We start from the raw sequence: 57671 nt of genomic DNA on the forward strand, positions 1-57671 counted from the left end.
CCAGCAGCTGTTGTTCACGCACTTGAGCATCGTTGAGCTGCTGCGGCAGTTGGTTATACAACGCCACAGCCTGCTGAGGTTTGCCTTCCTTTAGCAGGGAACGAATGGCGAGTAATTGCCAGTTGGTCTTGCTATCATCTTCACTTTGCTGCATTTGCTGCAGATAATAAGCGGACCCGGCGGTGGTGTCGCCCTGCAGCAGCGTGGCGGACTGATCTGGCGCCTGGGTTGAACAGCCGGCAAAAATCAGCGCCGCGAGCAACACAGGCAGGCAGCGCCCGGCTTTTGAACGATTCAAGGTTGAGGGTAGCATTCTGTATCCAGTGGTTTTATTTCCCAATGTACAATATTAAATCGGCAATACGGATGAAACAATGAAACAACACGAAACGGCGGCGATTTCAGCCAGTACGCTTTACATCGTCCCGACGCCTATCGGCAACCTCGGGGATATCACCCAGCGGGCCCTCTCAGTGTTGCAAAGCGTTGATCTGATTGCCGCAGAAGATACCCGTCATACCGGACTTTTGCTGCAGCATTTTGCGATTAATGCGCGACTCTTCGCACTTCACGATCACAATGAGCAACAAAAATCTGAAACGCTACTGGCGAAGCTGCAGGAAGGCCAAAGCATTGCGCTGGTGTCCGATGCCGGTACGCCGCTGATTAACGACCCTGGCTACCACCTCGTGCGCACCTGCCGCGAAGCGGGGATTCGCGTCGTGCCGTTGCCTGGCCCTTGCGCCGCTATTGCTGCACTCAGCGCAGCTGGCTTGCCGTCTGACCGCTTTTGCTATGAGGGTTTTCTGCCTGCAAAATCCAAAGGCCGTCGCGACGCGCTGAAGGCGATTGAACAGGAACCGAGAACGCTGATTTTCTATGAATCCACCCACCGCCTGCTCGACAGTCTCGATGATATCTGCACGGTGCTGGGCGAATCCCGCTACGTAGTGCTGGCGCGCGAGTTGACCAAAACCTGGGAGTCGATTCACGGCGCGCCCGTAGGCGAGCTGCTGGCATGGGTGAAGGAAGATGAAAACCGCCGCAAAGGCGAAATGGTGCTGATTGTTGAGGGCTTTAAAGTCCAAAGCGATGATGAACTCCCCGCCGAAGCGCTGCGTACGCTGGCGTTGCTGCAGACGGAGTTACCGCTGAAAAAGGCTGCAGCGCTTGCCGCTGAAATTCACGGGGTGAAAAAGAATGCCTTGTACAAATATGCGTTAGAAAACAGCGAGAAATAGTTTTCTCGAGCCGGCTCCTGGTTTTCATATCGCAACGCGGTTAGCGTTTAAAAAACGAACTCCCTGGTGTTAATTTATGCATGACTGAATGACTTTAAGGGAGTTAAAGTTTATGCCGGTATTGATACCAGGAGATTCGAATATGGTTGTGATGCCTTTTTCCTATAGCACTGCGTCGATAAAACGCTCGTTCGAGGTGATTGAAGAACTGACGTTTGCAGGTCAGCATTTCCTTATCATTTTTGACAGGTCGACCCCGAGGGCTGCAATCATTAAGGCCGAGCCTGAAGGAAATGAAAAAGATCGCCGGCACGCTGTCGTCGCCATGCTTGAGCTCAAAAATCAAAAAACGATTGGTGACAACGTTATTTCAGTAGATCGTTTTTGGGAGGATCAAAGCGTTCTGCAGGTTGAAGACGTTTGCGTCGAGAAGCCGCTCCAGGAAGCTGGCTTAGCCACACAGCTATATGAGGCGCTGGTGCTCAAGTGTGGCGTGATTTTAATGAGCGATAATATTCACTATGCCGGGGGCAAGGCGCTTTGGCAGAAAATAGCCAGAAACTCCACTCAACTTGCGGTTTTTATTCTGGATTCAGATGATGGACGATTCTATCCCTTTGACGGTACGAAGGCCGCATACGATGGTGTCAGCATTCCGGAAGAAAAAATCTGGAGCACGCACCCTGATAAAGAGCATTTTGGCATTATCCTGATTGCCGAAGATAAAAGGCGGGTTGCTGCGCTAACATCAGGTAGGTGAAACGCTGTTAAGAAGCGTAGAAAGAACGAGCCTTCTACGCTCCATCCTCGTTTAGTTGACCGGCGTGGCCTCAATCACCAGCGTTTCCAGCGGTTTCAGCGTCACAACCAGCGGCTTACTGTAGTCGTTGGTTACGGTCTCGTTCTTGCCGTAAATTTGCTTCAGCGTAAAGCGCGTGGCCTCGCCGTTCGGCACTTCAAAGCTTTTGCTCAGGTCGAGATAGTAGCTTTGTGATTTATCCGACGGGTTACGCAGGCCCAATATTGCTTTCTCTTTACTCCACGATGCCCAGCCGTAAACCTCAAGCAGCGTCGGGTCGCCGCCAACCCAGTGGCTATCGACCAGCACGTTGCTGTTCGCCCGTGACCATTTCGCCGCGTCGGCAAGCGTGTCCCATTTGGCGTTGTTCAGCATTGACGGCGTAATGTACAGCTCCTGCAATTGCGTGCCGGTGGCGAAATAGCTCCAGGCCTGATCGGCAAAATCCTGGTCCGTTTGGACTTTCTCCAGCCCAAAGTAGGCATGTTCCGCGCTGACAATGCCGTGGTACATCAGTGAGTTAATCGGGAAAAGTGGGCCTTTACGCACGATGGAGCGATAGGTTTCCGCGTCGCGATAGGTTATCCACTGCTGCACCGGCGAACCTTTGCCATAAACGTTTATGTCATCGCCCTGGCGCCAGATGGAGTCGGCATAGAACAGCCAGGACGGGCTGGCGTTGGTACCGGTCGTCAGGTTGATAAACAGATCTTTGTTGGCGGCCCGCATGTTTTTGATTAACTCAATGGAGGCATCAAAGTCAGAGGCGTAGGGGCTGCCTTTGATGTACGAGTTGGCGTTGCCCATACCGTCGAGCTTAAACGAGGTGATATGTTCGTTTTTGATAAGCCCGATAATTTGCTGATTAAAATTGTGGAAGTAGTTGGGGCCTGAGAGGGCAAATTTGCCATCCACGGTTTCAAAGCCGTTCTCTTTGGCGTGTGAAACGCGCACGTCGCGTGGTTTGTTGTAGCCACCCCACGGTGAGAGCCACAGCCCCACGGAAGTATGCAAACTGTCCGCTTTTTCTTTGATAACACCAAAGCCATGCTTAAACGCCGGACTAAACAGCCATTTCCCGGTCAAATCGTCCCAGCCGTCATCCAGCAGGAAGCCGTCGAGCTTCACGCCCCGCTTGATTATCAGTTCGCTGGCGTATTCATCCATGCGGGTCAGCACGTCCTTCTCGGTGTAGGGCGTAAAGAAACCGATGTCCATCCAGCTGTTGTAGTGCAGGTAAGGCTGGTAAGGGCGCGGGCGCATGGCGTTGATAAATTCATTAAAGCTACGGCGAAGCTGGTCTGTTGCTTCAAACGTGCCGAAGTAGACCGTATAGGTCACCGGGGCGTCGGTTTTAATCGGTGTTTTGAGCTCAACGTTCAGGTTGGTGGTGGTTTCGTAGGCGTAGGTATTCACGATCGGTTTTTGCGGCAGCATATAGAAACTGTCCGCCACGATGGGGGAACTGTTGATGGCGCCGTTGACATAAGGTGCCTGAGCCTGGCCTTTGGTCGGGAAGAAGGTGATCTTTGTGACATCACGAGGCTGGCCTTTTGCCTGCAGCGTATAGTCCACCGCCGCATACTTGCCCTTCAGCAGCTTCAGGGTAACATTGACCGAGAAGTCGTCTCGCTCGTAATCAATCTGAATGGCGTCTGCGGTTTTGCTGACGTTTTTGAGTTTAAAGTCGGCGGTATGGATAACTTTTTCGTCCGGCAGCGTCAGGAAAAACAGCTCGATGGGCGCCAGTTTGTGGTCGGATAGCCGGTCTTGCACTACCACCGCCGAGCCGGAATCGTCGAAAGAGACGGCAAGGTTGGTGTTTTCCAACTGGTACTGAGCCGCCAGCGCTGCGTTGCTCATGAACATAATAAGCAGGGAGCTTTTTATTATTGTCTTCATCAGATCTCCTTACACCAGAGAGTTAAAGCGCCGCTTCTGATTCCGGCAGCAACTTATTCGCCGAGCCGCATACAGCGACTTTGCTACGCACCACTTCTTTCATCGCGTCCATGCCGACGCGCATGTAAAAGCGTGGGTCGTTGCCTTCCGGGTTAGCGCCAAACCATTCTTTCACCGCGGCGGCGAAGGCGATTTTTAATTCCGTCGCGACATTCACTTTGCAGACGCCAAGCTCGATGGCGCGGCGAACAAACTCGTCAGGCACGTCACTCGCGCCGTGCAGTACTAACGGGACGCTGACGACGTCACGGATCTCGCCCAGCCGTTTGAAGTCTATTTTCGGGCGTTTGGTATACAGGCCGTGTGCGGTGCCAATGGCAACCGCCAGACTATCGACGCCGGTAAGCTCGACAAAGCGGCGGGCTTCCTGCGGATCGGTCAAAAAAGCGCTTTCTTCATCCACATCCATGTCGTCTTCCACGCCGCCGAGCCGGCCCAGTTCGGCCTCTACGCTGCAGTCGTTGCGGTGGCAAAACTCGACCACCGATCTCACCAGCTTCACGTTGTCAGCAAAGGGGAAGTGGCTGCCGTCAATCATGGCGCTGCGCACGCCAGCGTTAACTTTGCGGCTGATGTCCGCCAGGCTTTCGTGATGATCGAGGTGCAGCGCTAGCGGTATGCCGTAGCTTTCGGAATAGGCATGGCACAGTGCGTAAATCTCTTCGAAAGCGATGTGTTTAAAGGTGCCCGGCGTGCCGGCAAGGATCACCGGGGAATGCATCTCTTTGCACACTTCAAGAATCGCCTGGATGGTTTCGGCATTGTGGATATTAAAAGCCGGTACCGCATAGCCTCTGGCCTGCGCGTCCTGAAGCAGATACTTCGTGGAGATAATGCTCATGATGAACCTCTCAGCCTTTCCAGGGATGAATAACGACGCCTTTAACTACGCGATTAACCGTGCCGCTGGCGGAGGGCGTGTCCGGCGTAATGCCTGCTTTAACGGAGGAGGTGAGGGCGAAAACCTGGGCATACATCAGGAAGCAAAACGCCTGCTCAACGTCGAGGAACGTCCGATCTGCCGCAGGCAGGAGGATATGCGGGCCTGATGCGATCTCGGGGCTGGAGGAGGCTGAAATGGCGATCGTTTGCATAGCCAGACTGTCCCGGCGCAGCTCCGCCAGCAGATCCAGATCGTACTGGCGAGTGTAAGGATCGCTGGAGACCAGCACGATCGCCAGCGTCTTACTATTGACCAGGGATTTTGGGCCATGCCTGAAGCCGGTTGGTGTGTCATAAAACGCCGCCAGCTTGCCAGCCGTGAGTTCAAGCACCTTCAGAGAGGCTTCTCGTGCCACGCCCTGCAAGCCACCGCTACCCAGGTAGACCACGCGTTCGTAGGGAAGATCGTCAAACGGAATTTCGCTGAAATCGCCCAGTGAATGAATAATTTGGGCACAGCGGTGAGCGACATCCTGAAATGACTGCGTATTGATGACGTCCGGGGCGAAAACCGCAAGGCAGCTTGCCATCATGGTCGTGATGCTGCTCGTCATGGCAAAACCGCGATCGTGCGTTTCCGCAGGCATCAGCAGCGGCAGTGAGCGGTTGTCCTCCAGCGCGCTGCGGTAGAGGCTACCGCCCTCGTTACAGGTGATGGTGATGTGATAGCAGGATTTCACGAGCTGGTTGACAAGTTCCACCGCAGCGACGCTCTCGGGGCTGTTACCGGAGCGAGCGAAGGAAACCAGCAGCGTGGGCTGTTCAGGGGAGAGATAGTCCAGCGGATTGGTCACCAGATCCGTGGTGGGCACGGCAACAAACTGTTTGCCGGTGTGGCGAGACAGCCACGGTGCAATGATGTCGCCGATAAACGCCGAGGTTCCAGCGCCAGTAAGGATAATTTTTAACTTGTCGTTCGCAAGTAGTGGATTCAGGAAGGCGGCGATCTCATCGCGCGCGCGGTCTATCTGTTGCAGGGAACGGATCCAGCTCACGGGCTGCTGACGGATCTCTTTTTCAGTCCATGTCGTGTGGCTGCGATCTGTGGTCGTGGAAGTTTCACTCATGACTCAGTCCTTAGCATTACAGCGTCAGATGTCGGCTTTTTATCGCCCATAATCTTTCGTTTTGTTTCATTTTATGGTTTTTAGTGCTTTATGAAAATTTATAGAAAGGAATCGACAAGATCAATATGAAAGGTGAAATAAAACGAAAATCATGATGTGGATCTCTGTTTGTGCATAACACTTTGTTTTATTTGGTTTTCATTGAAAATAAAACAATTAAGAAAAGAAAAAGAAAGGCCCATGGCGGATCTCGCCACAGGCCAAAGTGATGCATAATGAAAGCAACAGGAGCCGCCGCCTGCATTAAACGGGGTTCGAAACTGGAGATAAGCAATCCGGTCTTTTACTTCAGATGCCTTCTTCGCTGGCTTCCGTTGCCCGGTGGCGCGCCATTTCGTCGACCAGGCTGGTCAGGCCGCGGTGCCCGCATTCCAGCGCCATCTGGCGAAATTCGCTGCCGTTTAGCCCTTCTCGCTCGAGTACCATCTCCAGCAGTAGCTGCAGATTGACGCCAGTAACGACTTCGCGTCCCGGCTTCTCAAGCGCCAGCGTGGAGGCGACACGGAAAGGCGTACCGCCCAGCAAATCTGTCAGAAACACTAAACCTTCGCATTCATCCAACTGGCCGATAGCGGCTTGAAATTGTTCCGTCAGCCGTGCCGTGGAGGAGGTTTCCGGAAAGTCGATGGCAATAATCTGCGGCTGCTCGCCGAGGATCTGTTTCATTGCCTGCTCCATCCCGCTGGCAAAACCTCCGTGGCCGCTCAAAATGATGCTCAACATCTGCTTTTCTCCTTAGAGGAAGTGAAGGAACTTCCCAACAACGGCTAAAACGACGGTGATGCAAATCAGGCGCAAGGGGCTCCAGCCACGGCGGACCAGGGCGAACATTGCCAGGGTATAGACCAGCGGCAAAAACGCAGGCATCAATTTGTCGATGACGTCAGCCTGAAGCTTAACCACCGCATCCCCGGCCGTAATTTCAAGCGTAGTGGACAGGCGAACATAGGTGGCAACGAGAGCGCCGATAACGGTCATCCCGACGATGGAAGCGGCATGCCCTACTTTACGTGTATTAGCCTTAATTAACGGAATAGCGGCCACGCCCATGCGGTAAGCGTAGTGCGCCAGGCCGAAACGCAGGCCCAGATGCACCACGTTAAATAGCACGATAAACACGATGGCACCGAGTATCGACCCCTGAAGCGCCAGGCTGGCGCCGATACCGCCGCAGATTGGCAGCAGCGTCAGCCAGAACATCGCATCCCCGATGCCACCGAGTGGGGCACCAACGGCAATTTTTGTGCTCTGGATACTGTTTACATCCTGCTTCGAACGTTCCATCGCCAGAATAATGCCGATCACAAAGGTGACCAGGAAAGGATGGGTATTGAAGAACCCCATGTGCCCCTGCATCGCCCGCGCCAAATCGCGTTTGTTGGTGTGGATCTTTTTCAGGGCGGGTAGCAGGCCGTACAGCCAGCCGCAGGCCTGCATACGCTCGTAGTTAAATGAGGCCTGCAGCAACATCGAACGCCATGCTACGCGGTTGATATCTTTTCGGGTTAGCTCTGCGCCAATGGTCTGATCTTCATAAATCGTATCATTGGCAATGATGTTCTCAGACTCAATGGCCTGTGAAAGCGTTTGGGTATCAGATGCCATCTTCGAATTCCTCTTTCTGGACGCGAGCGGGCTGCGGTGGAGTAGGGTCTTTACGCATCAAATCCATCAGGGCCAGCGCTAGCGCGGCGGCAGCAATTGCCAGTACCGGTAATTTCAACCAGGCTGCGCCAACAAAGCCGATGATGAAGTAGGGGATATAAACGTTTTTCATCATGATTTTCAGCAGTACGGCGAAACCGATAGCTGGCATGATGCCCCCGGCGACGCCCAGCCCGTCAATCAGCCGCGCGGGTAACATATCGATGGCTGTTTTGGCATGTTCGGCCCCAAAATAAATGGGTAAGAAGGCGCAGAGAAAATAGAAGATGCCGAGTGCGAGCATTGCCAGATAGTTAATGCGCTCAATGCCATTGGTGTCGGCGTTTGCCGCCATGCGGTCGGCACGTGCCATGACGCCGGACATCACGGAGAACAAGAAGGTGATGCCCATCTGTACCGCAACCGCAAAAGGCACTGCGACGCCGACGGCGACTTCGGGCTTCACGCCGGTGGTAATGGCAAAAGTCGTGCCCACGATGGTGCCGATAATGACGTTAGGCGGCTGCGCGCCGGCGAGCGGAGCCAGGCCCATCCAAACCAGTTCCAGCGTGCCGCCGGTGAGAATACCGGTGTGTAAATCGCCAAGAATAAGGCCAACCAGCGGGCCAAGGACGACGGGGCGGTGCATATGGGTCAGGCCGTTGAACATATCCAGACCGGCGATAAAAGCCAGCAGGCCCAGGGCTATCGCTTGCAGTAAGCTGATTTCCATAGCAAATACCTCAGAGAAGTTTATAGAGATCCTGAGCTGATTCCGTCGGTACACCTTGCACAAAACATTCGACGCCGGCCTGTTTCAGGCCGGAGAAGGCGGCAATGTCTTGTTCATCAACCGACACGGTTTTAGCCACCTGCTTTTTGCCTTCGACGTAGTGCATGTTGCCCACGTTGATGCGCGTTACCGGCACGTTGCCGTTCACCAGGGTGAGGAAATCCCGCGGGTTTTTACAGACCAGCAGGATCTTCTGGCGATCCGCCGCGCGGTGAATGTTGTCGATGACTTTTTGCAGCGGCCAGAAGCGCACCGCAATTCCTTCTGCCAGCACCATCTCCATCAGGTTCTGTTGGATGGGATCTTCCGCCACCTCATCATTGGCGACCAGAACCAGGTTTGCGCCGGAAAACCCGACCCACTGCACGCCAACCTGACCGTGGATCAGGCGCTCATCAATGCGGCTTAAGACAATATTTGGCATGGTATTTCCCTTATTATCATTGTGTTAATGAGGAGATGACTCACCGTGACAGGCCGCGTAATACTGGCGCAGCACATCCTGAATATGGTCGATAATCAGCTCATGAGGTTTGGCTGCTAGCTGTGCTTCCCGCACTTTGGCGTACTGAAGCGGCAGGTACTGGCTGATTAACGGCAGCGGAATAGGTTCGTGGGCAAGGTTCCTGACCAGCACATCGTAAGCCTCATCGATATCGCGATCCGGCCAGTAGTAGCGCACCCGGTCAGAGTAGCTATAGCCGCGTGCCAGACGTAGCGCATCGCCGTTGCCGTGATAGTGCTGCTGCCAGTGCTCCGGGTGGTCAAGCATCACGCTTTCCAGGACGTCCCTCAGGCCGGAGCATTTGTGTGCCGGGAGCAGTTCTCGCTCAATGGCTGAGAGGGAAAAAAGGGCCTCACGCAGGGCAAAAGTCAGGGCCGGGCCGACTTTTAGTATCGCAAAGTGATCTTCCACTAACTGATGCAGCGCCTGCGTGGTCTGGTAATCCGTTGAATGTGCTTCAAAAACCATCGTCGGCGAATCTGAAATGAGTTTGCTTAGCGCCCGGGCTTTTTCTGGCTGGTAGTCAATCACCTGGGTGTGGTCGAACTCGACGCCGGGTTGAACAACAAGGCCAATAATGCGCGGCCAGATTTCACTTAGCCCCTGTTCTGCAAAGGCCTGGCGGTGAGCTTCCAGCGTAGTGTTTGCGGCCTGCGGCGTAGTGACGGCGAGTTCGGCGAGAGTTTCATGGGCACCGCCAGGGACCGGTACTTCGGTGCCGATGATGTACACCAGATCGGCATGGCCAAAGTGGTCGATACAGGTTTGCTCAGCAATCAGCGCCAGCCTGGCTGCTCGCCCGGCAACGACGTGATCCGTGAGCGGCACGGGATCGTCCACACAAGACATACTGCAGTCGAGGTGTATTTTCTTGAAGCCTGCGGCGACATAGCTACGGATCAGCTCTTCGGCATGGGACATCGCCTCTTCGGCTGGTCGGGTTTGCCAGCGGTTTGGCCCAAGATGATCGCCGCCGAGTATCAGATTGGCATAAGGAAAGCGGTGTTGTTCCGCGAGTTGATAAACGAAACCGCAGAAATCCGCAGGCGTCATTCCGGTATAGCCGCCGTACTGGTCCACCTGGTTAGAGGTCGCTTCAATAAGCAAGCTGGTGCCAGCTTCGCGAGCGTGGCGCATGGCGGCCTCAAGCACCAGCGGATGCGCGGAGCACACGGCAAAGATCCCGTGCTGGTTGTTCCGTTTGTGGTTAGCGACAAATTCGATCAACTGTTTCACTTTCCTCTCCACGGCGATGGGTTAAAACATTTTCTTTCGATTCATTTCATTTAATCGTGCCTGAATGGCGTTTGAGAATAAAAAGAAAGATACTGGAATTGAGATCTGTTTCGCAAAAGAAACATAATGAAAGGCATTGGTGCGCTTACCGCGCCTTTTGAACGAAGATGCCTGGGGCTTGCTTTCTGCTAAAAGAAAGGTGTTAATAGGCAAATAGAAATGAAACGAAAGATATATTGAAAGGTTACCCTATGAGCAACAGCGATACCGCAACGGACAAACGTATTCCGGGTACCAGCGAAAGGCGCGAGCAGATTATTCAGCGTCTTCGCCAGCAGGGAAGCGTACAGGTTAATGATTTATCTTCTTTTTTCGGTGTTTCTACCGTCACCATCCGCAACGATCTCGCGTTTCTTGAAAAGCAGGGCATTGCGGTTCGTGCCTACGGCGGAGCGCTGATTTGTGAGCCCGGCAGCGTGGTAGCAGAGCCTTCGGTGGAGGATAAAAGCTCGCTGAATACTTCACTGAAGCGCAGCATCGCGCGTGTGGCTGCGGACTTGATCCAGCCCGGGGACAAGGTGATTCTGGACTCCGGCACCACAACGTATGAAATCGCCCGGCTAATGCGCCAGCATAAAGAAGTGATCGCCATGACCAACGGCATCAACGTGGCTAATGCGTTGTTAGAAGCAGAAGGGGTCGAGGTGCTGATGACCGGCGGGCATTTGCGTCGTCAGTCGCTATCGTTTTACGGCGACAGCGCGGAACAGTCGCTGCAAAATTATCATTTCGACATGCTGTTCCTCGGGGTGGATGCTATCGATCCGGAACGAGGTGTGAGCACCCATAACGAGGATGAAGCGCGTCTCAACCGCAAAATGTGCGAAGTCGCCGAGCGCATTATCGTGGTGACAGATTCCAGTAAATTTAACCGCTCCAGCCTGCATAAAATCATCGATATCCAGCGCATTCACCGGGTAATCACCGATAAAGGTATTCCGGCAGATAGCCTGAGCGCGCTGCGTAAGAGCGGGATTGAGGTTGTGCTGGTGGGCGACTAGCTTTTCGTTTCTGGCGGGCCCGCGTGACAGGGGAGATGAAACCCTCTATACTGCGCGCCGAAGCTGACCAGACAGTCGCCGCTTCGTCGTCGTCCTCTTCGGGGGAGACGGGCGAGGGGGAGGAAAGTCCGGGCTCCATAGGGCAGGGTGCCAGGTAACGCCTGGGGGGGAAACCCACGACCAGTGCAACAGAGAGCAAACCGCCGATGGCCCGCGCAAGCGGGATCAGGTAAGGGTGAAAGGGTGCGGTAAGAGCGCACCGCGCGGCTGGTAACAGTCCGTGGCACGGTAAACTCCACCCGGAGCAAGGCCAAATAGGGGTTCACATGGTACGGCCCGTACTGAACCCGGGTAGGCTGCTTGAGCCAGTGAGCGATTGCTGGCCTAGATGAATGACTGTCCACGACAGAACCCGGCTTATCGGTCAGCTTCAACTTCTTAATAAACGCCCCGCAGGTGCAAGCCCGTGGGGCGTTTTGTATTCAACACATACTATTTCAGCGTTTTAAGCATGCAGATCTCGCAGCTGTTGTGGCCGGTATTGCCCAGGCTGCCGTCCAGGTGTTTGAAACCGAATGCTTCGTAGAGTGAGACCGCCGAGCTAAGTTCGTCGAGCGTTTCCAGGTAGCAGTAACGATAGCCGAATGCTTCGGCCTGTTGTATCGCCAGCGCCATCAGGCGTCTTCCCAGGCCTATGCCCGTCACGCTGCTGTCCAGATAGAGTTTCTGTAATTCACAATATTCTTCACCTGCGCCCTGCAGCGGGGCGATGCCAACGCCGCCTAAAATCTTGCCTTCGTGTTCAACTACCCAGTAGCCAGACCCGGGTTTTTGGTAGGCGCTGGTCAGGTCATTCAGCGCCGGATCGTGCAGGCTCACGCCTTCGAGATGATCGATTTTATTATCGCGGAAGCTTTGGCGGATCACGTCGGCAATAGCGAGATTGTCCTCTGGGCGAATAGGCCGGATCTCAACCTGAAGATCCCGCTGGCTACGGGCATTTACCAGCGCCCGGGTCAGCGATTTGACTGACTGATAGATCTGCTGCTTTTCGCTGTCTGATGCCAGAGAAAGGGCCTGGGCCGTGAAGTCGTTGGCGTGTTCGGTGAGATCTTTAAGCGCGACAACGCCCTCGTGGCTCAGGTTGAACACAGTGGCTCTCCCGTCGCTTTCATTCTGCGTTCTTGCCAGCAGATTGGCACTTTCAAGGCCGCGAAGCGTTCTGCTGATGCTGGATTTTTCCACGCACAGGCGGCGGGCAAGCTCCGTTACCCCGGCGGGCTCGCGATCGAGTTCGATCAAAATATGGCTTTGTAACGGCGACAGATCGGTCCCGCTGCTTTTCCTGTTCAGCATGCCCAGCTCGCGCACCATCTCGCGCAGCGCGGCGCGGAATGCTTCAATTTCGTTGGTCTGCATAGCAACTCACATCAATGAGGGAAATGTATTTAGTTAACACTGTTAACTAGTTTGTGTATCATACCGAAATTAAACAGGCAGGCAAGTGACCAGGAGGGCAGGATGCAAAACAGAGAACCGGATACAACGGACAGAAGGATTGTGATCGGCACGATCGTTGCCGTGCTGTGCTTTTACATTGTGATTGCAGTGGGATCGCTTTGAGCCTCTGGCGGCAAATAAGTGCGCTTTGGCGAGTATTTGCCATAATGGCCCACAAGTTTCACTGTGGCGAAAAATCATGATCAAATCCCTCTACATCGACAACTACCGTTCCGTGCGCAAGCTTTCCATTGATTTGGGCAGGCTGAACGTGGTGTTTGGGCCCAACGGGTGCGGTAAGTCTAATATTTATAAGGCGATCCATCTGATCCACGGTGCGGGGAGTGGGCAACTGTCTCACTGGCTTTCTGATGAAGGTGGGATCCAGAAAGCAATGTGGGCGGGCGATCGCGCCCGCGGCTACGCCAGCGCGCCGCGCAGGCTGACGCTGGCGGTAGAAACGGATACGTTTGAATATGAGCTGCAGGTGGGCTTTCCCGAGCCGCTGCCGTACCCGACGATGTTTGGCCTCGATCCCATTGTTAAAGAGGAGCAAATCTGGCTCAGCGGCTACCGGCGGCGCCCTTCGTCGTCGGTCATGCAGCGGCGTAATCAGACGGTTTTCCTTAATAACGTCAACGGCGAAAAGGTGACTCACGCCGCCACGCTGTACGAAAATGAATCCCTCTTTGGCCAGCTTGGCGAGCCGCATTTGTACCCGGAAGTCTCCAGCGCCAGGGAGACGCTTCGTAACTGGCGTTTCTACCACGAGTTCGATATTTCTAAAGGCGCTGGCCTGAGGCTGCCGCAGGTGGGCTACCGCTCCCCGGTGCTGTCCGGCGATGGCCTGAACCTGGCCGCCGCGTTTCAGACCATCGTCGAAATTGGCGACAGCGAGCTGATGTTTACCGTGCTGGAGCAGGCTTTCCCGGAATGCACGTTTTTCTGCGATAACAGCGGCGGGCGCTTCCAGATGATGATGAACCGACTGGGGATTAATCGCCCGCTGGAGTCCGCGGAGTTTTCAGATGGCACGCTGCGTTTTCTCTGCCTGACGGTGGCGCTGCTCAGCCCGAGACCGCCGCAGTTTATCGCCCTCAATGAGCCTGAAAATAGCCTGCATCCGCAAATGCTCCCGGCGCTTGCCCGCCTGATTGCTGAGGCAAGCCGCTACACGCAGATTTGGCTTACCAGTCACTCGCCTGAACTGGCTACCCTTATCGAAAAATATACGGCGTTTACGCTGTACGAGTTAGGTATTGAGAAAGGGGAAACCACGCTGACCCAGCTGGCCTGACGCCGTTTTCCCTTCCCCGCAAGGAGAAGGGAAACGTAAGGTTACAGGCTACCGGCAATGGTGATGTAGTCGGTATAAAGCTGCGGGGCGCCGGAGAACGAAGCCAGTTCGCGCCATTCGTCGTACATCCTTTCGCTTTCCTGATGATCCTTCACGAACTGCAGCGATTTCTCCGTGGAGACATCCAGCTCCGGGTGGAAAGAGTTTAGCGAGGCCAGGCTTTCTATCTCGAGCATCACCAGATATTGCTCAACTCGATTGCCGCCGGTGCCTTTCAACATATGGAATTTCCAGCCCGGGTAGTCGTCGATACGGTGAACGTTGTCGCGGATAAACGTATCGAAAGTCTGCGGGGAAACACCTGAACGCAATGCCAGATTATGCAGCCCGACCACGCGTTTAATCGGTTCTTGTCCGTCGCGTAGCTGGTAGTTTGGCCCTTCTGCCAAAGAGCTATGTTCGTTTTCAGCGAGCTGCTGGTAGGTGGAGAAAATCGTTGGCAGTTCGCCAAACGTCGCGAAGGTTTTCCAGGTGTTGATAAGCTCAATGCCTGCAGGATGATCGCGCCAAAAAGCACGTGCCTGTTCCGTTTGTTCCCCCTGACTATCAATATAGCGCTCGTAGCTGTCGGCATTTTCTGCTTCGTACAGCATCAGATATTGGTTCTGACGCTCGCCGCGCAGGCCTTTCAGCAAGGTCCAGCGCCAGCCCGGATAAGCCGGGATGTGCACGCCTTTGGCCTGCACAAAGGCTTCGAACGTCTCTTCGGTGACGCCCTTTTTCAGGTTAAGACCTACATAGTGAAGGCTGAATACTGCCGGTGATGAGTGACTCATACAAACTCCTGTTTCATTAACGCTGGCGAGAAATAAACGGCGAACCTGAAGCCACAAACAAAAGCAGCAACAGGGCACCACTGAAGGTCAAACTGAGCCCAATGTGATGGGCGATAAAGCCAATCAGCGCAGGTCCCGCGAGAAGGCCGCTGTAGCCAAAAAGCGTGACGGCAGGGATCGCGAAATCCGCTGAAACCCCCGGCTGGTTACCGGCGGAGGTGAAGAGAATGGGAATAATGTTGGCGAGCCCGGCTCCGGCCAGGATAAACCCCGGCAAGGTGCCCCAATGGGTGAAGACGAGCAGGATAATCCCGATGCCAGCAATAGCGCAGCCCAGGAGCAGCACGAGTTTGCCGCCCAGGGCACTGACCAGACGATCGCCGCTGAGCCGCCCAAGGGTGACGGTGATGGAATATAAGGTGTAGCCGAAGCCCGCGAGCGAAGCGCTCATGCCGCGTTCCGAGGTCATAAATACCGCCGACCAGTCCAGCATGGCGCCTTCAAGCATGAAGACGAAAAAGCAAAGTATCGCGATGGCCAGCACGGGCGGATGGCTCAGCACGCGTAACGTCTCGCCTTTGCTGCTCGTGGCTTTATTTTGTTTGGGCAAAATGTTCCGGGCAGAGGCGGCGAGCAGTAAAGTCAGAAAAACAGTGATGGTGCACACGGCAAGCAACGGTGTAGCCCCCAGCCACAGAAAGAAGCTGACGAAGCCTGCGCCGGCAATGCTGCCGATACTGTAAAAGCCGTGAAAGCCGGACATTTTTGCCTGCTCGCTCTCCTGTTCGACGACCACTGCGTGAGCATTCATGGCGACGTCGAGCATGCCGTTGAAGGTGCCGAACAGCAGCAAAGCCAGCGCCATGGCTTCACGCTGGTCAAACAGCATTAGCAGCGGTAAATCCGCGGCAAGCCCCAGCACGCTGAGGATCATCAGGCGACGGCAACCAAAGCGAGCGATCAGCCGGCCGGTAAACGGCATGACGAGCATCGAGCCTGCGGCGATGCAAAAGAGCAGCAGCCCTAAAGCGCCGTCGTTAATAGCCAGCCGCGCTTTAGCGAAAGGAATTAGCGGGGCCCAGGACGACATGGCTAAACCGGCCATAAAAAATATGGCGCGTGTGGCATGCTGTTCCCGCGACTGTACGTCCGCCAGGGTTGGTGTTGAGTTAATCGTCATAGTAATTTTGTGACTCAATGTGTGAATTCACTCGCGTGAATGCGTCGTGCCCGGTCTTTCGGGCACGCGCGGCGGTAAGCGTTAATTGAGGCTTTCTGCTACCGAGAGGTAATCGGTATAGATTTGTGGCGACCCGGAAAACGAGGCGAGTTTTTTCCATTCCTCGTACATTTGTTTGGTATCGCGGTGCGCCTGGGCGAATTTGGCCGCTTCGTCGGTAGCGATATCCGGTTCGGGGTAAAAGACATCCAGCGCCTCCAGGCTGGCGATTTCCATCAGCACCACATACTGATCGAGCCGGTTACCTCGCTCCCCTTTCAACAGCCGGAATTTCCAGTCCGGGTAATCTTCAATCCGGTGATGGTTGCCCTCGATAAAACGTTCAAACTGTTCGGCGCTGACGTTGGGGCGCAGCGCGAGGTTGTGAATACCAATCACCCGAGCAACAGGGGGCTGCTGCTGGTAGCGGGGACCCGGCTGGACGGTGCTTTTCTGATTTTCGGCCAGCAGGCGATAATCGGTGAACAGCGTTGGCAGTTCGCTGAAAGTGCCGTAGCTGCGCCATTCGGCCAGCAGCGCTTCCGCTTCAGGATGCTGCCGCCAGAACTCGCGGGCCTCTTCGGTCTGGTTGCCGTCTGCGGCCATATAGCGATCCCGCATTGCCGCATTTTCGATTTCAAACAGCATCAAATATTGCCCGGCACGTTCGCCGCGTAGCCCGCGAAGCAGCGTCCAGCGCCAGCCCGGATAGCAGGGAATATGTACGCCTTTATTTTGCACAAAGGTTTCAAACGCCTGCTGGGTGATGCCCGCTTCGGTGTCGATGGCGATGTAAAACAGGCTGAAAACCGGCGTGGTTGAAGAGTGGCTCATCAGTTACTCCTGTTCTGCGTCGGCTGAGATGAATTGGGTGTTAATGATGGCTTCAACCAGCGTGACGCCGATGGGCGTCAGCGTGACCACGCCTTGATCAATCACCACGAGTTCTTTTGCCTGCAGCTTTTCCAGCGTTGGTTTGATGATGCGGTTTTCAAAAAAGCTGTTGCCGTTGAAGCGTGTCGCGAACACGGTATCGTCAACCGGAATGAGCGTGGAGAGGGCCATTTTGAAGGCGTTAACTTCGCGCTGTTCCGGTGAAATACCGTGGCTTTCTTCGATAGGCAGGCGGCCTTCATCGAGGAACTGCTTGTATTGCTTATAGCCGGTGATGTTGATGGCTTCGGCGCGGGTGCATTTCGAACTGCCGCCCAGGCCGATGGCGACCTCGGGATACTGCTTGTCCAGATCGGTGATCAGCCCTTTCCACTTTTCCGCTTCCAGGTGATTCTGGTGGAAATACATCGTGGGGTGTTCGCGATAGCCCTCGGTGAGGTATTTCTCGACCAGCTCGCGCATTTGATATTGCTTGCCCAGCCCAGGGAACGTCATGTTGTTCATGTTGATCAGCCCTTTTTTCTGCCACAGGCTTTCACGTTCGCCGGATACGCCGGTGCGCGTTTTCATGAACTCTTCCATGTGCAGCTTGGTGCAGACGACGTGGGAGAGATCCAGCGCCAGGGTGCGCTCCATGTCGTACTTCACGTCATCCACGGTTTGACCCAGCATGCCGTAGATAAGATCGACGCTGACCCAGTCAATGCCCTGTTCCCGCGCGCTGCGTATGGTTTCTTCACACTCGTCGGCGGTGTGCTGTCGGCCACAGGCGGCAATAATGGCGTCGTTAAAAGATTGGGTGCCGAAGCTGATTTTGCTGAAGCCCAGCTCTTTCAGAATGCCGATGTATTCGCGGTTTAATGTCCCAGGTTCGCCTTCAAAGCGAAGCGTTGCCGCCGAGAAATTAAAGTGGGTGTAATAGAAGTCCATCAACCGACGCAGTTCCGGCTCCGGGAGCAGGGAAGGCGTGCCGCCAAAGATATTGAATTCTCCAATTTCCGCTTTTGACAGGCTCGGTACTTTTTCCAGCCACATCTTCGCTTCTTTGATGTTGTAGTCCACCAGATCCCGGAAGACGCCTTCCGCCGAAGGCGATTTCGGGTTGAGAATCACCGTTGGATACTGGCAGAAGTGGCAGCGGTAGCGACAGGTGGGGATATAGGCCCACAGATGGATCTGTTTCGCAGCCCGAATGTCGTGCTCCATATCGGCAAAGAACGACGCCAGCGGGTAGTGCTCAATGTCACCGGGAAAAACATGGCAGCCAAAAGGATCTTTATGGACGTAGTCCAGAAAAGCCTCGTTCTCCGGCTGAGAGAGGAAACCGCAAACTGCCGGAACCGGATAGGCCGGGTCGAGATCTTTTAATGACGCGAGAGCTTCGGTATTCATCAGAAAACACCTCCGTTGGCAAAGTAGTTGTGGGCTTCACCGGACTCGCGATCTTCACAGAAGTACCAGACAAAGCGTTCGAAATCTTTTTCCGCGACGTTGTCAAAACAGGCCGGAAGCGGCGGTGCAAAACCAATGTCCTCCCCGACGGCGTTGCGCAGTGCGGTGAATATCTCGTGGCGGAACTCGAAATAGAGCCGGTAGGCTGGCGTTTTGTAGCTATGGATCGGCTTAAAGTCGATGATGCTCATTTCATGCTTAATGGCGTGAATGCGCTGGTAAAGCCGCTCTGCAACCTGCGGTGAGAAAAAGGCACGTACCCGCTCGTTCTCCAGCAAGATGTGCGGATTCAGCAAGGCTGGAAGAACGATGTTTTTCGGGATGTAGTCTTTGATGGAGTATTCCCAACCCTGCCGGGCCTGCTCTTCGGTGAGGTCAATCAGCGTGTTTTTTGGGATTGAGACGTCCGGGCGCACATCTTTCATGATGATAATGCCGTCGCTGCCGTAGGCGATGCCGCTGATCACATCGTCAATAATGGTGTCCACGCGGCGGCTGTTGATTTCCACAAAGGATTCTTTGGCGTAAACCGGCTTGCCGCCGCAGGCGATGATCTTGATGCCGAAATCCCAGTCGTCGGAAAGGTGTTCTACGAAGCGGCCTTTTTCCAGCTGGTAGAAGATCTCGATACCACCAATTTTTTCGTACAGGCCTCGCTCAACAGCGAAGCCTTTGCCATCCGGGAAGCCGCCAAACAGCGAGAACGACACGTCGCGGCAGCGCAGGGTTTTTTGGATTTCACGGAAGAGGTTGGGGCGCTGCTGGAATGCTTCGCGGTCGTAATAGTAATTGCAGGTCCCGAGATCGCCGTCGTCGGCAATCATTTTTTCTATCAGGGTATGCAGCCAGTAAGGATCCACGGTGCAGTCGGCATCGGCGGAGACAATATAGTGTTTATTGCTTTTGCCCAGCCGGGCATCACGCGCCCTTGAGCGCAGGGCGGCGTAATCCATACCGCATTTACGGGCCGATGAGACACCCTGAATCTTCTCTTGAATAATGTGCACATCCATCGCCGGATGTTTTTCTTTGAAGAGGTTTATCTTTGCCACGGAATCGTCGCGGGAATTGTTATCCACGATGATCACTTCATAAGCGTCATGGGTTACCAATCGGCCATGCGTTTGTTGGCCAAATAATGAGGCTAAAACTTCATCAATTCGGTCGCTTTCATTGTAAACAGGCAGCACTACCGAGACGAAAATGTTATCGCGCATATCTACTCCTGGGGCGGTGATATTCAGAATGTCCATCACGTTGTTAGAAAGGATGTTTTTGCCGATGGCGAAGTTCTTCGCGGCTATACGATCCATTTCAGGTTTATTGGTAAGCAGTAAAAAGACTTCGTTGATGAAGGCTTCGTCAGGAAGGCCGTCTTGTCCGTCTGAAATAGGCATCACTGGGGCTTCAAAGCCGTGCTGGCCGTAGACTTCCGGGTAATATTCGTAGCGGGTGGTGATGTAGCAGCGCTGGCTGCTGATCGCCTCCCCAATGGGATTACCGTAGCTGTCGTAGTCCCATGAGGTCAGGAACGACACCAGGTCACAGGAATGGTAGAGATCCTCGATGGTGATTTTTCCCTGGCTTTTGGGCATGAAGTTATGGTGCAGCGGGCCAAGAAACTTCACATAGGGCTTAATGTCCAGCTCCTGTGCCAGTTGCTCCAGCTCGCCTGCATGCGTGGCGTGCTCACGGGTATCGCCGGCGATCAAAAGCCAGACGGTTTTATCAATATTGTGCTTTCTGAACAGGTGGTTAAGGCGTTGTACCAGCAGCACGTCACGGTCCAGGCGCTTCTGCGGAATGATGCGCGTCGTTCGGGCAATGACTATGTCATCGGCGGAAATATCCAGGGATGACCGAATGTTTTTCAGCGCCTGTTGGCCGGTAAAGCTGTAGGTATTTTTTACTACGTGAATATCGACTTCCCGCTGGCACCAGTGTTCCAGCTTTTCTTTGAGATCGTTATTCAGCGTTACGTAGCTAATAAAAGGGGATTTGATCGGTTTAATGGCATGGTTGTACGGCGGTAAACCATACTTCATGATATTTTTCTCGCTGTTCCACATGAGGTCGTGATCGCGCCAGATAACAAAATTTCCTAACTGGTGACGGTGGCCGTATTGTTCTATAGCGAGATAAAGTGCGCGGGTATAAATTATATTCTCTGGCAGCGTGCCGTTTTCGACAATCACGGTGCAAATTCGAAGCTGTTCCCATTGAAGTAAAATTCTTTCGGCCAGACTTTGGGCGGAATATTCAACGGCGCGGATTATTTTTTCTTTTTCTTCAAATGAAACAGAAAGCCTTTCACTGATAAGTACGGCGTGTGCTTTTTCAATAAACTCTGGGGAGTAATGAGGTACAGATGTAATCCCACTGATGCGCGTTAAGGTAAAAGCATCGCGATAAATTTCTGGCTCATGATCGTAAGGTTTATTAAAATTGCCTTTGTCAACTTTAATGTCATACCCAAGATCGAGATAAGAGTTGATACCTTTTTGCTTAAGGCTTTGAGAGACTTTTAATGCTTCCACCGTAATACCTGAGACGGCAACAGCATCAAAAGAGATAAACATGGCATATCTTTGACCATAAACGTCCATGGCAACTACCCCTTTGAAGCGAAACTGCTACGCTTATTTGTTGTAAGCAATTGATACATCCTGAATGACTGCGCTTTCGATAACGCCCGAAGTCATTCGGAACCGGCAAAATCAGAAAACATCGTCAGCAGCCGTGCCGGTGCTGACTTTCAAGTGCTGTATGTATCAAAGTGCCTGCAAGAATTAGCTTGCGGGATAGCTAAACGCAGTGGCGTTTATCAATGTAATATTTATATTTATTTTTAGGCCGAGCGCGTTCGCCGGTTTTATTCGTTTCCCGGATTTATACTCTGGCGATTTTCTGATTTTTAATTATCAGTATTTAATTTTTTTATTGATGTTTGTTGGCTTTCCAGAGTGGTTCAAAAGAGAGGTCAATCTTAAACGTCTCCTTTTTTTGCCGTAAAGCGGGAACGTTCCAGTTGGTGAGCGTTATCACACATTCTTATTTTGTTTTTAAACCGGAATTTTTAATAACCAGTCTAAAGTTAATATTCATTTTAGACCTTTTAAATAAGGAGCTGTGTTAGCGTTGAGATGTTTGTTTTGAAACTTTAGTCATGATTGGGAATGTTCCCAAAGCGCCGCGAATTTACTCATTCCGAGTCTTTTATTTTGAGCGTCACAGAGTTTACATATTAAGAAATATGTAACGCGATTTTCCTCTTTACCCTAATAAAAGAGCGCTCTCAGGTATACCGAACCCTTAACTTTGGTATGGGAAGAGTAAAACTCACACCAGGTATTCGTAACTCATTATAAATATTAGGTTATTATTTAAGTCATGATAAATAGTAAGGGCTAGAGGAAACGCAGCCCTTAAATATTTACTTACTATATGGGGCTTTTACAGAAGCAGAACTGGTAGTCTACGCGCGCGCTGATTGCAAGATTGAATGATGATTTATCGAAATATTTGAACGAGTTAGCGGTTGCGCCGACCATGCAAGTGAGCATTAACCAAAGTAATAAAGCACCAAAACCAACGAGAATATATCGGGGATGTTATTCGTAGGCATGGCAATTTTTGGCCGTATGCGGCTTGTGTCCTGGACGAGGCGGTTTTCTACAGAATGAATTTTGCGGAGAAATACCCAGGGATAGAAGGATGCTGCCCCTTTCAGGACGAAAGAGGCAGGCGGTAGGTTAGACCGGTAAGTCGATCAGCAGGCCGCGCAGCGGCGTATCGGCGACCAGGGTGATATTCGCCTCATCACGAATAAACGCGCCATCGCCGCATGTGAGCGCTTCTTTCTCTTCTGATGGCGTCACCGCATGCACCGTGCCGTGAATTGACTGCAGATAGGCCCGTGGGCCATGAAGCTGGAAGCTTAGCTGCTCGCCCTTTTGCATCTCAATATGGTGGATCCACACCTGCTGGCGGAGCTGCAGGCTGTGATTGCTGCCATCCGGCGAGGCAATCAGCTGATGAGATGTTCCCGCTAACGGGATCTTTTGTACCAGCGGATTTTCACGATCCGGGCAGGCATCCAGCCACAGCTGCATACGCGTCAGCGATTTGTCTTTGCTGAGGTTGTGCTCGCTATAGCTGATCCCCGGCTGGGTGGAAAGCAGCAGGACCTCACCGGCGCTGGCCTGGATATGGTTGCCTTCGCTGTCGCGGTATTCCGCTTCCCCTTCCAGAATCAGGTTGAGGATGTCTACTTTCGGGTAGCCGCGCGGTTGAAACGAGGCTCCAGGGGCCAGAACTTCCTGGTTGAGCACGCGCAGAGAGGCGTAGCCCAGCAGTTTCGGGTCGAAGTAGTGTCCAAAAGAAAAGGTGTAGCGAGCCTGCAGCCATCCGTAGTCAGCTTTACCACACTGTTTGGCTGTTCTTGTCGTAATCATAATTCTTGACCTCTCTTTACACTAAACCCATGTTAAGGGTCTGGACGCTGCATTGTTAGCCAGTTAATCTGCTCGGTATGTTCAAATTTCCTGAATGAGAACGAAATGGCGAAAGAAAGGGCGTTGACGCTGGAAGCGTTAAGGGTCATGGATGCGATTGACAGGCGCGGGAGCTTTGCCGCTGCGGCCGACGAGCTGGGACGTGTACCGTCCGCGCTCAGCTACACCATGCAAAAACTGGAAGAAGAGTTAGATGTGGTGCTGTTTGACCGATCCGGCCACCGCACCAAATTTACCAACGTGGGGCGTATGCTGCTGGAACGAGGGCGCGTGCTGCTTGAAGCGGCGGATAAGTTGACCACTGACGCGGAAGCGCTGGCGCGGGGCTGGGAGGCAAACCTGACCATCGTCACCGAAGCGCTGGTGCCGACGGAAAAACTGTTCCCGCTGGTGGATAAGCTGGCCGATAAAGCTGACACCCAATTATCTATTTTCACCGAAGTACTGGCCGGGGCCTGGGAGCGCCTGGAGCAGGGCAGGGCGGATATTGTTATCGCGCCGGATATGCACTTCCGCAGTTCCTCGGAGATTAACTCCCGCAAGCTTTACAAAGTGATGAGCGTTTATGTTGCCGCGCCGGATCACCCGATTCATCAGGAGCCGGAGCCTCTTTCTGAGGTGACCCGCGTGAAGTATCGTGGCGTGGCGGTGGCCGATACCGCCCGTGAAAGGCCGGTGTTAACGGTACGTCTGTTGGACAAACAGCCGCGCCTGACGGTGAGCTCTATCGAAGAGAAGCGGCTGGCGCTGCTGGCCGGGCTTGGCGTGGCGACGATGCCGTATCCGCTGGTTGAGCAGGATATTGCCGAAGGTCGCCTGCGGGTGGTTAGCCCGGAATATACCAACGAGATTGATATCATCATGGCGTGGCGGCGCGACAGCATGGGCGAGGCCAAAGCCTGGTGCCTGCGTGAACTGCCTAAACTGCTGAAATAAAAAACGCGTTGGTTTTTTGCCAACGCGTTTTGCCCTTCCTTGAAATTACAGGCTGCCAGGCGTTCTGGCGGCTCTGCCCGCGGATTTAATCGTCTTACTGCTACGTTGGCCGCCGAGGCTCTCCAGACGCATCTGGAACGGTGGGAACGGCATCTCGATGTTGTGCTCGCGGAAGCCCTGCAGAATCAGCTGGTGGATTTCGTGGCGCAGCGGCATTCGGTGGCCCATTTCCGCCGCGTGAATACGCAATTCGAACATCTGGATACCTTGCTGGAGATCAACCAGGAAGGCTTCCGGCGCTGGCGTATCGAGCACCAGCGTGCAGCGGTGTGCGGCTTCCAGCAGGACCTGGGTGACCTCTTCCGTATTTGCTTCTGACGGAGCAGGAATAGTGAGCACCACGCGCGTGACCGAGTCCGAAAGCGACCAGTTGATGAACTGTTCGGTAATAAAGGCCTGATTCGGCACGATGATTTCTTTGCGGTCCCAGTCGCTGATGGTTGTCGCGCGGGTGTTGATTCGCGTGATGGTGCCCGTCAGATCGCGGATGGTGACCGTGTCGCCGATGCGTATCGGCTTCTCGAACAGAATAATCAGGCCGGAGACGAAGTTGGCAAAGATTTGCTGTAAACCGAAGCCTAAGCCCACGCTGAGCGCCGCCACCAGCCACTGCAGTTTGGACCATTCAATCCCCACCATCGAGAAGCCAACCAGGCCGCCAATCAGCAACAGCAGATACTTCGTTATGGTTGTGATCGCATAGCCGGTGCCGGGGGTTAAGTTCAGGTGCTGGAGAATCGCCAGCTCCAGCAGCGCGGGCAGGTTACGCACCAGTTGGGTGGTAATAATCAGCACCAGAATGGCAATCAGTACCGCACCAAGCGTAATCGGCTCGATGCTTTCCACACCCTGAACCGTGGAGGTGACATCCCACAGCGTGATGTTGCCGAGGAAGCCAAACGCCGAGTGGATTTCCGACCACAGAACGATCACCGACAGCAGGGCGATCAGCGTCAGAATCGAGCGTACCAGGCGCAGGGACTGGGCGCTGATGGTATCCAGATCGACTTCCGGTTCGTCCACGGTTTCGGCCGATCCTTCAGTGCTGTTGGCATGCGCCGTCTCTTCTTCGCCACGCGCTCGCTGGGCCAGGATTTCAGCCCGGCGGTGTTTGGCACGATCAAAGGCCAGACGGCGGCGCTGAATCAGCATCCAGCGGCGAATAATGTGATAAATCACCAGCAGCAGGAACCAGATAGCCACGGAGGTTTCCAGCCGCGCCAGTAGCGCCTGAGCCGTCGCCAGATAGCCGACGACAGCCGCCAGAATGGCCATCAGCGGTGCGCAAAGCAGCAGGTTCCAAAGAATGGTATTGACGATGTTGTCGCCATCGCCCTGTTTGTCGAGGTAGAGCGGCAGCCCGGCGCGCTTAAGGCTAAGCGTGACGATAGCCAGCGCGCCGCAAATCATGATGAAGCAAAGCCTGCCCAGAGAGGCAGAAAACTCTCTGTCGTTGAGGTTATCGAACATAATCAGCGCCATGATCAGCGGCACAATCAGGCCGATGCTCATGATGTAGTAGCGCATGGCCCGGCCTACGCGCTCGCGCGGCCAGCCGAAATGCACCACAAACAGCCCGGTAGGGCGGGCGAAGGTTGCACAGATCATCACCCCCCAAAGCAGGGGAACCGTGGCGGTTACACCGTCGCCAATCGCCACGGCGATAGGGTAAGGCCATGCCTCCTGCAAACCATAGCCGAGCGTCGCCCACAGTACGGGAAGCGGAGAGGCGACCAGAATCGACCAGAACACGGTGCGCAGCGTCAGGCGGAAGTGATCCTGGGTCACTTTGCCGACTTTGGCGCTGGAGCGCTCCAGGAAGGCGGTGAAGTGTCGGCGCGAGCTAATGCTAAACCCGACCAGAATCAGCGCGCCAAAGAGCGGCAGCAGCGTCTCTTTGCTGGTCACCATCATGATCGCGGCCTTCCCCAACTGACTGAAGGTATCCAGCGAGACCAGACGCCGCAGATCCTGAACGATTTCCAGCGGCCAACTGATGCCGATTGGGCTGACGTCCGATGTCCAGAACAGGTAGCGGTGGGTCGCCTCGTTCACCTCTTTCAGGGCATCTTCCAGCTGGCTGTTGGCCACTTTCAGCTTGGTGAGTTCAAGGATCAGGGTATCGCCGCCCTGCAACAGCGAATTCAGCAGCTCTCGCTGGGTGCGAAGCTGGGCCTGCAGGATCTTATTTTGTTCCGGCGTTAACGGGCTGCCGTCTGCCTGGCGAACCTGTCGCAGTTGAGCATGCTTATTGAGCAAATCTTCATAGTGCAGGCGCTCTACGCGCAGCTGAGCCAGCTCGGTATCCAGTTGCTGCGGTTTGGGCATGTCCGGCAGCCGGGCGACCTGGGCACGAAGCGCTTCACCCAGCACGTTGGAAACGCCGAGCCACTGGGATTGCTCGCGGAGCGTATTCAGCGCCTGGCGGACCTCCAGCGTCTGGTTATTGGCCTGCCGCTGCTGAGAGGCGACCAGGTCCATACGCTGAGCTTGCTGATTGAGTGCCTGGGAAAGCTCGCGGTTATTTTTGAACTGCTCGACGATTTCCGGCGGCAGGTTAGCGCTGGTTTCCGCCAGCAGTTCGGTGCTTTCCAGCGCCTGTTCCGCCTCACGTTGGCGCTGGCTATTGAGCTGATTTCTCAACGCCTGGAGATAGGCATCCAACTGGGTGCTTTGCTTCTGCGCCAGTTCGGCGCGCATGCGCGAAAGCTCCTGGCGGTTGTTAGCGGAAAGCTGCGCCAGTTCGAGTTCATCAACCTGCGCTTTCAGGCGTGCGGATTCGGCCTGCAGCAGGAAGTGCTGGGCCTGGGCGAGCGGGGTACCGCCGCTTTGTTGGGTACCGGCGCGGCGCTCGATGTCGTTCAACTGGCGGCGCGCATCCGTTTGCTGCTGAGGCAGCTGGCTTAACGAATCGCTGATGTCCCGGGTTCTTTCCTGTTCCTGCTGAGCAAGGCGGCTTTTGTCCAGAAGCTGGCTGCTGACCTGCAGGATCTCCTGGTTCAGCGCGTCGCTGCTCATGCCCGGGGAAACTTCCTCGGGTTCATCGCGCAGGTTGGTCAGTTGCTTACGCAGGGTTTGCGACAGTTTAGGGAAATTATCAATGACTTGTTGGTATTGTTCGGCGCGTTCGAGCGAGGCTTTACGCTCGTCCAGCGCATTCAGTGCCGACTGGAGTGCTTCAACAATTTCTGCCTGGTTAGGCGTGTTTTTGGCGGCCTTAGCCTGCTCCAGTTCTTGCGAGATTTGTTTTGCATCGGGGGCTGTCGCTGCGTATGCCCCCAGGCTGAGGCACCAGGCCATCAGGAACGTGATAATCAGGCGCACGTCAGTTACCTATAACGTTGCTGGAAAAGAGGGAAAACCATGTCTCCCTCTTGGATGTTTTAGCAGAAAATCAATGGGTTGATTTTCGTGGTTAAGTGCTGTGAGCTTGCAGGCTCCGGGGTGACCGGTCGCCTGATTTTAGACGTTATTCTGCGGTTTTTGGCGCTTCGGGTTCGTCTGCTTTGGTGTCCAGCATCTCGGCAGGGATTTCGCTCACCGGAACTTCAGGCTCAATGACGGGTTCGCTTGAGACAGCCAGCACTTCGCCGATTTTGGTGACGGACAGGTTTTTCAGCTGCTCTGCCAGGTTTACTTTACCCGGCGCAAAGAGGTTAATCACCGTCGAGCCCAGCTTGAAGCGACCCATTTCCTGGCCCTTAAGCAGTGCAACGGCACCTTCACTTTCGCCTGCAGGCCATGTCCAGCGTTTAATCACGCCTTCACGCGGTGGCGTAATGGTGCCAGCCCAAACGGTTTCAATGCTGCCAACAATGGTAGCACCAACCAGAATTTGCGCCATTGGGCCAAACTCGGTGTCGAACAGGCAGATCACGCGTTCATTACGGGCAAACAGGTTCGGGACGTTTTGCGCCGTCAGGTGATTGACGGAGAAAAGGTCACCCGGAACATAGATCATTTCACGCAGAATGCCGTTACACGGCATGTGCACGCGGTGGTAGTCACGAGGTGAAAGGTAAGTTGTGGCGAAGCTGCCGTTGCGGAACAGGTCGGCCATCAGGTAGTTACCTGCCAGCAGCGCTTCCAGGCTGTAGTTATGGCCTTTTGCCTGCAGGATTTTATCTTCTTCGATGCGGCCCAACTGGCTTATCACACCGTCGGCAGGCATCACCAGCACGTTAGGGTCGGTATTTACCGGACGTACGTCATCGCGCAGTGGACGCACAAAAAAGTCATTGAAGGTGCGGTAAGCGGCGGTGTCCGGCTTTTGCGCCTCATTCATGTCGACTTTGTAGTATTTGACGAACAGATCGATGACCAGTTTGGTCAGCCAGCCAGCACGTTTGCTTGCGCCCCAGCCCGCCAGGCGAGTCAGCCACAGTTTTGGCAGAATGTACTGCAGCGAAAGTTTAATGTTGTCTAACAAAATAGCCTCCTGGCTAAATGCCCTGCATGTGGGCCGATACAGAAAAGGGGCGATTCTAGCGGCGCCCAGCTTAATTGTCAGTTGTCAGTATCAGAAAAGCTTTTACGCGTTTTTACCTGCGCCATGCTTTCCAGAATTCTGTGGTAGTTTTCGAAACGTGTTTCAGCGATCTGGCCTTGTTCCACGGCTTCTCGCAGGGCACAGCCTGGGTCATTGTCGTGGCGGCAGTCGCGGTATTTACAACGGCCTAAGTAATCATGGAATTCGACAAACCCGTGGGTGATTTGTTCAGGCTCGAGGTGCCAGAGGCCAAATTCACGCACGCCGGGGGAGTCAATGACATCGCCGCCGCCCGGGAAGTGATAAAGGCGGGAAGCCGTGGTGGTGTGCTGGCCAAGACCAGAGACGTCGGAAACGTCATTCACCAGAATTTGTTTATCGGTGAAGCCTAACAGGTGATTCAGCAGGCTTGATTTACCCACACCGGACTGGCCCGCAAAGATGCTGATGCGGCCCACGAGCTCGGCTTCAAGCTCTTTAAGCCCTTCTGCTTTATAGCTGGAAACCATCAGCACGCGATAGCCAATTTTGCGGTAGATATCCATCTGCTCGTTAACGAAGGCCCGGCCTTCATCGTCCAGCAGATCGGTTTTGTTCAGCACCAGCAGTGGCTCAACGTCGAGGGTTTCGCAGGCAACGAGATAGCGGTCGATGATATTCAACGACAGCTCCGGCAGAATGGCCGAAACGATGATGATTTGGTCTATGTTGGCCGCAATCGGTTTTACGCCGTCGTAAAAGTCTGGGCGGGTCAGAACGGAGGTACGCTCATGCACGGCCTCCACAATCCCTTTTTTCGAGACGCCTTCGGCGGCCTCTTTCGCCAGGCGCCAGACTACCTTGTCGCCGGTAACCAGCGAACGAATGGTGCGACGAATGTTGCAGCGATGTACCGTGCCTTCGTGCGACTCGACGTCCGCATGCTGGCCAAAGCGGCTGATGACCGTGCCTTCGCGCGGTTCACCAAACTGGGCATCGTCATAGTCGGCTTTCTCCACGGTTTTTGTCAGACGACGCTGGTGGTTCGCGTTGACGCGGCGCTGCTGTCCTTTGGAGAGTTTATTTTTGCTCAAGCGTACTGGCTCCTGGTCGCCCCTGGGGGGCAAAACCTCTATGATACACACTATTTTATACGAATTAACCCATCGTCAAGGGTGGGCGACGCACAAGAAGGGTGGAAAATAACATGCGTGGAAACGAAAACAATCTGATTTGGATTGATTTAGAAATGACCGGTCTGGATCCCGAGCGGGATCGCATTATTGAGATTGCTACCCTGGTGACTGATGCCAACCTGAACATTCTGGCAGAAGGGCCAACCATCGCGGTACATCAGTCTGATGCACAGCTGGCGTTAATGGATGACTGGAACGTTCGCACCCATACCGCAAGCGGGCTGGTTGAGCGCGTGAAAGCAAGCTCGCTTGACGACCGTGCTGCGGAGTTGGCGACGCTGGAGTTTCTGAAGCAGTGGGTGCCGGCGAATACATCTCCAATTTGCGGGAACAGCATCGGGCAGGATCGTCGCTTCTTGTTTAAGTATATGCCTGAGCTGGAAGCCTACTTCCATTATCGATACCTCGACGTGAGCACGTTGAAAGAGCTGGCGCGTCGCTGGAAGCCAGAAATTCTGCCCGGCTTTAAAAAACAGGGGACCCACCAGGCGATGGACGATATCCGCGAGTCCGTAGCGGAACTGGCTTACTATCGCGAGAATTTTATTAAGCTTTAAAAACAGTCCCCTTGCCGAAAGGTGAGGGGAAAATAGCCAAAGACGACGATAAAATAATCATCATGGCGATTTAACCAGCAGTCAGACGAAAATCGCGAAAAAAAACGCTTGAGGGCTTGCGACAAAAACGAATTCTCGTATAATGCGCCTCCCGTACCGATGCAGAATTTGCAGCGTTACACAGAGCGGGAATAGCTCAGTTGGTAGAGCACGACCTTGCCAAGGTCGGGGTCGCGAGTTCGAGTCTCGTTTCCCGCTCCAAATTTTCCTTTCAAGCATAAATTATCCACAGCGTCCAGCAAGCGTCGCGGATGGTATTTTGCTGTCTTGCAATACAACTATGAACAGACTTATCCACAGCCTTCTGTCGTTCCTCGCGTCTTCTACAAATGTAATATTTATTACACCAATATTTTAATGCATTGATAATTAAGGTATTAATTTAGTGTCGAAATATTAATGTAATGCTTGCAGAAATTTTGACACTTGAATGACAACGTGTTTTTGAATGTTATGCACACGCTGTGGACATATCACGCGTCGCGCGGAAGCCCTTTCTCAATCACCCTCACCAGACGCTGTTTCTTCGGTAACTGAACCTCAACGGCCTGCTCGCTTCGTCTGGCTAATTGTTGCGCAATCGCCCATTCAATGTGCTCATCCAGAAGTGGGTGCTCACCTTGTCTCTGTTCAAGCGCGGCCAGATTCGCCTCATCCCAGGGCGCGTTGCCCAGCGCAACGGCGATATTACGCAGCCAGCGAAGGTGGCCAATGCGACGGATCGCTGAGCCTTCGGTCACGCGCAGGAAGTGCTGCTCACTCCAGGCAAACAGCTCGATCAACGGCGGAGAATGGAGTGCCTTACGAGGGCTGAAGTCATCTTCTTCGCTAAGCTGCGAGTAGCGGTTCCACGGGCAGATTAGCTGGCAGTCATCGCAGCCGTAGATGCGGTTGCCGATAAGCGGCCGGAATTCTTCCGGGATTGCACCTTCAAGTTCTATGGTCAGATAGGAAATACACCGTCTTGCGTCCACCGTGTAGGGCTCGACGATGGCGTTGGTCGGGCAAAGGGTCATGCAGGCTACACAGCGGCCGCAGCCCTCCTCAACGGGGGAATCAATCGGCAGCGGAATGTCGACCAGCAATTCGCCGAGGAAGAAGAACGAACCCGACTCGCGATTAAGGATTAGTGAGTGCTTACCTGTCCAGCCCAGCCCGGCTTTTTCGGCCAGGGGGCGCTCAAGAAGCGGCGCGGAGTCAACAAAAGGTCTAAAATTCAGCGTGGAGCAGTGGGACTGAATCATTTCCCCCAGCTTTTTTAAGCGGTTACGCAAGACTTTATGGTAATCACGGCCCAGCGCGTAGCGGCTGACGTAACCTAGCTGCGGGTTTTTCAGCGTTGAGGCGAAGGCGGCGTTGGTTGGAAGGTAATTCATGCGAACGCTAATGACCCTAAGCGTACCGGGCACCAGTTCGTGTGGGCGCGCGCGCATCATGCCGTGCCGGGCCATCCAGTCCATTTCACCGTGATATTGCTTGTCGAGCCATTCCTGCAGCTGCGGCTCGCTGGCGGTGAGATCGGTATCGGTAATACCGACCTGCTGGAAGCCAAGATCTTTGCCCCATTGTTTAATGCTTTGCGCTAACTGATTGTAATCGAGGGGCTGTGACATGACGGACCATAACCTGAAAAAGTACGTCAAAAGTATACCACATTCGGTCTGGCCGGCAGACTGGCTGCGTAATGCTGAAAAAGACGCCGCCAATAGCCTGGGCATTACGCTTTATGAACTGATGCAGCGTGCCGGTGAAGCGGCATTTCAGATTGCTCGCACGCGTTATCCTGACGCTCGCCACTGGCTGATTGTCTGTGGGCACGGAAATAACGGCGGAGACGGGTATGTCGTTGCCCGGCTGGCGCAGGCGGCTGGTTTTCAGACAACGTTGCTGGCGGTAGAAAGCGATAAGCCCTTGCCCGAAGAAGCCGCTCAGGCGCGTGAAGCGTGGCTTAATGCGGGCGGCGTTCCGCACGATCCCGATAAAATCTGGCCCGCAGACGTTGATTTGATTGTTGATGCCTTGCTGGGCATTGGCTTAAGTAGCGCGCCGCGTGAAGGTATTGCTCAACTGATTGAGCATATAAACGATCACCCTGCACCGGTTGTTGCGTTGGATATTCCTTCTGGTCTGCTGGCAGAAACGGGCGCTGTGCCCGGCACGGTGGTTCAGGCGGCGGATACGGTGACGTTTATCGCACTCAAACCAGGTTTACTCACAGGGAAGGCGCGAGATGTGGTTGGTAGATTGCACTATGCCGCTCTGGGGCTTGAACCCTGGCTCGAAAGGCAGATCGCGCCCATTTCCCGGTTTGATGTTCAGCAGCTTGCCGGGTGGATTAAACCGAGGCGGCCGACTTCGCATAAAGGGGATAACGGGCGGCTGGTACTGATTGGTGGCGACAGCGGCACTGCCGGAGCCATTCGTATGACAGGCGAAGCTTCGCTTCGTGCAGGCGCGGGTCTTGTTCGGGTACTTACTCGTGCTGAAAACGTTGCGCCACTGCTTACCGCTTGCCCTGAGTTAATGGTTCATGAGCTGACGCCACTATCGCTTGATGAGGCTCTGGAATGGGCGGATGTGGTGGCCATTGGGCCAGGGCTTGGGCAGCAGGAATGGGGCAAGAAAGCGCTGCAGAAAGTCGAAAATAGCCGTAAACCGATGCTTTGGGATGCGGACGCGCTTAACCTTCTGGCAATCAACCCGGATAAACGTCAGAATCGCGTGATTACGCCTCATCCCGGCGAAGCGGCACGGCTGCTAAATTGCGCTGTGTCACAAATTGAGAGTGACCGCTTACTTGCAGTAAGGCGTTTGGTCAAACGTTATGGCGGAACCGTGGTCTTAAAAGGTGCCGGCACGCTGGTTGCCAGCCACGATCGGCTGGGCGTTATCGACGTTGGCAATGCCGGGATGGGAAGCGGTGGAATGGGGGATGTGCTGTCGGGGATCATTGCCGCATTGCTGGCACAGAAGCTTACCCCTTATGATGCTGCCTGTGCAGGCTGCGTGGCCCACGGCGCGGCGGCTGATGTTTTAGCTCGCCAGCGAGGCATGCGCGGCATGCTGGCAAGCGACCTGCTTTCAACGCTTTACCTGTTTGTTAACCCGGATTTGAATACCTGAAGCCATGATGAATCGAGTTATTGCATTACCTGAAGAAGCGGCAACGTTAGCGTTGGGTGAACGCCTGGCACAGGCCTGTGAGGGCGCGACGGTGATTTACCTTTATGGTGACCTCGGCGCGGGCAAAACCACCTTTAGCCGTGGTTTTTTACAGGCCCTGGGGCACAAGGGCAACGTTAAAAGCCCAACCTATACATTAGTTGAGCCATATCAGCTTGATAACCTGATGGTTTATCACTTTGACTTGTATCGTCTGGCAGACCCCGAAGAGCTTGAATTTATGGGGATCCGTGACTATTTCACCAACGACGCAATTTGCCTGGTGGAATGGCCGCAGCAGGGGACAGGTGTGCTCCCGGACCCGGATGTCGAAATTCACCTGAGCTACGAGGCGCAAGGTCGCGAAGCGCGCATTGCCGCCGTTTCCTCATCTGGTGAAGCGTTACTGGCGCGGTTAGCCAAATAGCAAGGATGACGGGATGATCTATCGCGTGAAAGGTTGGTTGATGGCTGGATTCCTGCTGCTGTGCTGTGCACAAGCGGGGGCGGCGGCGCTGTCTGATATTCAGGTTTCCAACGGTGAAAATCAGGCACGTATCACTTTTAGTTTTATGGGCGACCCGGAATACACTTTTTCACAGGATAATAAGCGAAGCGTTGCGCTGGATATCAAACAAACCGGCGTGATTCGCGGACTGCCTTTGCAGTTTAGCGGCAGTAATCTGGTGAAAAGCATTAGCGCCGGACAGCCAAAAGACGATCAATCTTTGCGCCTGGTCGTCGATTTAACCCAGCCTGGTAAAACCCGCGCGGTGAAACAGCAAAACGGTGCCAACTATACCGTTATCTTTACAATCAACGCTGATGCACCTCCACCTCCACCACCGCCGCCGGTTGTGGCTAAACGCGTTGAGCCCGTTGCCCCCGTTCAGGCTCCAGATCCTGCCCGTAATCCCTTTAAGCCTCAGCAGATCACCGGCGTGATAGGTTCTAATACCGTGACTCGCCCGGCGGCTCGTGCAAAAAACAGTGGCCCGTCGGATACCGTCGTGGTCGCCATTGATGCCGGTCACGGCGGTCAGGACCCCGGTGCGATTGGCCCCGGCGGCACGCAGGAAAAGAACGTCACTATTTCTATCGCGCGGAAGCTGAAAGCCCTGCTGAACGATGACCCGATGTTCCGTGGCGTACTGACGCGCGATGGGGATTACTTTATCTCGGTCATGGGGCGTTCAGACGTAGCGCGTAAGCAGAATGCAAACCTGCTAGTGTCTATTCATGCGGATGCAGCGCCGAATCGCGATGCCACTGGCGCATCCGTCTGGGTGCTTTCTAACCGCCGTGCAAACAGTGAAATGGCGGGCTGGCTGGAGCAGCACGAGAAACAATCTGAGTTGCTGGGCGGCGCGGGAGATGTGCTGGCAAATAGCCAGGCCGATCCCTACCTGAGCCAGGCTGTGCTGGATTTGCAGTTCGGTCATTCTCAGCGCGTCGGGTATGATGTCGCGACCAAAGTGCTGGCTCAGCTGCAGCGCGTAGGCTCTTTGCATAAGCGCCGCCCGGAACACGCGAGCCTGGGCGTGCTGCGTTCACCGGATATTCCTTCTCTGTTGGTTGAAACGGGCTTCATCAGCAACAGTTCCGAAGAGCGCTTGCTTGGCAGCGACTCTTACCAGCAGCAAATAGCTCAGGCCATTTATGAGGGGCTGCGTAACTATTTCCGCGAGCACCCGCTGCAGTCTGCTCCATCGAATGAGCAAACTGCCCGTAGCCAACTGGGTTCGCCGCAGCAGGTCGCGGTGACCAACTAAGGAGATAACATGCCGATTCAGGTTCTGCCGCCGCAGCTTGCGAACCAGATCGCCGCTGGCGAGGTTGTAGAGCGCCCTGCGTCGGTAGTGAAGGAGCTGGTTGAGAACAGCCTTGATGCCGGGGCCACGCGCATAGATATCGACATTGAACGTGGTGGCGCGAAGCTCATTCGTATTCGGGACAACGGCTGCGGTATCAGGCAGGAAGAGCTGGCGCTGGCGCTGGCTCGCCACGCCACCAGTAAAATTGCTTCGCTTGACGATCTGGAGGCCATTATCAGCCTCGGGTTTCGCGGCGAAGCGCTGGCAAGTATCAGCTCCGTTTCCCGCCTGACCCTGACATCGCGTACCGCAGAACAAAATGAAGCCTGGCAGGCCTACGCCGAAGGGCGTGACCAGGCTGTGACGGTCAAACCAGCCGCGCACCCCGTTGGAACAACGCTCGAAGTGCTCGATCTGTTTTACAACACGCCTGCGCGCCGAAAGTTCATGCGCACCGAAAAAACCGAATTTAATCATATTGATGAAGTGGTCCGCCGCATTGCGCTGGCGCGGTTCGACGTTTCTATCACGCTTAATCACAACGGCAAAATGATCCGCCAGTACCGTGCCGTACAGGAAGATGCGCCACGCGAGCGTCGCCTGGGGGCCATTTGCGGTACGCCGTTTCTTGAACAGGCGCTGGCCATTGAGTGGCAGCACGGGGATTTGATGCTACGTGGCTGGGTTGCTGAGCCTTCTGCAACCACTTCGGCCCTGGCGGAGATCCAATATTGTTATGTTAACGGGCGCATGATGCGCGACCGCTTAATTAACCATGCGATTCGCCAGGCCTGTGAAGACAAACTGGGCGTGGATCAGCAGCCAGCCTTTGTGCTGTATCTGGAGATCGACCCGCATCAGGTGGACGTTAACGTTCACCCTGCGAAGCATGAGGTGCGTTTCCATCAGTCACGGCTGGTGCATGACTTTATTTATCAGGGCGTGATAAGCGTACTTCAGCAGCAGGGTGAGAACGCCCTGGCGCTGGAAGAAACGGCGGAAACGCCCGTTGAGCGCTGGCAGCCGGAAAACCGTGTTGCCGCCGGGCGCAATCAGTTTGCCACGCCAGCCGTCGCGCGTGAGCCCCGTGAGACTGCGCCAAGGCAGATTTCGTCTACATCTGGCAGCGGTGGCCGTCCAGCCGGGGTCGGAGGTACGCCCCTTTGGCCACACGCAGCGCCTGGCTATCAAAAGCAGCAGGGTGCCCTTTACCATCAGTTGCTTGAGACGCCCGACGTCGAGCCAAAACCTGCCGTTCGTGCTGAAGAGCCAGCTGCGTTAGACGGCCACTCGCAAAGTTTTGGCCGGGTGTTAACGGTTTTACCGCCGGATAAAGCTTTGCTGGAGCGACAGGGCAAACTTTCGCTGCTTTCGCTGGTGGTGGCCGAACGGTGGCTAAAACAGGCGCAACTGGCGCCGGGGAGTGAAGGCCTGCGTGCTCAGCCGCTGCTGATTCCGCTCCGGCTGAAAGTCAGTCGCGAAGAACATGACGTATTGGTTAAATATCAGGCGCTTTTAAAAGAAATGGGCATTGAGTTTGATACCGATGCCCGGCAGATAACAATTCGCACGGTACCTTTACCTTTACGGAAACAAAATTTACAAATCTTGATTCACGAACTGCCAGGATACCTGGCGCAACAGGCGGACGTTTCGGCGGGCCAGCTGGCTTTGTGGATTGCTCGTCATTTGGCAAGCGATCGCGAACAGTGGAGTCAGGCTCAGGCGATTACCCTGCTGGCAGACGTTGAACGTCTTTGCCCGCAGTTGGTGAAATCACCCCCCAGCGGTTTACTGCAACCTGTTGATTTACAATCGGCGATGAACGCCCTGAAAGATGACTGAAGATAAAAAAAGGCCACAGGCGATTTTTTTAATGGGGCCAACGGCCTCAGGTAAGACGGCACTTGCTATTAATTTGCGTAAAACTTTGCCGGTAGAGTTGATAAGCGTAGATTCGGCCCTCATCTATCGTGGAATGGATGTCGGTACCGCTAAGCCAACGGAACAAGAGCAAGCCCAGGCGCCTCACCGGTTACTGGACCTGCTTGACCCGGCTCAGGCGTACTCTGCGGCAGATTTTCGCCGCGATGCGCTGGCCGAGATGGCTGAAATTACCGCCGCCGGGCGTATTCCGCTGCTGGTCGGCGGCACTATGCTCTATTTTAAAGCGCTGCTGGAAGGGCTTTCGCCACTGCCGTCGGCGGACCCGGAAGTCAGGGCAAGAATAGAGCAACAGGCGGCAGAGCAAGGATGGAATGCGCTGCATCGTCAACTGGAGGAAATCGATCCGGTTGCCGCTGCCCGGATTCATCCAAATGATCCGCAAAGGCTTTCCCGGGCACTGGAAGTTTTTTTCATTTCGGGTAAAACTTTAACGGAACTGACGCAAACGTCAGGAGAAGCTCTGCCGTATCAGGTGCATCAGTTCGCCATCGCCCCGGCGAGCCGTGAACTGCTCCATCAGCGAATTGAGCAGCGTTTTCATCAGATGTTAGCTTCAGGTTTTGAAGCAGAAGTGCGGGCGCTTTTTGCTCGCGGAGATTTGCATACGGAGATGCCTTCCATCCGTTGTGTGGGCTACCGCCAGATGTGGTCTTATTTGGCCGGTGAAACGTCATACGATGAAATGGTTTATCGAGGTATTTGCGCGACGCGTCAATTGGCTAAGCGCCAGATGACCTGGCTGCGTGGTTGGGAAGGAGTTCACTGGTTAGACAGTGAAAAACCTGAGCAGGCATACAGCGAAGTGCTACAGGTTGTTAGTGCGAAGCATGGGTGAATGTGTACAATTGAATCGTCAGCGTGCGCAAATTTTTACGCAGTTTTTCAGAGCTAATCGCTCTTGAGTGACAAACAACAAACATATAAGGAAAAGATAGAATGGCTAAGGGGCAATCTTTACAAGATCCGTTCTTGAACGCACTGCGTCGTGAACGTGTTCCAGTTTCTATTTATTTGGTGAATGGTATTAAGCTGCAAGGTCAAATTGAGTCTTTCGATCAGTTCGTGATCCTGTTGAAAAACACGGTCAGCCAGATGGTCTATAAGCACGCGATTTCTACCGTTGTTCCGTCTCGTCCGGTTTCTCATCATAGCAATAACACCGGCACCGGCGGTTCTGGCGGCTACCATCACGGCGGCAGCGCGCAGGCTGGTTCTGCGCCGCAACAAGACAGCGAAGAAACCGAATAAGGTTGCTTGTTGTTTTCCCGGTCGGGGGACCAGTTCAACTGCGTTCCCCGCTGGTCTTTTTGAGAGGTTATACGCTTGTTTGACCGTTATGATGCCGGTGAGCAGGCGGTACTGGTTCACATCTATTTTTCGCAAGACAAAGACATGGAAGACCTGGCGGAGTTTGAATCCCTGGTCTCTTCAGCCGGTGTCGAAGCGCTGCAGGTGGTAACCGGTAGCCGCAAGTCCCCGCACCCAAAGTATTTTGTTGGTGAAGGCAAAGCCGTTGAGATTGCCGAGGCCGTTAAGGCCACTGGGGCGTCGGTTGTGCTATTTGATCATGCGTTATCGCCCGCCCAGGAACGTAATCTGGAAGCCCTGTGCCAGTGTCGTGTTATCGACCGCACCGGGTTAATTTTAGATATTTTTGCCCAACGTGCACGTACCCATGAGGGTAAATTGCAGGTTGAGCTGGCCCAGCTTCGCCATTTGGCTACGCGCCTGGTACGCGGCTGGACTCACCTTGAGCGCCAGAAAGGCGGGATCGGTTTACGTGGTCCAGGGGAAACCCAGCTCGAGACGGACCGTCGTCTGCTGCGCAATCGTATTATGCTGATCCTTTCGCGGTTAGAGCGCGTAGAAAAACAGCGCGAGCAGGGACGCCGTTCACGTAATAAAGCCGATGTGCCGACGATTTCATTGGTGGGTTACACCAACGCCGGTAAATCCACGCTATTTAATAGAATTACCGCGGCCGATGTTTATGCCGCGGATCAGCTATTTGCCACACTCGATCCTACACTGCGCCGTATTGACGTCGCCGATGTGGGCGAAACCGTGCTGGCAGATACTGTCGGTTTTATTCGCCACCTGCCTCACGATCTGGTAGCGGCGTTTAAGGCCACTTTGCAGGAGACACGTCAGGCCACGCTGTTGTTACACGTGATTGACGCGGCCGACTTCCGGATGCAGGAAAACATTGCAGCAGTCGATACCGTACTGGAAGAGATTGAGGCGAATGAAATCCCTACGCTGTTGGTCATGAATAAAATCGATGCGCTGGATGAGTTTGAGCCGCGTATCGACAGGAACGACGAGAATGTGCCGATCCGCGTCTGGCTTTCCGCACAGACCGGTGCCGGTGTCCCACTGCTTTTCCAGGCTCTGACGGAGCGTTTGTCTGGTGAAATTGCGCAGCATACGCTGCGTTTACCCCCTCAGGCAGGGCGTTTGCGGAGCCGTTTTTATCAGCTTCAGGCAATAGAAAAAGAGTGGACAGAGGAAGACGGGTGCGTGGGGTTAGAAGTTCGTATGCCTATCGTGGACTGGCGTCGCCTCTGTAAACAAGAACCGGCACTCGCGGATTACATCGTTTAGATGTCATCAGACTGGTTCATATACCCTAAATAATTCGAGTTGCAGGCAGGCGACAAGGCCGAGAGTTCCCAGGAGCATAGCCTAACTATGTGACTGGGGTGAGCGGGCGCAGCCAACGCACCTGCGGCTTGAAGTATGACGGGTATAAATGTCCTGAAGACTATTTCCCCCTCGGGGGATATCACCGCACAACAAATATGGAGCATAAACATGGCGTGGAATCAGCCCGGTAATAACGGACAGGACCGCGACCCGTGGGGAAGCAGCAAGCCTGGCGGCGACTCTGGGGGTAACAAAGGAGGGCGCGATCAGGGGCCACCTGATCTGGATGATATCTTCCGCAAGCTGAGTAAAAAACTCGGCGGCCTTGGCGGCGGGAAAAGCGGTGGCAGCGGCGGTGGTAATGCATCGCAGGGGCCGGGCAATCCTATTGGCGGTCGAGTGATCGGTATTGTGGCTGCAGCCGCGGTCATTATCTGGGCCGCAACCGGGTTCTATACCATTAAAGAAGCCGAACGCGGTGTTGTGACCCGCTTTGGTAAATTCAGCCATCTCGTTGAGCCGGGTCTGAACTGGAAACCGACGTTTATCGACAGCGTCCAGGCAGTGAACGTTGAGTCGGTACGTGAACTTGCGGCGTCCGGTGTGATGCTGACTTCTGACGAAAACGTCGTGCGCGTTGAGATGAACGTGCAGTACCGCGTGACCGATCCACAGCGCTATCTGTTCAGCGTGACCAGTGCTGATGACAGCCTGCGTCAGGCCACCGACAGCGCACTGCGGGGCGTTATCGGTAAATACACTATGGATAAGATCCTCACCGAGGGGCGTACCGTAATTCGTAGCGATACCCAGCGTGAGCTTGAAGAAACCATCAAGCCTTACAACATGGGTATCACGCTGCTGGACGTAAACTTCCAGACGGCACGTCCGCCAGAAGAAGTTAAGGCCGCCTTTGATGATGCGATTGCCGCTCGTGAGAACGAACAGCAGTACATCCGTGAGGCAGAAGCTTACAGCAACGAAGTACAGCCGCGTGCAAACGGCCAGGCTCAGCGTATTCTGGAAGAAGCGCGTGCATATAAAGCACAAACCGTTCTGGAAGCGCAGGGTGAAGTGGCTCGCTTCGCTAAGATGCTGCCTGAATATAAAGCCGCACCGCAGATTACCCGCGAGCGTCTGTATATCGAAACCATGGAAAAAGTCCTTAGCCACACCCGTAAAGTGCTGGTTAACGATAAAGGTGGCAACCTGATGGTGCTGCCGTTGGATCAGATGTTGAAGGGCGGCGCTCAGCAGCCGGCCGCGAAGAGCGATAACAGCGCAGCGAACAATTTGCTGCGTCTGCCGCCAGCGTCCAGCTCAAGCAGCAGTGCCAGTACCTCTTCGTCCTCCTCGAGTGGCGATATCATGGATCAGCGCCGTGCCAACGCACTGCGCAACGATACCCAGCGCGTAGGGAGTGAATAACGATGCGTAAGTCTTTTGTGGCAGTAATTATCATCGTGCTGGTCGTGATCTACACCTCGCTGTTTGTGGTGCATGAGGGCGAGCGCGGCATTACATTACGCTTCGGCAAAGTCCTGCGTGATGATGAAAACAAACCGGTCGTGTATGAGCCAGGTCTGCACTTCAAGATCCCGTTCATTGAAACCGTGAAAACTCTGGATGCGCGTATCCAGACGATGGACAACCAGGCCGATCGCTTTGTAACCAAAGAGAAAAAAGACCTGATCGTTGACTCCTACATCAAGTGGCGCATCAGCGACTTCAGCCGTTACTACCTTGCCACCGGTGGTGGTGATGTTTCTCAGGCAGAAGTCCTGCTGAAGCGTAAGTTCAGTGACCGTCTGCGGTCTGAGATTGGTCGTCTGGATGTGAAAGACATCGTGACCGATTCACGTGGTCGCCTGACGTTGGACGTCCGTGACGCTCTGAACTCCGGTTCTGCGGGCACGGATGATGAAGTCGCAACGCCTGCAGCTGACGATGCCATTGCTTCCGCAGCGGCGCGTATTACTGAAGAGACCAACGGTAAAGTGCCGGTGGTTAACCCGAACAGTATGGCGGCGTTGGGTATTGAAGTTGTGGACGTCCGTATTAAGCAGATTAACCTGCCTGCTGAAGTGTCCGAGGCGATTTACAACCGTATGCGTGCAGAGCGTGAAGCAGTTGCCCGTCGTCACCGTTCACAGGGTCAGGAAGAAGCTGAGAAGCTGCGTGCAACCGCAGACTACGAAGTTACCCGTACGCTGGCAGAAGCCGAGCGTGAAGGGCGTATCTCTCGTGGTGAAGGTGATGCTGAAGCCGCGAAGCTGTTTGCTGATGCGTTTAGCCAGGATCCAGACTTCTACGCCTTTATCCGTAGCCTGCGTGCTTATGAAGCCAGCTTCCAGTCTAATCAGGACATCATGGTACTGAGCCCGGACAGCGACTTCTTCCGTTACATGAAAACGCCAGCCAATAGCTCACGCTAATCGCTGAGTAATGAGAAAGAGCCGGTTTACCGGCTCTTTTTTTATGCCCGTAAAGGATGATTATGAATTCAACAATCTGGCTGGCGCTTGCGCTGGTTTTGGTACTCGAAGGCCTGGGACCGATGCTTTATCCGCGCATTTGGCGGCGAATGATTCTGGCTATGGCGCAATTACCGGACACGCTATTGCGCCGTTTTGGCGGTGGTCTTGTGGTTGCTGGCATTGTTATCTACTACATGTTGAGTCGCGCCAGTAGCTGAGTGAAATTTATCCGGCAGAAACTGATTTTGTATACTAAAAGGGCTGTTCATCTGAGAAACCGATGGTAGAATCCATTTTTAAGCAAACGGTGATTTTGAAAAATGGGTAACAACGTCGTCGTACTGGGCACCCAATGGGGTGACGAAGGTAAAGGAAAGATCGTCGATCTTCTGACTGAACGGGCTAAATATGTTGTGCGCTACCAGGGCGGTCACAACGCAGGTCACACTCTCGTAATCAACGGTGAAAAAACCGTTCTTCATCTTATTCCATCAGGCATTCTTCGCGAAAACGTCACCAGCATCATCGGTAACGGCGTTGTGCTGTCTCCAGCTGCGCTGATGAAAGAGATGAAAGGCCTGGAAGACCGCGGTATTCCAGTACGTGAGCGTCTGCTGCTGTCAGAAGCTTGCCCGCTGATCCTTGACTACCACGTTGCGCTGGACGTTGCGCGTGAAAAAGCTCGCGGCGCGAAAGCTATCGGTACTACCGGTCGCGGCATCGGGCCGGCTTACGAAGACAAAGTGGCCCGTCGTGGCCTGCGCGTTGGCGACCTGTTCGACAAAGCCACCTTTGCAGACAAGCTGAAAGAAGTGATGGAATACCATAACTTCCAGCTGGTGAACTTCTACAAAGTTGAAGCCGTTGACTACCAGAAAGTGCTGGACGATGCGATGGCGGTTGCCGACATTCTGACCAGCATGGTTGTGGATGTCTCTGACCTGCTGGATCAGGCGCGTCAACGCGGCGACTTCATCATGTTCGAAGGTGCTCAGGGTACGCTGCTGGACATCGACCACGGTACCTATCCGTACGTAACCTCCTCTAACACCACCGCAGGTGGCGTTGCGACCGGCTCCGGCATCGGTCCGCGCTATGTGGATTACGTTCTGGGTATTATCAAAGCTTACTCCACTCGCGTGGGTGCTGGTCCGTTCCCAACTGAACTGTTCGATGACATCGGCGAATTCCTGTGCAAACAGGGTAACGAATTCGGGGCTACTACCGGTCGTCGCCGTCGTACCGGCTGGCTGGATGCGGTTGCCGTGCGTCGTGCCGTGCAGATCAACTCCTTGTCCGGCTTCTGCCTGACCAAGCTTGACGTCCTGGACGGCCTGAAAGAAGTGAAAATCTGCGTAGGCTATCGTATGCCTGATGGTCGTGAAGTGACCACCACGCCAATGGCTGCGGATGACTGGGAAGGTATCGAACCGATTTATGAAGTGATGCCAGGCTGGTCTGAAACCACTTTCGGCGTGAAAGAGCGCAGCGGTCTGCCGCAGGCAGCGCTGAACTACATCAAACGCATTGAAGAAGTCACCGGCGTACCGATTGATATTATTTCAACCGGCCCGGACCGTACTGAAACCATGATTCTGCGCGATCCGTTCGACGCATAATGATGTCACGGGGTGTGGTTTCACACCCCGTATCGCTTTCTTCCCGCCGCTTTATTCATCATTCCAATCAAATAAATTAGCTGGCAACCATATGGCTGGTTTATCATCAATATGTACCTGCCTTAAGGTACAACTTGCCTTACGCAAAGCGTTTCCCCTCCCACCCATGAGGTTGATGTGCAGTTAACGAGTTTTACTGATTACGGTTTACGTGCTTTGATTTATATGGCTTCTCTTCCCGAAGGGAGAATGACCAATATCTCTGAAGTCACAGAGGTGTACGGCGTGTCCCGTAATCACATGGTGAAAATCATCAATCAACTCAGCCGCGCGGGCTATGTTATGGCCGTGCGAGGAAAAAATGGCGGCATTCGCCTTGGTAAGCCAGCGGAAACGATCCGCATTGGCGACGTGGTGCGCGAGCTGGAGCCGCTCTCATTGGTGAACTGTAGCAGTGAGTTTTGTCATATCACCCCCGCCTGCCGACTCAAACAGGCTTTGGCTGAGGCGGTGCAGAGTTTCCTTCAGGAACTGGACAAGCACACGCTGGCCGACCTGGTGGACCAAAACCAACCGCTCTACAAATTACTGCTGGTGGAATAATCACTATTCCATCTGCGGATGACAACGGAGGACCCGAAATGTCAAAAGATCCTTTCCAGGAACGAGAAGCCGAAAAATACGAAAACCCGATCCCAAGCCGGGAGTTTATTCTCGACCATCTCTCAAAACGTGAAAAACCGGCCAGCCGCGAAGAGCTGGCGGAAGAACTAAAAATCTCCGGTGAAGAACAGCTTGAAGCTTTGCGCCGCCGCCTCCGTGCGATGGAGCGTGATGGCCAACTGGTCTTCACCCGCCGCCAGTGTTACGCGCTGCCGGAACGCCTGGATCTGCTGAAAGGTAAAGTGATCGGGCACCGCGACGGATTCGGTTTCCTGCGCGTTGAAGGAAGTAAAGACGATCTCTATCTTTCATCCGAGCAGATGAAAATGTGCATGCATGGCGATCTGGTGCTGGCGCAGCCGCTCGGCGCGGACCGTAAAGGCCGCCGCGAAGCGCGTATTGTGCGAGTGCTGGAGCCAAGAACCGGGCTGATTGTTGGCCGCTACTTTACCGACGCAGGCGTAGGTTTTGTGGTGCCGGACGACAGCCGCCTGAGCTTCGATATTCTGATCCCGCCGGAAGCGCTGATGGGCGCCCGTATGGGCTTTGTGGTGGTGGTCGAGCTGACCCAGCGTCCGACCCGTCGTACCAAAGCGATCGGTAAGATTGTTGAAGTGCTTGGCGATAACATGGATACCGGCATGGCCGTTGATATGGCGCTGCGTACCCATGAAATTCCGCACGTCTGGCCGAAAGAAGTTGAAGCTCAGGTTGCAAAACTGAAAGAAGAAGTGCCGGAAGAAGCTAAAATCGGCCGTGTTGATCTGCGCGATCTACCGCTGGTGACCATCGACGGCGAAGACGCGCGTGACTTTGACGATGCCGTATTCTGCGAGAAAAAACGCGGCGGTGGCTGGCGCCTGTGGGTTGCGATTGCCGACGTAAGTTACTACGTTCGTCCCCCTACGGCGCTGGATAACGAAGCCCGCAATCGCGGGACGTCAGTTTACTTCCCGTCGCAGGTAGTACCGATGCTGCCGGAAGTGCTTTCAAACGGCCTGTGTTCCCTCAACCCGCAGGTTGACCGCCTGTGTATGGTCTGCGAGATGACCATCTCCGCGGCAGGGCGCCTGACGGGCTATAAATTCTATGAAGCGGTGATGAGCTCCCATGCGCGCCTGACCTACACCAAGGTCTGGCATATGCTGCAGGGCGATCAGGAACTGCGCGAGCAATATGCGCCGCTGGTTAAACACATCGAAGAGCTGCATAACCTCTACAAAGTGCTGGAAGTTTCTCGTGCTCAACGCGGCGGTATCTCGTTTGAAAGCGAAGAAGCGAAGTTTATCTTCAACGCCGAGCGCCGCATTGAGCGCGTCGAGCAGACCGTGCGTAACGATGCACACAAACTGATCGAAGAGTGCATGATCCTCGCTAACATCTCGGCGGCGCGTTTTGTCGAGAAGAATAACGAGCCAGCGCTGTTCCGCGATCACGATCGCCCAAGCAACGATGCGATCACCGCGTTCCGTTCGGTGCTGGCTGAGCTGGGCCTTGAGTTGCCAGGCGGGCAAAAACCAGAACCGCGTGATTACGCCGATCTGCTGGAATCTATCGCCGATCGCCCTGACCACGAAATGCTGCAAACCATGCTGCTGCGCTCGATGAAACAGGCGATTTACGATCCGGAAAACCGGGGGCACTTTGGTCTGGCGCTGCAGTCCTACGCGCACTTTACTTCGCCAATTCGTCGCTACCCGGACTTGTCCCTGCACCGCGCCATTAAATACTTACTGGCAAAAGAGCAGGGGCATACCGGGAACAGCACCGAATCCGGCGGCTGGCACTACAGCATGGAAGAGATGCTGCAGTTGGGTCAGCACTGCTCGATGACCGAACGCCGCGCTGACGAAGCGACTCGCGACGTAGCGGACTGGTTGAAGTGCGACTTTATGCAGGATCAGGTCGGCCAGGTATTCAACGGCATTATTGCCAGCGTAACAGGCTTCGGTTTCTTCGTGCGTCTGGACGATTTGTTTATCGACGGCCTGGTTCACGTCTCGACGTTGGACAACGACTACTACCGCTTTGACCAGATTGGTCAGCGCCTGATTGGCGAATCCGGCGGGCAGACTTATCGTCTGGGCGACCGCGTTGAGGTTCGGGTGGAAGCTGTACACATGGACGAACGTAAAATCGACTTCGCGTTGATCTCAAGCTCGCGTGCGCCACGTGGCGAAGGTAAAACGGCAAAAGACAAAGCGAAGCGAGGCGGAAAGGGTGGTGCGCCATCTAAGCGCCGTCAGGCAGGCAAGCGCGTAAACTTCGAGCCGGACAATGCTTTCCGTAAAGAGAAAGACGGAGCGAAAGCAAAGAAAGAGAAGGCTGGAAAGAAACCGAAGAAAGCCAAAGCGCCGTCTGACAAAACCCGTAAAATAGCCGCAGCAACGAAAGCGAAGCGCGCCGCGAAGAAGCAGGCGAGCTGATATTACCCTCACTCTGGCGTATTCCCTCCCGGAGAGGGAGAGGGGGCAAACAGAACGATAATGTATGCTTTTATCGTTTTCCCCCTCGCCCCTTTGGGGAGAGGGCCGGGGTGAGGGGAAAAATCCCGATTATGAACAAACCAACACGGGCGAACCCTCGTCTGCAATGAGTGATATCGATGAGTGAAATTATTTACGGCATTCACGCCGTCCAGGCCCTGCTTGAACGTGCTCCGCAGCGTTTTCAGGAAGTCTTTATCCTGAAAGGTCGCGAAGACAAGCGCCTGCTGCCGCTGATCCACGCTATTGAAGCACAAGGGATCCCGGTGCAGGTGGCAAATCGCCAGTGGCTCGACGAGAAAGCCGAAGGCGCGGTACACCAGGGTATCATCGCCCGAGTGAAGCCGGGCCGCCAGTATCAGGAAAACGATTTGCCTGACCTGATCGCCGAACACGAACGTCCGTTCCTGCTGATCCTGGACGGTGTAACAGATCCGCATAACCTTGGTGCCTGCCTGCGTAGCGCAGACGCGGCCGGTGTGCATGCCGTTATCGTCCCGAAGGATCGTTCCGCGCAGCTGAATGCGACGGCAAAAAAAGTTGCCTGTGGCGCAGCGGAGAATGTGCCGCTGATCCGCGTCACCAACCTGGCCCGCACCATGCGTCTGCTGCAGGAAGAGAACGTCTGGATCGTCGGCACCGCCGGTGAAGCGGACCATACTCTGTTCCAGAGCAAATTCACTGGCCCGATGGCGCTGGTTATGGGCGCAGAAGGTGAAGGCATGCGTCGTCTGACCCGCGAGCACTGCGATGAGTTGGTCAGCATTCCAATGGCCGGGACCGTTTCTTCTCTGAACGTGTCCGTTGCCACCGGCGTTTGCCTGTTCGAAATCGTGCGTCAGCGCGGCTAAGCCACATCATCTGAATGGGGTGGAAACACCCCGTTTGTGATCCCCCTCCGCGCAGAACCCGCATCTCCGTCCATACTTACTGGCATTGCCACAGATGGAGGGAACAGCATGCGCTGGCAAACTCACACCGTTTTTAATCAACCCAAACCCCTCAGCAACAGCAATCTTTTTCTTTCAGACATCCCGTTGCGAGAAGCTGTCGTCCGTGAAGGGGCTGGCTGGGATGTTGAACTGCTGGCCAGCATCGGCCAACAGCTGGGATCTGCAGAATCTCTGGAGCTCGGCCGCCTGGCAAACATCAATCCGCCGGAGCTGCTGCGGTTTGACGCCAGCGGAGAGCGCCTGGACGACGTTCGTTTTCACCCCGCCTGGCATTTGCTGATGCAAGGCCTGTTTGCTAATCGGGTTCACAACCTGGCCTGGCAAGAAGATGCTCGTCAGGGCGCTTTTGTTGCCCGTGCGGCTCGGTTTATCCAGCATGCTCAGGTTGAAGCGGGCACGCTTTGCCCGATTACGATGACGTTTGGGGCAACGCCACTGCTGCTACAGCACTTACCCAAAGTATTTGAAGGCTGGCGCAAGCCCTTGCTGAGCGATCGCTATGATGCACATTTGCTGTCGGGTGAACAAAAACGTGGTTTGCTGATCGGTATGGGAATGACTGAAAAGCAGGGGGGATCTGATGTGCTGAGTAACACGACTCGCGCGGAACCGCTGGCTGGCCGAGGGGCCGGTGAGGCTTACCGGCTGGTGGGGCATAAATGGTTTTTCTCCGTGCCGCAAAGCGATGCGCATCTGGTGCTTGCTCAGGCTAAGGACGGACTGTCGTGCTTCTTCTTACCGCGTATTCTGCCGGACGGCCAGCGCAATGCCGTTCGTCTTGAACGGCTCAAGGACAAGCTGGGCAACCGTTCAAACGCCAGCAGTGAAGTCGAGTTCTGTGATGCCACGGCCTGGCTTATTGGTGAGGAAGGCGAAGGCATTCGTCATATTTTGAAGATGGGCGGATTTACCCGCTTTGACTGTGCGCTGGGGAGTCACGGTCTGATGCGGCGAGCACTCTCCGTGGCCTTGTGCCACGCCCTTCAGCGGCAGGCCTTTGGCAAAACGCTTATCGAACAGCCGATGATGCGTCAGCTACTGGGAAAAATGGCGCTGCGGCTTGAAGGCCAGACGGCTTTTCTTTTCCGTCTGGCGCGAGCGTGGGAGTCGCCGGACAATGCTCTACAGCTGGCCTACAGCCGTTTGTTTACCCCGGCCGCGAAATTCAGCATCTGTAAAGCAGGGATCCCTTTTGTGGCAGAAACGATGGAGGTGCTGGGTGGCGTGGGCTACTGCGAAGAGAGCGAGTTGCCTCGGTTATATCGTGAAATGCCTGTAAACAGCATCTGGGAAGGATCGGGCAATATTATGAGCCTTGATGTGCTGCGCGTGTTCGCCAAACAGCCTGCGGCAATGGAGATGCTGTGCAGCGAATTTGATGAGGTTAAAGGGCAAAACCGGCATTTCGATCGCAACTGGCGGCAGTTGCAGCAGCGTTTGCGGAAGCCTCAGGAGGAGAGAGGCAGAGAAATTACTCAGCAGCTGGCTAATCTCGCCTGTGGGGCACAATTACTTAAATCACTTTCACCCCCGGCAGCGGAAGCCTGGTGCCGTATGATGCTGGATGAACGGGGAGAATCGCTTTTGCCCGAGCAGGTCATCAATGACGTGCTGCTGCGGGCAACGGGAGGCGTGGCTTAATAAAATCGCGGGCCTTTACGCGTAGAGAATGGCCTGCGCTCGCCAGCTATCGGCCAGAGAGTTTTCCTGCATCTGAATAATGCGGTACCAGGAAGCGCCTTGCTCGTCAGCTTTCAGCGCGATCATACGTTCGACGTCCTGAGGGCTGCCGGCAATGTTATTGACCGAAATTAATCCGATTTCATTGAGGCCCGTTACGCAGTCCGCGCTGGCAAACTCGGCGGACTGCGCCAGCGTCGGAATGAGGCCAACAGATAACAGCAGTGTCGTTAAGGCAAGGGATCGTTTCATTGTCAGTTCCTTATCATTTTACCCCGAAGTGACAGGGCAATCCTTCGCTTACTCAAAGCTGACCCCGCTTCCTGAGGGCGAGGTCCATTGTGCATAAGAAACGATCAAGCGGCGAAAAGCTGTGTAAATATCAATAAATAACGGCTATCGGCCTCGGCTATTTTCGATACAAAATAGCCTGTGAATACCACTGGCCTGGGATAACCGTCTCATCATTCATAATGATGAGATAATAATCGGCTTTTGCTGCTGCGGCTTTCTTCTTAATAATGGCTTCTGAGTCCATCGGAGAGCCACGTACCACGGCGGTCACGGTGCCTATTTTTGTTAATTCCGCAGTCTGAGTGCGCTGTACTTCCTGCGGATAATTCGTCGGCGACGGTGCTGGTTGCGGTGTACCCTGAAGCACGCTGCAGGCGCTGAGTAAGGCTGCCAAAAATAGTACGGATAGCCGTGGCATGATGGTTTCTCGTTTCTTGACGATCATAGTGTAGTTCCGGGTTTGGCCGTGCAAAGGGGGAATGTTCCCGATTTGTTATCTCAGGCGCGCTTTTGGCTGACTTTCGAATGAAAATCGCTAGCTAGATCTCATCGTTACAATAATCCCTAATCTGCGTTACTTTCCCTGATATTTCGCCGGAGGAGAAGAGAAGATGATCGAAATTTATAATGAGCGGTTTGCCGATGTTGAAGTGCTGCACGCGGTCCCTGCCAGAATGAAGCAGTCCCCGCTGCCGACGGTTATTTTCTATCACGGGTTTACCTCTTCAAAACTGGTCTATAGCTATTTCGCTGTGGCGCTGGCGCAGCGGGGATTTCGTGTTGTCATGCCTGATGCGCTCGATCATGGCGCTCGATACAGCGGTGACGCTCACGCTCGCCTGCAGAAGTTCTGGCCGATTTTAAAAAACAGTATTGATGAATTCCCGGCTCTCTATCAGGCATTAATCAACTCCGGCGGTGTTGCTGAGGGGAGACTTGCCGTGGGAGGGGCTTCTATGGGGGGCATGACGGCGCTGGGGATTATGGCGCGGCAGCCTGAAGTCCGCTGCGTTGCCTGCCTGATGGGATCTGGCTATTTTACGACGCTCGCCCAGACGCTGTTTCCACCTTCGGTGGAGGTACGTGACAAGATTATCGTCAGTCTGAAGGATTACGATGTTGGCGAGCAGCTTGAAGCGCTAAGCAACAGGCCGTTACTGCTCTGGCACGGTGAAGAAGATGATGTTGTGCCCGCCGTCGAAACGTTCAGGTTGCAGCAGGCGCTGGGGGCGAACAAGCTGGATAAAAACCTGACTTGCGTATGGGAAGCGGGCGTCAAACATCGCATTACGCCCGAAGCGTTAGACGCCACAAGCCAGTTTTTTGTCCGGTACCTGTAAGCACTAAACCAGGATGACTTTGATGCCACGTTCCTGAAGTTTTAACACGACTTCAGGATCGGCCTGCTTGCCGGTAATGACCAGATCTATTTGATCTGTGCGGCTGAACAGCATTCCAGCCCGTTGCCCGACTTTGCTGCTGTCAACCAACACCACCAGTTTGCCCACCACTCCCAGCATCTTCTGCTCTGCCATTGCGGTTAGCATATCGGTTTTATACAAACCTTCGGCGGTCAGTCCCTTGCCACTGGTAAACATCCAGTGTCCGGCATACAGCGACGTTTCATTCTCCTGTGGCCCGAGGGTGATAGAGTGGCTTTTATTGTACTGCCCCCCCATGATAACCACGCTGTCATGCTCCTGTTCGATAAGATAATTTGCCAGCGGTAAGTAGTTGGTAATGATTTGTACCGGTTTACTACAAATCTGTTGGCCGAGCAGAAAGGCTGTGGAGCCGCAGTTGATAACAATGCTTTCACCTGGGCTGACCAACTGAGAAGCCGCGCGGGCAATCCGTACTTTTTCATCATGGTTTTGAGCCTGATGAATGTTCATCGGCGACCAGCGCGGACGCTGCTCACTAACGGCTTCCGCACCGTTGCGGACTTTTTTCAGTTTGCCGCTCTCGTCGAGTTTATTGATATCACGCCGAGCCGTTGCGGGAGAGATTTTCAGCCGGGATATCACTTGCTCCACGGTGACAAACCCCGTTTGTGCAAGCAAATCCAGTAAAATTTGATGTCTTTGCGCTTCCGTCATGAGCAAATCCGATTAAAAGTGATAAGCAAAGATAATATTTAAAATCAGATGAAAATACTAATGTGGACGGAAAGAAATTCCGACGAGCGGTTTGTATTGACCGCTCGCCGGAGACATCTTACAGGAAGGACTTAAAGGGCAGATCGGGTTCCAGGGTGAAGCAGTCATCGAACCCACGTGGATAGTGGTATTCGTAGTTGTCTTTGTCCAACGGCCAGGTGAATTTCCCCCCAACCTGCCAGATGAAGGGCTTAAAGTGATATTTCAGCCGATCTTTCTTCATTTCCCACAGCATGCGGATTTCCTGTGGGTCGGCCTGGAAATTTGACCAGATATCGTGATGGAACGGGATGACCACTTTGGCGTTCAGTGATTCGGCCATACGCAGGATATCCGCGCTGGTCATTTTGTCGGTAATACCGCGTGGGTTCTCGCCATAGGAGCCCAGAGCCACATCGATTTGGTGCTCGTTACCGTGTTTTGCGTAGTAGTTAGAGTAGTGAGAATCACCGCTGTGGTACAGCGTGCCACCCGGCGTTTTGAATAAGTAGTTCACTGCGCGCTGGTCCATCCCGTCCGGCAGCACCCCCGCAGCTTTTTGATCGACCGGTAACGTGATCAGCGCGGTACGGTCAAACGCATCGAGCGCATGGATTTCAATATCTTTTATTTTTATAACGTCGCCGGGTTTTACCACGATGCAGCGTTCTTTCGGTACACCCCAGCCAATCCACAGATTAACGCAGGTTTGTGGGCCAATGAACGGTACGTCATCAGCACAGTTCTGCATGACTGCGGCGGCAACGTTCACATCAATGTGATCATTATGATCGTGCGTGGACAGTACGGCATCGATCTGGCGAATGGCGAATGGATCCAGAACAAACGGTGTAGTACGTAGGTTGGGTTGGAGTTTCTTCACGCCCGCCATGCGTTGCATTTGATGGCCTGTTTTCATCAGCGGGTTGCCGTGACTTTGCTTACCTGTTCCGCACCAGAAATCGGTGCAAATATTGGCCCCGCCTTCTGATTTCAGCCAGATGCCTGTACAGCCCAGCCACCACATGGCAAAGGTGCCCGGCGCAACCTGCTCTTGTTCAATTTCTTCATTCAGCCAGCTCCCCCATTCCGGAAAGGTACTCAGAACCCATGATTCACGGGTGATCGTGTTCACTTTATTCATCGTTTTCACTCCTTTTTAATTCAAAATAAATCATATTTTGATTTCGTTTGATTTAAAGTGGCACTATTTGATTCAACTTGCAATAGCCTGATAGCGGTATTTCGACTTGAAAACGGCAGCGTAAATCTATCTTTATGTTGGTTTGATATCGACGATCTGTGGTTATTTCATTGAATTTAATGATTTATTTTCTTTGCTTTGAACGGCGGTGATAATCCATTCTCATCCTATGGAAATAATTTGCGTGATGCATCACAAATAATCAAATTTGATCTTTTGGTGATCATTTGTGATTGCTAGAGTGATGGCACCCACCACGAAGGGATTGCCCCTCGCGTTCTTATTTCTGGAGAGAGTTATGGAGATCCTCTACAACGTCTTTACCGTGTTCTTTAATCAGGTCATGACTAACGCCCCGCTGTTGCTGGGTATCGTGACGTGTCTGGGCTACATCCTTCTACGCAAAAGCGTCAGCGTCATCATTAAAGGCACCATCAAAACCATTATTGGTTTCATGTTGCTGCAGGCGGGTTCCGGCATTCTGACGAGCACTTTTAAGCCCGTGGTGGCAAAAATGTCGGAAGTGTATGGTATCAACGGCGCGATCTCTGACACCTATGCGTCAATGATGGCAACTATTGAGCGTATGGGTGATGCCTACAGTTGGGTGGGATATGCCGTACTACTCGCGCTGGCGCTGAACATCATTTACGTTCTGCTTCGCAGGATCACAGGCATTCGCACCATCATGTTGACCGGCCACATCATGTTCCAGCAGGCGGGGTTGATTGCCGTTGCTTTCTATATCTTCGGCTACCCAATGTTGACGACGATTATCTGTACTGCAGTGCTGGTGTCGCTCTACTGGGGCATTACCGCCAATATGATGTTTAAGCCGACGCAGGAAGTGACTGACGGCTGCGGTTTCTCTATTGGCCATCAACAGCAGTTTGCCTCCTGGGTGGCTTATAAAGTCGCGCCGTATCTTGGTAAAAAAGAGGAGAGCGTTGAAGACCTCAAGCTACCGGGCTGGCTTAATATTTTCCATGACAACATCGTCTCTACGGCGATTGTGATGACCCTCTTCTTCGGTGCCATTTTGCTCTCCTTTGGTATCGACGTTGTCCAGGCGATGGCGGGCAGCACCCACTGGACGGTCTATATCCTGCAAACCGGTTTCTCGTTCGCCGTGGCTATTTTCATCATCACTCAGGGCGTGCGTATGTTCGTCGCCGAGCTGTCCGAAGCGTTCAACGGTATTTCCCAGCGTTTGATTCCTGGCGCAGTGCTGGCGATTGATTGTGCCGCTATCTATAGCTTTGCGCCAAACGCCGTAGTTTGGGGCTTTTTGTGGGGCACCATCGGCCAGTTGATCGCCGTCGGTATTCTGGTGGGCCTCGGTTCTTCCATTCTGATTATTCCGGGCTTTATCCCAATGTTCTTCTCGAACGCCACCATCGGCGTCTTTGCTAATCACTTTGGCGGTTGGCGTGCTGCGCTGAAGATTTGTCTGGTGATGGGGATGATTGAAATCTTTGGCTGTGTCTGGGCGGTAAAACTCACCGGCATGAGCGCCTGGATGGGGATGGCCGACTGGTCAATTCTGGCACCACCGATGATGCAGGGCTTCGCCTCTGTCGGACTGGTCTTTATGGCCGTCATCATTCTGATTGCTCTGGCCTATATGTTCTTCGCTGGCCGTTGTTTGCGAGCGGAGGAAGATGCGGAAAAACAAACAGCAGAAGTTTCTGCTCGCTAAGGAGTCTCGATTATGACCGTACGTATCCTGGCCGTGTGTGGCAATGGGCAAGGGAGTTCCATGATCATGAAGATGAAAGTGGACCAGTTTTTAACTCAGTCAAATATTGACCATACGGTAAACAGTTGCGCGGTGGGGGAATACAAAAGTGAACTCAACGGCGCGGACATCATCATCGCATCCACGCATATCGCGGGAGAAATCACCGTAACAGGCAATAAATATGTTGTTGGGGTGCGAAATATGCTCTCGCCTGCTGATTTTGGGCCAAAACTGCTGGAGGTGATCAATGCTCACTTTCCACAGGATGTGAAGGAGGGCAGCTAATGAAACTACGTAATTCGCTGGCAGACAATAACACCATCCTTTTACAGGCTGAGGCCCGTACCTGGCAGGAAGCGGTAAAGCTGAGTGTTGATCTGTTGGTTAAGGCTGACATTGTTGAGCCGCGTTATTACCAGGCCATTCTTGATGGTGTTGCGCAGCATGGTCCTTACTTTGTGATTGCGCCAGGGCTGGCGATGCCGCATGGCCGCCCGGAAGAGGGGGTCAAGAAAACCGGCTTCGCGCTGGTGACGCTAAAAACGCCTCTGGTGTTCAACCATGAAGATAATGATCCGGTCGATATTCTTATCACCATGGCGGCCATTGACGCCAGCACCCATCAGGAAGTGGGCATCATGCAGATCGTCAATCTGTTTGAAGATGAGGCTAATTTTGACCGTTTACGTGCCTGCCGCACCACGCAGGAAGTACTCGATTTAATTGATAATGCCACTGCGGCGGCTGTTTAAAAGGAGCATCAAATGTCATTACCAATGTTGCAGGTTGCGCTGGATAATCAATCAATGTCTTCCGCATATGAAACAACCCGCCTGATTGCCGATGAAGTGGACATCATTGAAGTTGGTACCATTCTTTGTGTGGCTGAAGGTGTACGCTCCGTTCGCGATCTGAAGTCGCTCTATCCGCAAAAAATTGTGCTGGCTGATGCCAAAATTGCCGATGCCGGTAAAATTCTTTCCCGCATGTGTTTTGAAGCGAGCGCCGACTGGGTAACCGTTATTTGCTGTGCGGATCTTAACACCGTCAAGGGCGCACTGGATGTGGCGAAAGAGTTTGACGGTGACATACAGATTGAACTGACAGGCTACTGGACGTGGTCGCAGGCGAAGGCGTGGCGTGATGCGGGCATCGCGCAGGTGGTTTATCACCGTAGCCGTGATGCACAGGCGGCCGGTATGGCGTGGGGCGAAGCAGATATCAATGCCATTAAATGTCTGTCTGATATGGGCTTTAAGGTCACCGTAACCGGCGGCCTGACGCTGGAAGATTTGCCGCTTTTCCAGGGGATTCCGATTCACGTCTTTATTGCCGGTCGCAGCATTCGCGATGCGGCTGCACCTGCGGAAGCGGCACGGCAGTTTAAACGTTCTATTGCCCAGTTGTGGGGCTAAGGAGCGGTTATGCTGTCGAAACATATTCCTCTCGGCATCTATGAAAAAGCACTTCCCTCCGGGGAGTGCTGGCTGGAACGCCTGCGGCTGGCGAAAACACTCCTTTTTGACTTCGTCGAGATGTCGGTTGATGAAACCGATGCCCGATTGGCTCGCCTGGACTGGCGCAAAGAACAGCGCCTCGCTTTGATCAACGCGATTGCCGAAACCGGTGTGCGTGTTCCTTCTATGTGCCTCAGTGCTCATCGACGTTTCCCGCTCGGTAGCGAAGACGATGCGGTACGGAACCACGGTCTGGAGATCATGCGCAAGGCGATTCAACTGGCACAGGATGTGGGCATTCGAGTTATCCAACTGGCGGGTTACGACGTGTATTATCAGGAGGCCAATGACGAGACGCGCCGACGTTTTCGCGAGAGCCTTAAAGAGTGCGTCGAAATGGCAAGCCGCGCGCAGGTGATGCTGGCGATGGAAATCATGGATTACCCGCTGATGAATTCAGTCAGTAAGGCATTGGGCTATGTCCATTACCTGAATAATCCGTGGTTCCAGCTCTATCCTGATATTGGCAACTTGTCCGCGTGGGATAACGATGTGCAGATGGAGCTACAGGCCGGGATGGGGCATATCGTCGCAGTGCATGTGAAGGATGCAAGGCCAGGTGTGTTTAAAAGCGTGCCGTTTGGTGAAGGCGTGGTTGATTTCGAAGGTTGTTTTGAGACTCTCCAACAGAGTGGCTATTGTGGCCCCTACCTGATTGAAATGTGGAGTGAAACGGCCGATGACCCGGCAGCAGAAGTGGCGCGCGCGCGCGATTGGGTGAGAGCGCGGATGGTGCGGGCTGGACTGGGGGAGGCATCATAATGCAAAAGCTCAAACAGCAGGTTTTTGACGCTAATATGGATTTACCGCGCTATGGCCTGGTGACCTTCACCTGGGGCAACGTGAGTGCCATTGACCGCGAGCGTGGGCTGGTGGTCATTAAACCCAGCGGCATAGCCTACGAGATCATGAGTGTGGACGATATGGTGGTGGTGGATCTGGAGGGCAATGTGGTGGAAGGTAAGCTCCGTCCTTCTTCCGATACGGCTACGCATCTGGCGTTGTATCGCCACTATCCGCGTCTTGGCGGC

The 57671-nt window shown here is 54.1% G+C and carries 52 protein-coding genes, 1 tRNA gene and 1 other RNA gene (2 of these 54 only partly in view); 30 read left to right on the forward strand and 24 right to left on the reverse strand.

Annotated elements, in window-relative coordinates:
- A protein-coding gene (locus AAIE02_RS16310; protein ID WP_498532894.1) for a penicillin-binding protein activator crosses the window boundary here: on the reverse strand, positions 1–313 show its start. The gene continues 1790 nt to the left of window position 1, outside the view; 313 of the gene's 2103 nt are visible here — the first part of the coding sequence; its start codon is at positions 311–313; its stop codon lies off the left edge, out of view.
- A 61-nt stretch (positions 314–374) separates the two neighbouring features.
- On the opposite strand from AAIE02_RS16310, the gene rsmI reads away from it, so the two are divergent.
- Entirely contained in the window at positions 375–1241 is an 867-nt protein-coding gene (gene rsmI, locus AAIE02_RS16315) for a 16S rRNA (cytidine(1402)-2'-O)-methyltransferase (RefSeq protein ID WP_008453669.1), read from the forward strand.
- 142 nt (positions 1242–1383) lie between these two features.
- Complete coding sequence (locus AAIE02_RS16320; RefSeq protein ID WP_498532895.1) at positions 1384–2001, forward strand: hypothetical protein; 618 nt, start codon at positions 1384–1386, stop codon at positions 1999–2001.
- A gap of 51 nt (positions 2002–2052) precedes the next feature.
- Here AAIE02_RS16320 and AAIE02_RS16325 read toward each other — a convergent pair whose 3' ends face one another.
- The 8 genes from AAIE02_RS16325 to kbaZ all read right to left on the reverse strand — a co-directional run bounded on the left by AAIE02_RS16325 (position 2053) and on the right by kbaZ (position 10249).
- Complete coding sequence (locus AAIE02_RS16325; protein WP_498532896.1) at positions 2053–3942, reverse strand: alpha-galactosidase; 1890 nt, start codon at positions 3940–3942, stop codon at positions 2053–2055.
- Between the two features lie 22 nt (positions 3943–3964).
- Complete coding sequence (gene kbaY / locus AAIE02_RS16330; RefSeq protein ID WP_008453662.1) at positions 3965–4843, reverse strand: tagatose-bisphosphate aldolase subunit KbaY; 879 nt, start codon at positions 4841–4843, stop codon at positions 3965–3967.
- Positions 4844–4853: 10 nt separating this feature from the next.
- A complete protein-coding gene (locus AAIE02_RS16335) occupies positions 4854–6011 on the reverse strand; it encodes an SIS domain-containing protein (protein WP_498532897.1) in 1158 nt (385 codons plus the stop codon).
- A 348-nt stretch (positions 6012–6359) separates the two neighbouring features.
- Positions 6360–6794 carry a PTS galactosamine/N-acetylgalactosamine transporter subunit IIA gene (gene agaF / locus AAIE02_RS16340; protein ID WP_008453658.1) on the reverse strand — a complete coding sequence of 145 codons (435 nt, stop codon included), beginning with the start codon at positions 6792–6794 and terminating at the stop codon, positions 6360–6362.
- A gap of 12 nt (positions 6795–6806) precedes the next feature.
- On the reverse strand, positions 6807–7676 hold the full coding sequence (gene agaE / locus AAIE02_RS16345; RefSeq protein WP_166877316.1) for a PTS N-acetylgalactosamine transporter subunit IID: 870 nt from the start codon (positions 7674–7676) through the stop codon (positions 6807–6809).
- Positions 7666–8448 (reverse strand): PTS N-acetylgalactosamine transporter subunit IIC, encoded by a 783-nt coding sequence (agaW, locus tag AAIE02_RS16350; RefSeq protein WP_008453654.1) that lies wholly within the window; start codon positions 8446–8448, stop codon positions 7666–7668. Before agaW ends, agaE begins: the two co-directional genes overlap by 11 nt.
- A gap of 10 nt (positions 8449–8458) precedes the next feature.
- On the reverse strand, positions 8459–8932 hold the full coding sequence (gene agaV, locus AAIE02_RS16355; protein ID WP_039289641.1) for a PTS N-acetylgalactosamine transporter subunit IIB: 474 nt from the start codon (positions 8930–8932) through the stop codon (positions 8459–8461).
- A 24-nt stretch (positions 8933–8956) separates the two neighbouring features.
- Positions 8957–10249, reverse strand: a complete 1293-nt coding sequence (kbaZ, locus tag AAIE02_RS16360) for a tagatose-bisphosphate aldolase subunit KbaZ (protein WP_498532898.1) — start codon at positions 10247–10249, stop codon at positions 8957–8959.
- A 251-nt stretch (positions 10250–10500) separates the two neighbouring features.
- On the opposite strand from kbaZ, the gene AAIE02_RS16365 reads away from it, so the two are divergent.
- Positions 10501–11310 carry a DeoR family transcriptional regulator gene (locus tag AAIE02_RS16365; RefSeq protein WP_008453648.1) on the forward strand — a complete coding sequence of 270 codons (810 nt, stop codon included), beginning with the start codon at positions 10501–10503 and terminating at the stop codon, positions 11308–11310.
- 59 nt (positions 11311–11369) lie between these two features.
- An RNA gene (gene rnpB / locus AAIE02_RS16370) (RNase P RNA component class A) lies at positions 11370–11746 on the forward strand.
- Positions 11747–11802: 56 nt separating this feature from the next.
- Here rnpB and AAIE02_RS16375 read toward each other — a convergent pair.
- The gene (locus AAIE02_RS16375) at positions 11803–12729 is read right to left on the reverse strand and encodes a bifunctional helix-turn-helix transcriptional regulator/GNAT family N-acetyltransferase (protein ID WP_498532899.1); all 927 of its coding nucleotides are present in this window, start codon (positions 12727–12729) and stop codon (positions 11803–11805) included.
- A gap of 280 nt (positions 12730–13009) precedes the next feature.
- Here AAIE02_RS16375 and AAIE02_RS16380 point away from each other — a divergent pair, with 280 nt between their 5' ends.
- The gene (locus AAIE02_RS16380) at positions 13010–14107 is read left to right on the forward strand and encodes an AAA family ATPase (RefSeq protein WP_498532900.1); all 1098 of its coding nucleotides are present in this window, start codon (positions 13010–13012) and stop codon (positions 14105–14107) included.
- A 41-nt stretch (positions 14108–14148) separates the two neighbouring features.
- Here AAIE02_RS16380 and AAIE02_RS16385 read toward each other — a convergent pair whose 3' ends face one another.
- From AAIE02_RS16385 to AAIE02_RS16410, 6 genes are all read right to left on the reverse strand, one after another.
- Positions 14149–14943: a hypothetical protein gene (locus AAIE02_RS16385; RefSeq protein WP_498532901.1), complete on the reverse strand. Its 795-nt coding sequence runs from the start codon at positions 14941–14943 to the stop codon at positions 14149–14151.
- 16 nt (positions 14944–14959) lie between these two features.
- Positions 14960–16123 (reverse strand): MFS transporter, encoded by a 1164-nt coding sequence (locus AAIE02_RS16390; RefSeq protein ID WP_008453640.1) that lies wholly within the window; start codon positions 16121–16123, stop codon positions 14960–14962.
- An 81-nt stretch (positions 16124–16204) separates the two neighbouring features.
- Complete coding sequence (locus AAIE02_RS16395) at positions 16205–16996, reverse strand: hypothetical protein (protein WP_498532902.1); 792 nt, start codon at positions 16994–16996, stop codon at positions 16205–16207.
- Between the two features lie 3 nt (positions 16997–16999).
- A complete protein-coding gene (locus AAIE02_RS16400; RefSeq protein ID WP_498532903.1) occupies positions 17000–18448 on the reverse strand; it encodes a radical SAM protein in 1449 nt (482 codons plus the stop codon).
- Complete coding sequence (locus AAIE02_RS16405) at positions 18448–21087, reverse strand: glycosyltransferase (RefSeq protein WP_498532904.1); 2640 nt, start codon at positions 21085–21087, stop codon at positions 18448–18450. Before AAIE02_RS16405 ends, AAIE02_RS16400 begins: the two co-directional genes overlap by 1 nt.
- Before the next feature lie 1173 nt (positions 21088–22260).
- On the reverse strand, positions 22261–22962 hold the full coding sequence (locus tag AAIE02_RS16410; RefSeq protein WP_213714729.1) for a pirin family protein: 702 nt from the start codon (positions 22960–22962) through the stop codon (positions 22261–22263).
- 105 nt (positions 22963–23067) lie between these two features.
- On the opposite strand from AAIE02_RS16410, the gene AAIE02_RS16415 reads away from it, so the two are divergent.
- Positions 23068–23958, forward strand: coding sequence for a LysR family transcriptional regulator (locus tag AAIE02_RS16415; RefSeq protein WP_008453630.1), 891 nt, complete (start codon positions 23068–23070; stop codon positions 23956–23958).
- 45 nt (positions 23959–24003) lie between these two features.
- Here the strand turns inward: AAIE02_RS16415 and mscM are convergent, their stop codons facing one another.
- The 3 genes from mscM to rsgA all read right to left on the reverse strand — a co-directional run bounded on the left by mscM (position 24004) and on the right by rsgA (position 29580).
- Positions 24004–27342, reverse strand: coding sequence for a miniconductance mechanosensitive channel MscM (gene mscM, locus AAIE02_RS16420; RefSeq protein ID WP_213714727.1), 3339 nt, complete (start codon positions 27340–27342; stop codon positions 24004–24006).
- 145 nt (positions 27343–27487) lie between these two features.
- Positions 27488–28447 carry an archaetidylserine decarboxylase gene (asd, locus tag AAIE02_RS16425; RefSeq protein ID WP_336983525.1) on the reverse strand — a complete coding sequence of 320 codons (960 nt, stop codon included), beginning with the start codon at positions 28445–28447 and terminating at the stop codon, positions 27488–27490.
- A 77-nt stretch (positions 28448–28524) separates the two neighbouring features.
- Complete coding sequence (rsgA, locus tag AAIE02_RS16430; RefSeq protein WP_008453624.1) at positions 28525–29580, reverse strand: small ribosomal subunit biogenesis GTPase RsgA; 1056 nt, start codon at positions 29578–29580, stop codon at positions 28525–28527.
- Positions 29581–29693: 113 nt separating this feature from the next.
- Between rsgA and orn the strand changes: the two genes are divergently transcribed.
- Both orn and AAIE02_RS16440 read left to right on the forward strand, forming a co-directional pair.
- On the forward strand, positions 29694–30239 hold the full coding sequence (gene orn / locus AAIE02_RS16435; RefSeq protein WP_498532905.1) for an oligoribonuclease: 546 nt from the start codon (positions 29694–29696) through the stop codon (positions 30237–30239).
- Positions 30240–30424: 185 nt separating this feature from the next.
- Positions 30425–30500 (forward strand) — tRNA-Gly (locus tag AAIE02_RS16440).
- Between the two features lie 272 nt (positions 30501–30772).
- On the opposite strand, the gene queG is transcribed toward AAIE02_RS16440, so the two are convergent.
- Positions 30773–31912, reverse strand: a complete 1140-nt coding sequence (gene queG / locus AAIE02_RS16445) for a tRNA epoxyqueuosine(34) reductase QueG (protein ID WP_166993296.1) — start codon at positions 31910–31912, stop codon at positions 30773–30775.
- Here queG and nnr point away from each other — a divergent pair.
- The 15 genes from nnr (at position 31911) to AAIE02_RS16520 (ending at position 49707) form a co-directional block, all read left to right on the forward strand.
- Positions 31911–33422, forward strand: coding sequence for a bifunctional ADP-dependent NAD(P)H-hydrate dehydratase/NAD(P)H-hydrate epimerase (gene nnr / locus AAIE02_RS16450; protein WP_498532906.1), 1512 nt, complete (start codon positions 31911–31913; stop codon positions 33420–33422). The two genes, queG and nnr, sit on opposite strands and share 2 nt — an antisense overlap.
- Before the next feature lie 4 nt (positions 33423–33426).
- On the forward strand, positions 33427–33888 hold the full coding sequence (gene tsaE, locus AAIE02_RS16455) for a tRNA (adenosine(37)-N6)-threonylcarbamoyltransferase complex ATPase subunit type 1 TsaE (protein WP_008453617.1): 462 nt from the start codon (positions 33427–33429) through the stop codon (positions 33886–33888).
- A gap of 13 nt (positions 33889–33901) precedes the next feature.
- Positions 33902–35233: an N-acetylmuramoyl-L-alanine amidase AmiB gene (gene amiB / locus AAIE02_RS16460; RefSeq protein ID WP_336983523.1), complete on the forward strand. Its 1332-nt coding sequence runs from the start codon at positions 33902–33904 to the stop codon at positions 35231–35233.
- A gap of 9 nt (positions 35234–35242) precedes the next feature.
- Positions 35243–37120 (forward strand): DNA mismatch repair endonuclease MutL, encoded by a 1878-nt coding sequence (gene mutL / locus AAIE02_RS16465; RefSeq protein WP_498532907.1) that lies wholly within the window; start codon positions 35243–35245, stop codon positions 37118–37120.
- On the forward strand, positions 37113–38057 hold the full coding sequence (gene miaA, locus AAIE02_RS16470) for a tRNA (adenosine(37)-N6)-dimethylallyltransferase MiaA (protein ID WP_008453610.1): 945 nt from the start codon (positions 37113–37115) through the stop codon (positions 38055–38057). Before mutL ends, miaA begins: the two co-directional genes overlap by 8 nt.
- A 101-nt stretch (positions 38058–38158) precedes the next feature.
- Positions 38159–38470: an RNA chaperone Hfq gene (hfq, locus tag AAIE02_RS16475; RefSeq protein WP_008453608.1), complete on the forward strand. Its 312-nt coding sequence runs from the start codon at positions 38159–38161 to the stop codon at positions 38468–38470.
- Positions 38471–38545: 75 nt separating this feature from the next.
- Complete coding sequence (gene hflX, locus AAIE02_RS16480; protein ID WP_008453606.1) at positions 38546–39826, forward strand: ribosome rescue GTPase HflX; 1281 nt, start codon at positions 38546–38548, stop codon at positions 39824–39826.
- Between the two features lie 210 nt (positions 39827–40036).
- Positions 40037–41296, forward strand: coding sequence for an FtsH protease activity modulator HflK (gene hflK / locus AAIE02_RS16485; protein WP_166877258.1), 1260 nt, complete (start codon positions 40037–40039; stop codon positions 41294–41296).
- 2 nt (positions 41297–41298) lie between these two features.
- Entirely contained in the window at positions 41299–42303 is a 1005-nt protein-coding gene (gene hflC, locus AAIE02_RS16490; RefSeq protein WP_008453602.1) for a protease modulator HflC, read from the forward strand.
- Between the two features lie 62 nt (positions 42304–42365).
- Positions 42366–42563: a DUF2065 domain-containing protein gene (locus AAIE02_RS16495; protein WP_008453600.1), complete on the forward strand. Its 198-nt coding sequence runs from the start codon at positions 42366–42368 to the stop codon at positions 42561–42563.
- A gap of 102 nt (positions 42564–42665) precedes the next feature.
- The gene (locus tag AAIE02_RS16500; RefSeq protein WP_008453598.1) at positions 42666–43964 is read left to right on the forward strand and encodes an adenylosuccinate synthase; all 1299 of its coding nucleotides are present in this window, start codon (positions 42666–42668) and stop codon (positions 43962–43964) included.
- Positions 43965–44141: 177 nt separating this feature from the next.
- Complete coding sequence (gene nsrR, locus AAIE02_RS16505; RefSeq protein ID WP_008460383.1) at positions 44142–44567, forward strand: nitric oxide-sensing transcriptional repressor NsrR; 426 nt, start codon at positions 44142–44144, stop codon at positions 44565–44567.
- Positions 44568–44605: 38 nt separating this feature from the next.
- Positions 44606–47053 carry a ribonuclease R gene (gene rnr / locus AAIE02_RS16510; RefSeq protein ID WP_008460386.1) on the forward strand — a complete coding sequence of 816 codons (2448 nt, stop codon included), beginning with the start codon at positions 44606–44608 and terminating at the stop codon, positions 47051–47053.
- Positions 47054–47232: 179 nt separating this feature from the next.
- Positions 47233–47964: a 23S rRNA (guanosine(2251)-2'-O)-methyltransferase RlmB gene (gene rlmB / locus AAIE02_RS16515; protein ID WP_008460387.1), complete on the forward strand. Its 732-nt coding sequence runs from the start codon at positions 47233–47235 to the stop codon at positions 47962–47964.
- Between the two features lie 108 nt (positions 47965–48072).
- The gene (locus AAIE02_RS16520) at positions 48073–49707 is read left to right on the forward strand and encodes an isovaleryl-CoA dehydrogenase (protein ID WP_498532908.1); all 1635 of its coding nucleotides are present in this window, start codon (positions 48073–48075) and stop codon (positions 49705–49707) included.
- A gap of 15 nt (positions 49708–49722) precedes the next feature.
- Here the strand turns inward: AAIE02_RS16520 and yjfN are convergent, their stop codons facing one another.
- On the reverse strand, positions 49723–49998 hold the full coding sequence (gene yjfN, locus AAIE02_RS16525) for a DUF1471 family protease activator YjfN (protein WP_008460389.1): 276 nt from the start codon (positions 49996–49998) through the stop codon (positions 49723–49725).
- 157 nt (positions 49999–50155) lie between these two features.
- Positions 50156–50485, reverse strand: a complete 330-nt coding sequence (gene bsmA / locus AAIE02_RS16530; protein WP_008460390.1) for a biofilm peroxide resistance protein BsmA — start codon at positions 50483–50485, stop codon at positions 50156–50158.
- A 166-nt stretch (positions 50486–50651) separates the two neighbouring features.
- Between bsmA and yjfP the strand changes: the two genes are divergently transcribed.
- Positions 50652–51380, forward strand: coding sequence for an esterase (yjfP, locus tag AAIE02_RS16535; RefSeq protein WP_008460391.1), 729 nt, complete (start codon positions 50652–50654; stop codon positions 51378–51380).
- A gap of 3 nt (positions 51381–51383) precedes the next feature.
- On the opposite strand, the gene ulaR is transcribed toward yjfP, so the two are convergent.
- Both ulaR and ulaG read right to left on the reverse strand, forming a co-directional pair.
- Positions 51384–52139 carry an HTH-type transcriptional regulator UlaR gene (gene ulaR, locus AAIE02_RS16540; RefSeq protein ID WP_008460394.1) on the reverse strand — a complete coding sequence of 252 codons (756 nt, stop codon included), beginning with the start codon at positions 52137–52139 and terminating at the stop codon, positions 51384–51386.
- 118 nt (positions 52140–52257) lie between these two features.
- Entirely contained in the window at positions 52258–53322 is a 1065-nt protein-coding gene (gene ulaG, locus AAIE02_RS16545; protein WP_008460396.1) for an L-ascorbate 6-phosphate lactonase, read from the reverse strand.
- 358 nt (positions 53323–53680) lie between these two features.
- Here ulaG and ulaA point away from each other — a divergent pair, with 358 nt between their 5' ends.
- The 6 genes in view from ulaA to AAIE02_RS16575 are tightly spaced (at most 12 nt apart) and all read left to right on the forward strand, a layout consistent with a single transcriptional unit that may run on beyond the window.
- The gene (gene ulaA, locus AAIE02_RS16550; protein ID WP_008460399.1) at positions 53681–55081 is read left to right on the forward strand and encodes a PTS ascorbate transporter subunit IIC; all 1401 of its coding nucleotides are present in this window, start codon (positions 53681–53683) and stop codon (positions 55079–55081) included.
- Between the two features lie 12 nt (positions 55082–55093).
- Positions 55094–55408 carry a PTS ascorbate transporter subunit IIB gene (gene ulaB / locus AAIE02_RS16555; protein WP_008460400.1) on the forward strand — a complete coding sequence of 105 codons (315 nt, stop codon included), beginning with the start codon at positions 55094–55096 and terminating at the stop codon, positions 55406–55408.
- Positions 55408–55875, forward strand: coding sequence for a PTS ascorbate transporter subunit IIA (gene ulaC / locus AAIE02_RS16560; protein WP_008460401.1), 468 nt, complete (start codon positions 55408–55410; stop codon positions 55873–55875). The genes ulaB and ulaC overlap by 1 nt, the downstream gene beginning before the upstream one ends.
- 12 nt (positions 55876–55887) lie before the next feature.
- Positions 55888–56538: a 3-keto-L-gulonate-6-phosphate decarboxylase UlaD gene (locus tag AAIE02_RS16565; protein WP_008460402.1), complete on the forward strand. Its 651-nt coding sequence runs from the start codon at positions 55888–55890 to the stop codon at positions 56536–56538.
- A gap of 9 nt (positions 56539–56547) precedes the next feature.
- On the forward strand, positions 56548–57402 hold the full coding sequence (locus AAIE02_RS16570; RefSeq protein WP_498532909.1) for an L-ribulose-5-phosphate 3-epimerase: 855 nt from the start codon (positions 56548–56550) through the stop codon (positions 57400–57402).
- Positions 57402–57671: the 5' end (the start) of an L-ribulose-5-phosphate 4-epimerase gene (locus tag AAIE02_RS16575; RefSeq protein WP_008460404.1), read on the forward strand. Its footprint extends 417 nt past the window's final position; only the first 270 of its 687 coding nucleotides appear in the window; it begins with the start codon at positions 57402–57404; its stop codon lies off the right edge, out of view. The genes AAIE02_RS16570 and AAIE02_RS16575 overlap by 1 nt, the downstream gene beginning before the upstream one ends.

The organism is Cedecea sp. Ae19-4, assembly GCF_059801165.1.

What these genes read in the sequence shown, in the direction of transcription:
- AAIE02_RS16400 (WP_498532903.1), bottom strand. Translation starts at nt 18,448, where the DNA reads ATGAATACCGAAGCTCTCGCGTCATTAAAAGATCTCGACCCGGCCTAT.
- AAIE02_RS16325 (WP_498532896.1), bottom strand. Translation starts at nt 3,942, where the DNA reads ATGAAGACAATAATAAAAAGCTCCCTGCTTATTATGTTCATGAGCAAC.
- AAIE02_RS16390 (WP_008453640.1), bottom strand. Translation starts at nt 16,123, where the DNA reads ATGACGATTAACTCAACACCAACCCTGGCGGACGTACAGTCGCGGGAA.
- rsmI (WP_008453669.1), top strand. Translation starts at nt 375, where the DNA reads ATGAAACAACACGAAACGGCGGCGATTTCAGCCAGTACGCTTTACATC.
- agaE (WP_166877316.1), bottom strand. Translation starts at nt 7,676, where the DNA reads ATGGCATCTGATACCCAAACGCTTTCACAGGCCATTGAGTCTGAGAAC.
- yjfP (WP_008460391.1), top strand. Translation starts at nt 50,652, where the DNA reads ATGATCGAAATTTATAATGAGCGGTTTGCCGATGTTGAAGTGCTGCAC.
- AAIE02_RS16375 (WP_498532899.1), bottom strand. Translation starts at nt 12,729, where the DNA reads ATGCAGACCAACGAAATTGAAGCATTCCGCGCCGCGCTGCGCGAGATG.
- AAIE02_RS16495 (WP_008453600.1), top strand. Translation starts at nt 42,366, where the DNA reads ATGAATTCAACAATCTGGCTGGCGCTTGCGCTGGTTTTGGTACTCGAA.
- agaV (WP_039289641.1), bottom strand. Translation starts at nt 8,932, where the DNA reads ATGCCAAATATTGTCTTAAGCCGCATTGATGAGCGCCTGATCCACGGT.
- AAIE02_RS16565 (WP_008460402.1), top strand. Translation starts at nt 55,888, where the DNA reads ATGTCATTACCAATGTTGCAGGTTGCGCTGGATAATCAATCAATGTCT.
- ulaC (WP_008460401.1), top strand. Translation starts at nt 55,408, where the DNA reads ATGAAACTACGTAATTCGCTGGCAGACAATAACACCATCCTTTTACAG.
- orn (WP_498532905.1), top strand. Translation starts at nt 29,694, where the DNA reads ATGCGTGGAAACGAAAACAATCTGATTTGGATTGATTTAGAAATGACC.
- agaF (WP_008453658.1), bottom strand. Translation starts at nt 6,794, where the DNA reads ATGTTGAGCATCATTTTGAGCGGCCACGGAGGTTTTGCCAGCGGGATG.
- yjfN (WP_008460389.1), bottom strand. Translation starts at nt 49,998, where the DNA reads ATGAAACGATCCCTTGCCTTAACGACACTGCTGTTATCTGTTGGCCTC.
- bsmA (WP_008460390.1), bottom strand. Translation starts at nt 50,485, where the DNA reads ATGATCGTCAAGAAACGAGAAACCATCATGCCACGGCTATCCGTACTA.
- rnr (WP_008460386.1), top strand. Translation starts at nt 44,606, where the DNA reads ATGTCAAAAGATCCTTTCCAGGAACGAGAAGCCGAAAAATACGAAAAC.
- AAIE02_RS16405 (WP_498532904.1), bottom strand. Translation starts at nt 21,087, where the DNA reads ATGTTTATCTCTTTTGATGCTGTTGCCGTCTCAGGTATTACGGTGGAA.
- kbaY (WP_008453662.1), bottom strand. Translation starts at nt 4,843, where the DNA reads ATGAGCATTATCTCCACGAAGTATCTGCTTCAGGACGCGCAGGCCAGA.
- hflK (WP_166877258.1), top strand. Translation starts at nt 40,037, where the DNA reads ATGGCGTGGAATCAGCCCGGTAATAACGGACAGGACCGCGACCCGTGG.
- AAIE02_RS16320 (WP_498532895.1), top strand. Translation starts at nt 1,384, where the DNA reads ATGGTTGTGATGCCTTTTTCCTATAGCACTGCGTCGATAAAACGCTCG.
- miaA (WP_008453610.1), top strand. Translation starts at nt 37,113, where the DNA reads ATGACTGAAGATAAAAAAAGGCCACAGGCGATTTTTTTAATGGGGCCA.
- AAIE02_RS16335 (WP_498532897.1), bottom strand. Translation starts at nt 6,011, where the DNA reads ATGAGTGAAACTTCCACGACCACAGATCGCAGCCACACGACATGGACT.
- AAIE02_RS16410 (WP_213714729.1), bottom strand. Translation starts at nt 22,962, where the DNA reads ATGATTACGACAAGAACAGCCAAACAGTGTGGTAAAGCTGACTACGGA.
- rlmB (WP_008460387.1), top strand. Translation starts at nt 47,233, where the DNA reads ATGAGTGAAATTATTTACGGCATTCACGCCGTCCAGGCCCTGCTTGAA.
- AAIE02_RS16395 (WP_498532902.1), bottom strand. Translation starts at nt 16,996, where the DNA reads ATGAGCCACTCTTCAACCACGCCGGTTTTCAGCCTGTTTTACATCGCC.
- hflC (WP_008453602.1), top strand. Translation starts at nt 41,299, where the DNA reads ATGCGTAAGTCTTTTGTGGCAGTAATTATCATCGTGCTGGTCGTGATC.
- AAIE02_RS16570 (WP_498532909.1), top strand. Translation starts at nt 56,548, where the DNA reads ATGCTGTCGAAACATATTCCTCTCGGCATCTATGAAAAAGCACTTCCC.
- AAIE02_RS16415 (WP_008453630.1), top strand. Translation starts at nt 23,068, where the DNA reads ATGGCGAAAGAAAGGGCGTTGACGCTGGAAGCGTTAAGGGTCATGGAT.
- ulaB (WP_008460400.1), top strand. Translation starts at nt 55,094, where the DNA reads ATGACCGTACGTATCCTGGCCGTGTGTGGCAATGGGCAAGGGAGTTCC.
- amiB (WP_336983523.1), top strand. Translation starts at nt 33,902, where the DNA reads ATGATCTATCGCGTGAAAGGTTGGTTGATGGCTGGATTCCTGCTGCTG.
- ulaG (WP_008460396.1), bottom strand. Translation starts at nt 53,322, where the DNA reads ATGAATAAAGTGAACACGATCACCCGTGAATCATGGGTTCTGAGTACC.
- mutL (WP_498532907.1), top strand. Translation starts at nt 35,243, where the DNA reads ATGCCGATTCAGGTTCTGCCGCCGCAGCTTGCGAACCAGATCGCCGCT.
- ulaA (WP_008460399.1), top strand. Translation starts at nt 53,681, where the DNA reads ATGGAGATCCTCTACAACGTCTTTACCGTGTTCTTTAATCAGGTCATG.
- agaW (WP_008453654.1), bottom strand. Translation starts at nt 8,448, where the DNA reads ATGGAAATCAGCTTACTGCAAGCGATAGCCCTGGGCCTGCTGGCTTTT.
- AAIE02_RS16380 (WP_498532900.1), top strand. Translation starts at nt 13,010, where the DNA reads ATGATCAAATCCCTCTACATCGACAACTACCGTTCCGTGCGCAAGCTT.
- ulaR (WP_008460394.1), bottom strand. Translation starts at nt 52,139, where the DNA reads ATGACGGAAGCGCAAAGACATCAAATTTTACTGGATTTGCTTGCACAA.
- queG (WP_166993296.1), bottom strand. Translation starts at nt 31,912, where the DNA reads ATGTCACAGCCCCTCGATTACAATCAGTTAGCGCAAAGCATTAAACAA.
- hfq (WP_008453608.1), top strand. Translation starts at nt 38,159, where the DNA reads ATGGCTAAGGGGCAATCTTTACAAGATCCGTTCTTGAACGCACTGCGT.
- nnr (WP_498532906.1), top strand. Translation starts at nt 31,911, where the DNA reads ATGACGGACCATAACCTGAAAAAGTACGTCAAAAGTATACCACATTCG.
- AAIE02_RS16520 (WP_498532908.1), top strand. Translation starts at nt 48,073, where the DNA reads ATGCGCTGGCAAACTCACACCGTTTTTAATCAACCCAAACCCCTCAGC.
- AAIE02_RS16385 (WP_498532901.1), bottom strand. Translation starts at nt 14,943, where the DNA reads ATGAGTCACTCATCACCGGCAGTATTCAGCCTTCACTATGTAGGTCTT.
- AAIE02_RS16365 (WP_008453648.1), top strand. Translation starts at nt 10,501, where the DNA reads ATGAGCAACAGCGATACCGCAACGGACAAACGTATTCCGGGTACCAGC.
- tsaE (WP_008453617.1), top strand. Translation starts at nt 33,427, where the DNA reads ATGATGAATCGAGTTATTGCATTACCTGAAGAAGCGGCAACGTTAGCG.
- AAIE02_RS16500 (WP_008453598.1), top strand. Translation starts at nt 42,666, where the DNA reads ATGGGTAACAACGTCGTCGTACTGGGCACCCAATGGGGTGACGAAGGT.